Origin of the sequence: Roseobacter sp. TSBP12, from assembly GCF_009129705.1 — a bacterium.
Classification (GTDB): Bacteria; Pseudomonadota; Alphaproteobacteria; order Rhodobacterales; family Rhodobacteraceae; genus Celeribacter; species Celeribacter baekdonensis_A.
In genome coordinates this window covers 280,429-336,517 of sequence record NZ_PYIB01000007.1, presented here as the reverse complement: position 1 = coordinate 336,517, position 56,089 = coordinate 280,429, and the positions used below count along the sequence as shown (strand labels likewise).

Annotated in this window: 59 protein-coding genes (2 of these 59 running past the window's edge); 47 read left to right on the top strand and 12 right to left on the bottom strand. The window is 56.8% G+C overall.

The features are described from left to right. A protein-coding gene (locus C8029_RS04215) for a hypothetical protein (RefSeq protein ID WP_152002320.1) crosses the window boundary here: on the bottom strand, positions 1-71 show its 5' portion. The gene continues 199 nt to the left of window position 1, outside the view; the window shows 71 of its 270 coding nt (coding positions 1-71); its start codon is at positions 69-71; its stop codon lies beyond the left edge, outside the window. After that, a complete protein-coding gene (locus C8029_RS04210; RefSeq protein WP_193217585.1) occupies positions 59-697 on the bottom strand; it encodes a LexA family transcriptional regulator in 639 nt (212 codons plus the stop codon). Before C8029_RS04210 ends, C8029_RS04215 begins: the two co-directional genes overlap by 13 nt. 93 nt (positions 698-790) lie before the next feature. Between C8029_RS04210 and C8029_RS04205 the strand changes: the two genes are divergently transcribed. From C8029_RS04205 to C8029_RS04030, 37 genes are all read left to right on the top strand, one after another. Next, a complete protein-coding gene (locus C8029_RS04205) occupies positions 791-1,129 on the top strand; it encodes a hypothetical protein (protein WP_152002318.1) in 339 nt (112 codons plus the stop codon). A gap of 337 nt (positions 1,130-1,466) precedes the next feature. Then, the gene (locus tag C8029_RS04200; RefSeq protein ID WP_152002317.1) at positions 1,467-1,784 is read left to right on the top strand and encodes a hypothetical protein; all 318 of its coding nucleotides are present in this window, start codon (positions 1,467-1,469) and stop codon (positions 1,782-1,784) included. Further along, positions 1,777-2,103 carry a hypothetical protein gene (locus tag C8029_RS04195; protein ID WP_152002316.1) on the top strand — a complete coding sequence of 109 codons (327 nt, stop codon included), beginning with the start codon at positions 1,777-1,779 and terminating at the stop codon, positions 2,101-2,103. Before C8029_RS04200 ends, C8029_RS04195 begins: the two co-directional genes overlap by 8 nt. Next, on the top strand, positions 2,100-3,089 hold the full coding sequence (locus C8029_RS04190; protein WP_152002315.1) for a hypothetical protein: 990 nt from the start codon (positions 2,100-2,102) through the stop codon (positions 3,087-3,089). The genes C8029_RS04195 and C8029_RS04190 overlap by 4 nt, the downstream gene beginning before the upstream one ends. 220 nt (positions 3,090-3,309) lie before the next feature. Further along, on the top strand, positions 3,310-3,576 hold the full coding sequence (locus C8029_RS04185; RefSeq protein ID WP_193217584.1) for a YodC family protein: 267 nt from the start codon (positions 3,310-3,312) through the stop codon (positions 3,574-3,576). A 124-nt stretch (positions 3,577-3,700) separates the two neighbouring features. Then, positions 3,701-4,012, top strand: coding sequence for a Gp49 family protein (locus C8029_RS04180; RefSeq protein ID WP_152002313.1), 312 nt, complete (start codon positions 3,701-3,703; stop codon positions 4,010-4,012). Between the two features lie 2 nt (positions 4,013-4,014). Continuing rightward, positions 4,015-4,437 (top strand): RyR domain-containing protein, encoded by a 423-nt coding sequence (locus C8029_RS04175; protein ID WP_152002312.1) that lies wholly within the window; start codon positions 4,015-4,017, stop codon positions 4,435-4,437. Positions 4,438-4,440: 3 nt separating this feature from the next. After that, complete coding sequence (locus C8029_RS04170) at positions 4,441-4,635, top strand: hypothetical protein (protein WP_152002311.1); 195 nt, start codon at positions 4,441-4,443, stop codon at positions 4,633-4,635. Between the two features lie 2 nt (positions 4,636-4,637). Further along, positions 4,638-5,792 carry a DUF7146 domain-containing protein gene (locus C8029_RS04165; protein ID WP_152002310.1) on the top strand — a complete coding sequence of 385 codons (1,155 nt, stop codon included), beginning with the start codon at positions 4,638-4,640 and terminating at the stop codon, positions 5,790-5,792. A 139-nt stretch (positions 5,793-5,931) separates the two neighbouring features. Beyond that, positions 5,932-6,174, top strand: coding sequence for a hypothetical protein (locus C8029_RS04160; protein WP_152002309.1), 243 nt, complete (start codon positions 5,932-5,934; stop codon positions 6,172-6,174). A 211-nt stretch (positions 6,175-6,385) separates the two neighbouring features. Next, positions 6,386-6,577, top strand: a complete 192-nt coding sequence (locus C8029_RS04155) for a hypothetical protein (protein ID WP_152002308.1) — start codon at positions 6,386-6,388, stop codon at positions 6,575-6,577. Positions 6,578-6,849: 272 nt separating this feature from the next. Continuing rightward, on the top strand, positions 6,850-8,211 hold the full coding sequence (locus tag C8029_RS04150) for a hypothetical protein (RefSeq protein ID WP_152002307.1): 1,362 nt from the start codon (positions 6,850-6,852) through the stop codon (positions 8,209-8,211). Between the two features lie 427 nt (positions 8,212-8,638). Continuing rightward, positions 8,639-9,307 carry a hypothetical protein gene (locus C8029_RS04145; RefSeq protein ID WP_152002306.1) on the top strand — a complete coding sequence of 223 codons (669 nt, stop codon included), beginning with the start codon at positions 8,639-8,641 and terminating at the stop codon, positions 9,305-9,307. Between the two features lie 214 nt (positions 9,308-9,521). Then, on the top strand, positions 9,522-11,342 hold the full coding sequence (locus tag C8029_RS04140; RefSeq protein WP_152002305.1) for a hypothetical protein: 1,821 nt from the start codon (positions 9,522-9,524) through the stop codon (positions 11,340-11,342). A 2-nt stretch (positions 11,343-11,344) separates the two neighbouring features. Continuing rightward, on the top strand, positions 11,345-11,710 hold the full coding sequence (locus C8029_RS04135) for a hypothetical protein (RefSeq protein ID WP_152002304.1): 366 nt from the start codon (positions 11,345-11,347) through the stop codon (positions 11,708-11,710). Next, positions 11,707-12,645: a DHH family phosphoesterase gene (locus C8029_RS04130; RefSeq protein WP_152002303.1), complete on the top strand. Its 939-nt coding sequence runs from the start codon at positions 11,707-11,709 to the stop codon at positions 12,643-12,645. Before C8029_RS04135 ends, C8029_RS04130 begins: the two co-directional genes overlap by 4 nt. Beyond that, the gene (locus tag C8029_RS04125) at positions 12,642-12,929 is read left to right on the top strand and encodes a nucleoside triphosphate pyrophosphohydrolase family protein (protein WP_152002302.1); all 288 of its coding nucleotides are present in this window, start codon (positions 12,642-12,644) and stop codon (positions 12,927-12,929) included. The genes C8029_RS04130 and C8029_RS04125 overlap by 4 nt, the downstream gene beginning before the upstream one ends. A gap of 21 nt (positions 12,930-12,950) precedes the next feature. Then, positions 12,951-13,274 carry a hypothetical protein gene (locus C8029_RS04120; protein ID WP_152002301.1) on the top strand — a complete coding sequence of 108 codons (324 nt, stop codon included), beginning with the start codon at positions 12,951-12,953 and terminating at the stop codon, positions 13,272-13,274. A 15-nt stretch (positions 13,275-13,289) separates the two neighbouring features. Continuing rightward, on the top strand, positions 13,290-13,544 hold the full coding sequence (locus C8029_RS04115) for a hypothetical protein (RefSeq protein ID WP_152002300.1): 255 nt from the start codon (positions 13,290-13,292) through the stop codon (positions 13,542-13,544). 4 nt (positions 13,545-13,548) lie between these two features. After that, positions 13,549-13,908, top strand: a complete 360-nt coding sequence (locus tag C8029_RS04110; protein WP_152002299.1) for a hypothetical protein — start codon at positions 13,549-13,551, stop codon at positions 13,906-13,908. After that, positions 13,905-14,423, top strand: coding sequence for a hypothetical protein (locus C8029_RS04105; protein WP_152002298.1), 519 nt, complete (start codon positions 13,905-13,907; stop codon positions 14,421-14,423). The genes C8029_RS04110 and C8029_RS04105 overlap by 4 nt, the downstream gene beginning before the upstream one ends. 188 nt (positions 14,424-14,611) lie before the next feature. Beyond that, the gene (locus C8029_RS04100) at positions 14,612-16,282 is read left to right on the top strand and encodes a portal protein (RefSeq protein ID WP_152002297.1); all 1,671 of its coding nucleotides are present in this window, start codon (positions 14,612-14,614) and stop codon (positions 16,280-16,282) included. A 20-nt stretch (positions 16,283-16,302) separates the two neighbouring features. Next, on the top strand, positions 16,303-16,632 hold the full coding sequence (locus C8029_RS04095) for a hypothetical protein (protein WP_152002296.1): 330 nt from the start codon (positions 16,303-16,305) through the stop codon (positions 16,630-16,632). Continuing rightward, positions 16,629-16,883, top strand: coding sequence for a hypothetical protein (locus C8029_RS04090; RefSeq protein ID WP_152002295.1), 255 nt, complete (start codon positions 16,629-16,631; stop codon positions 16,881-16,883). The genes C8029_RS04095 and C8029_RS04090 overlap by 4 nt, the downstream gene beginning before the upstream one ends. Then, a complete protein-coding gene (locus C8029_RS04085) occupies positions 16,880-17,656 on the top strand; it encodes a hypothetical protein (protein ID WP_152002294.1) in 777 nt (258 codons plus the stop codon). The genes C8029_RS04090 and C8029_RS04085 overlap by 4 nt, the downstream gene beginning before the upstream one ends. Before the next feature lie 254 nt (positions 17,657-17,910). Continuing rightward, positions 17,911-18,666, top strand: a complete 756-nt coding sequence (locus tag C8029_RS04080; protein WP_226946220.1) for a phage capsid protein — start codon at positions 17,911-17,913, stop codon at positions 18,664-18,666. A 35-nt stretch (positions 18,667-18,701) separates the two neighbouring features. Next, the gene (locus tag C8029_RS22240; protein WP_226946219.1) at positions 18,702-18,839 is read left to right on the top strand and encodes a hypothetical protein; all 138 of its coding nucleotides are present in this window, start codon (positions 18,702-18,704) and stop codon (positions 18,837-18,839) included. Between the two features lie 62 nt (positions 18,840-18,901). After that, entirely contained in the window at positions 18,902-19,360 is a 459-nt protein-coding gene (locus tag C8029_RS04075) for a hypothetical protein (RefSeq protein ID WP_152002293.1), read from the top strand. A gap of 121 nt (positions 19,361-19,481) precedes the next feature. Further along, the gene (locus C8029_RS04070) at positions 19,482-20,039 is read left to right on the top strand and encodes a phage connector family protein (protein WP_152002292.1); all 558 of its coding nucleotides are present in this window, start codon (positions 19,482-19,484) and stop codon (positions 20,037-20,039) included. Beyond that, a complete protein-coding gene (locus C8029_RS04065; RefSeq protein WP_152002291.1) occupies positions 20,036-22,300 on the top strand; it encodes a phage tail protein in 2,265 nt (754 codons plus the stop codon). Before C8029_RS04070 ends, C8029_RS04065 begins: the two co-directional genes overlap by 4 nt. Next, on the top strand, positions 22,300-22,827 hold the full coding sequence (locus C8029_RS04060) for a hypothetical protein (protein WP_152002290.1): 528 nt from the start codon (positions 22,300-22,302) through the stop codon (positions 22,825-22,827). The genes C8029_RS04065 and C8029_RS04060 overlap by 1 nt, the downstream gene beginning before the upstream one ends. After that, entirely contained in the window at positions 22,824-24,905 is a 2,082-nt protein-coding gene (locus tag C8029_RS04055; RefSeq protein WP_152002289.1) for a hypothetical protein, read from the top strand. The genes C8029_RS04060 and C8029_RS04055 overlap by 4 nt, the downstream gene beginning before the upstream one ends. 8 nt (positions 24,906-24,913) lie before the next feature. Further along, positions 24,914-27,628 carry a hypothetical protein gene (locus C8029_RS04050; protein WP_152002288.1) on the top strand — a complete coding sequence of 905 codons (2,715 nt, stop codon included), beginning with the start codon at positions 24,914-24,916 and terminating at the stop codon, positions 27,626-27,628. Beyond that, the gene (locus C8029_RS04045) at positions 27,625-30,156 is read left to right on the top strand and encodes a hypothetical protein (RefSeq protein ID WP_152002287.1); all 2,532 of its coding nucleotides are present in this window, start codon (positions 27,625-27,627) and stop codon (positions 30,154-30,156) included. The genes C8029_RS04050 and C8029_RS04045 overlap by 4 nt, the downstream gene beginning before the upstream one ends. After that, a complete protein-coding gene (locus tag C8029_RS04040; RefSeq protein WP_152002286.1) occupies positions 30,153-33,032 on the top strand; it encodes a hypothetical protein in 2,880 nt (959 codons plus the stop codon). The genes C8029_RS04045 and C8029_RS04040 overlap by 4 nt, the downstream gene beginning before the upstream one ends. A gap of 54 nt (positions 33,033-33,086) precedes the next feature. Continuing rightward, the gene (locus C8029_RS04035; protein WP_193217583.1) at positions 33,087-33,785 is read left to right on the top strand and encodes a glycoside hydrolase family protein; all 699 of its coding nucleotides are present in this window, start codon (positions 33,087-33,089) and stop codon (positions 33,783-33,785) included. A gap of 216 nt (positions 33,786-34,001) precedes the next feature. After that, positions 34,002-34,256 (top strand): hypothetical protein, encoded by a 255-nt coding sequence (locus tag C8029_RS04030; protein WP_152002284.1) that lies wholly within the window; start codon positions 34,002-34,004, stop codon positions 34,254-34,256. Positions 34,257-34,782: 526 nt separating this feature from the next. Here C8029_RS04030 and C8029_RS04025 read toward each other — a convergent pair. Next, complete coding sequence (locus C8029_RS04025) at positions 34,783-35,022, bottom strand: hypothetical protein (RefSeq protein ID WP_152002283.1); 240 nt, start codon at positions 35,020-35,022, stop codon at positions 34,783-34,785. A gap of 252 nt (positions 35,023-35,274) precedes the next feature. Beyond that, a complete protein-coding gene (locus C8029_RS04020) occupies positions 35,275-35,412 on the bottom strand; it encodes an entericidin A/B family lipoprotein (protein ID WP_009573064.1) in 138 nt (45 codons plus the stop codon). Between the two features lie 167 nt (positions 35,413-35,579). Here C8029_RS04020 and C8029_RS04015 point away from each other — a divergent pair, with 167 nt between their 5' ends. Next, positions 35,580-35,765 carry a hypothetical protein gene (locus C8029_RS04015; RefSeq protein WP_009573065.1) on the top strand — a complete coding sequence of 62 codons (186 nt, stop codon included), beginning with the start codon at positions 35,580-35,582 and terminating at the stop codon, positions 35,763-35,765. A 21-nt stretch (positions 35,766-35,786) separates the two neighbouring features. On the opposite strand, the gene C8029_RS04010 is transcribed toward C8029_RS04015, so the two are convergent. Next, positions 35,787-36,566 carry an alpha/beta fold hydrolase gene (locus C8029_RS04010; protein ID WP_152002282.1) on the bottom strand — a complete coding sequence of 260 codons (780 nt, stop codon included), beginning with the start codon at positions 36,564-36,566 and terminating at the stop codon, positions 35,787-35,789. 52 nt (positions 36,567-36,618) lie between these two features. Between C8029_RS04010 and C8029_RS04005 the strand changes: the two genes are divergently transcribed. Continuing rightward, positions 36,619-36,990 carry a hypothetical protein gene (locus C8029_RS04005; protein ID WP_009573067.1) on the top strand — a complete coding sequence of 124 codons (372 nt, stop codon included), beginning with the start codon at positions 36,619-36,621 and terminating at the stop codon, positions 36,988-36,990. Here C8029_RS04005 and C8029_RS04000 read toward each other — a convergent pair. Together C8029_RS04000 and glyA are read right to left on the bottom strand one after the other, a co-directional pair. Continuing rightward, the gene (locus tag C8029_RS04000) at positions 36,965-37,825 is read right to left on the bottom strand and encodes a DUF817 domain-containing protein (protein ID WP_152002281.1); all 861 of its coding nucleotides are present in this window, start codon (positions 37,823-37,825) and stop codon (positions 36,965-36,967) included. The two genes, C8029_RS04005 and C8029_RS04000, sit on opposite strands and share 26 nt — an antisense overlap. Positions 37,826-37,894: 69 nt before the next feature. Continuing rightward, positions 37,895-39,190, bottom strand: coding sequence for a serine hydroxymethyltransferase (gene glyA / locus C8029_RS03995; RefSeq protein WP_152002280.1), 1,296 nt, complete (start codon positions 39,188-39,190; stop codon positions 37,895-37,897). 291 nt (positions 39,191-39,481) lie between these two features. On the opposite strand from glyA, the gene C8029_RS03990 reads away from it, so the two are divergent. Next, positions 39,482-40,240 carry an NAD kinase gene (locus tag C8029_RS03990; RefSeq protein WP_009573070.1) on the top strand — a complete coding sequence of 253 codons (759 nt, stop codon included), beginning with the start codon at positions 39,482-39,484 and terminating at the stop codon, positions 40,238-40,240. 14 nt (positions 40,241-40,254) lie between these two features. Here C8029_RS03990 and C8029_RS03985 read toward each other — a convergent pair whose 3' ends face one another. The 4 genes from C8029_RS03985 to C8029_RS03970 form a co-directional block, all read right to left on the bottom strand. After that, positions 40,255-41,640, bottom strand: a complete 1,386-nt coding sequence (locus tag C8029_RS03985) for a sigma-54-dependent transcriptional regulator (protein ID WP_009573071.1) — start codon at positions 41,638-41,640, stop codon at positions 40,255-40,257. Then, a complete protein-coding gene (locus C8029_RS03980; protein WP_152002279.1) occupies positions 41,612-43,147 on the bottom strand; it encodes a hybrid sensor histidine kinase/response regulator in 1,536 nt (511 codons plus the stop codon). The genes C8029_RS03985 and C8029_RS03980 overlap by 29 nt, the downstream gene beginning before the upstream one ends. 166 nt (positions 43,148-43,313) lie before the next feature. Then, on the bottom strand, positions 43,314-45,206 hold the full coding sequence (locus tag C8029_RS03975) for a propionyl-CoA synthetase (protein ID WP_009573073.1): 1,893 nt from the start codon (positions 45,204-45,206) through the stop codon (positions 43,314-43,316). Positions 45,207-45,520: 314 nt separating this feature from the next. Beyond that, positions 45,521-47,704 carry an NADP-dependent malic enzyme gene (locus C8029_RS03970; protein WP_286189722.1) on the bottom strand — a complete coding sequence of 728 codons (2,184 nt, stop codon included), beginning with the start codon at positions 47,702-47,704 and terminating at the stop codon, positions 45,521-45,523. A 460-nt stretch (positions 47,705-48,164) separates the two neighbouring features. Here C8029_RS03970 and cdd point away from each other — a divergent pair, with 460 nt between their 5' ends. The 6 genes from cdd (at position 48,165) to C8029_RS03940 (ending at position 54,305) form a co-directional block, all read left to right on the top strand. Continuing rightward, positions 48,165-48,551: a cytidine deaminase gene (gene cdd / locus C8029_RS03965; protein ID WP_009573075.1), complete on the top strand. Its 387-nt coding sequence runs from the start codon at positions 48,165-48,167 to the stop codon at positions 48,549-48,551. 5 nt (positions 48,552-48,556) lie between these two features. Next, positions 48,557-49,867: a thymidine phosphorylase gene (locus C8029_RS03960; protein ID WP_009573076.1), complete on the top strand. Its 1,311-nt coding sequence runs from the start codon at positions 48,557-48,559 to the stop codon at positions 49,865-49,867. Beyond that, on the top strand, positions 49,864-51,075 hold the full coding sequence (locus C8029_RS03955) for a phosphopentomutase (RefSeq protein WP_009573077.1): 1,212 nt from the start codon (positions 49,864-49,866) through the stop codon (positions 51,073-51,075). Before C8029_RS03960 ends, C8029_RS03955 begins: the two co-directional genes overlap by 4 nt. After that, entirely contained in the window at positions 51,072-52,064 is a 993-nt protein-coding gene (locus C8029_RS03950; protein WP_009573078.1) for an adenosine deaminase, read from the top strand. The genes C8029_RS03955 and C8029_RS03950 overlap by 4 nt, the downstream gene beginning before the upstream one ends. After that, on the top strand, positions 52,057-52,689 hold the full coding sequence (gene upp / locus C8029_RS03945; protein ID WP_009573079.1) for a uracil phosphoribosyltransferase: 633 nt from the start codon (positions 52,057-52,059) through the stop codon (positions 52,687-52,689). The genes C8029_RS03950 and upp overlap by 8 nt, the downstream gene beginning before the upstream one ends. Before the next feature lie 71 nt (positions 52,690-52,760). Continuing rightward, the gene (locus tag C8029_RS03940; RefSeq protein WP_009573080.1) at positions 52,761-54,305 is read left to right on the top strand and encodes an SPOR domain-containing protein; all 1,545 of its coding nucleotides are present in this window, start codon (positions 52,761-52,763) and stop codon (positions 54,303-54,305) included. Between the two features lie 125 nt (positions 54,306-54,430). Here the strand turns inward: C8029_RS03940 and C8029_RS03935 are convergent, their stop codons facing one another. Further along, entirely contained in the window at positions 54,431-55,450 is a 1,020-nt protein-coding gene (locus C8029_RS03935) for a hypothetical protein (protein WP_009573081.1), read from the bottom strand. A gap of 172 nt (positions 55,451-55,622) precedes the next feature. On the opposite strand from C8029_RS03935, the gene C8029_RS03930 reads away from it, so the two are divergent. Beyond that, positions 55,623-56,089 carry the 5' portion of a sulfotransferase family 2 domain-containing protein gene (locus C8029_RS03930; RefSeq protein WP_009573082.1) on the top strand. 199 nt of this gene lie beyond the right edge of the window, so the window shows 467 of its 666 coding nt (coding positions 1-467); its start codon is at positions 55,623-55,625; its stop codon lies beyond the right edge, outside the window.

Genomic DNA, 56,089 nt, shown 5'->3' with positions numbered 1-56,089 from the left:
CTGGCCCAATTGTCGCAGGTGCGCTCATAATTCGAGATTTCTTTCCGTTGTTCAGGGGTTAACTCCGCCATTGCGCCACAACCTTTCCTTTGATCACAACGTTATTCCCATCCACCACCAGCACTCTACGATCCTCTTCGACTAAGCTGTCGGCAATCAAGACGGGCGGCTCATGGCGTCGTAGGACGGTTTTCACTTCGCCGCTTTGCCAGTTGTAAATCTGGGCGATAACCACGTCGCCAGCCCGCGTGATCTCTGATTTATGAGTATCTAGCAGGATTTTATCGCCCGGAAGGTAGCCGCCAAGGCGCATTGCTTCGGTGTTAATGGTCCAAACGTCGACACCGGGGCGTTGGCCAAAGAGCGCTGCAATTTTGTTTGTGGTGCTCATTGCGGCCGGGCTTGCGCGGTATGGCTCCGCGTCACTTTCTGAAAATCCCTGCCTGATAGTCTCAAGGGAACTTTCTGTTATGACGGGATTTCCCTGGGCATCGACGGCACCTGCTCGACGCAATATTTCATCAAGGGGCTGGTTAAGAGATGTGGCAAAGGCTTGTGCCCAGTCCAGGCTCATCTTCTGACGCCCTGCATAAATGTGAGATATGTTTGATCGCGCCCGCCCTACGAGGTCAGCGATCTGGTCAGATGTAACTCCGGCCTCTTTTTGCTTTTTCTTGAACCAGCTCACGTCAATCATGTGTGTTAGGTAAGCGCTTGTGACTAACAATAAACGTGAGAAAAACTAAAAAAACAGTTGATGACTAAAATTTATGTCGCTACATCTAGCGTCATGAGTAATCACCTTACACCACTTCAAGTATGCGAACGCATCATCGGCTCGGTCGAGGATCTGGCGCGTATATGCGGGCAATCCGCTAAGGCCGGCTATCAATGGCGGCGCGGATCTCAATGGCGTGATGCTGGCGACTTTCCCGCAACCCGTCATCAGCGGGCGATTTTGGCGCATGCCGCCAGGAAAGGCCTGCCGCTTGAGGCGGATTGGCTGATTTTTGGGGCGTCTGAGCGCGAGGTCGATTTGGCGCTCGCAGCCCATGCGGCGCGTTCGACCTCTGGATTGTCGCTGGCCGATATGGCCGCCGCCGATTTGCAAGGGATGGCGGCGCAATGATTTCTGCCTCGCTCGCATTTCCCACCTGTTCCGATGCGAGCGCACCTCGCGGGCGCGGTTTTCGACATTTTCCGCGCCCGCCTTTTCTTCGTTTCGCGCATGGGGGCGGTGGTGATGCACCGTTTTCATGCGGGCAGGGCTGTCGATGCAGCGATAGCCCATGCCCGAGCCACATGTCCCGAAAGCAGGGTGGTGCGCGAGAAATTCAAATCCGTCTGTTCGAGCAAACATCAACGATGGAGCAGGCGGTGCTTGGGATGTGGCGGACATCACATCCCAAAGGCGGTGCTGGGGGACAGGCAAGCCCCAGCACCGCAGCCAATTTGGAGGATGCGGTATGAGCCGAGACCATTCTATTTTGAGAGGCCGTGCGCTTGAGGCGGCATTGAAGGCCAAGGGCGGTGCGCTTGATCCGAAAGAGGTTGAGGCGCTTTGGTTGCGCGCCAACAGGGTTCTTGAGCGCGATGACCCGTTTTTCGCGGCCATCCAAGAGTTTGTCACCCTGTTTCCGGTCAGGCGCTTTACGCCGCAGCTCGTCAGCCTGGGCGATGATTTGGCCGATGCGGTGATTGCCGCTCAGCCGGCGCCGAATATTGCGCCCCAATCCGCGATCAAAATTGACCACTGGCAGGATCGGAAAGACATCAATGGCTGATTTGAAACTGACCCTAGCCGATCAACTTTTGGCCAATGCCGTCATGTGCATCGCTGGTGCGCCGATCACCGTGAGCGACGATGATGTCGCACCGATGGTGGTCGAGATCATGAAAGAGCTGATCCCGCACGCAAACCGCGATCATTGGTATGTCGGCAAGCTGGTCGATGCGGCGGAAATCATCGTGGCGCAGTACCGCGAGCGCAAGCCCGGCTATGCCAATGACGCCTTTCAAGAGGCCCGCCGCGCCACGCGTCTTTTCGCCTTTTGGCGCTTGGGCGAGGGCTACGAGATTTTCAAACAGGGGAGGGCCGCATGATGGAGACGGTCAAGGATATGATTGAGCGCCGCAAAGATGACAAGCAGGTGCTTGATGCTGAGATCCGTGTTTTGCAGCGCGTCAATGATTTTGTGGTGGGCGTCAAAGATGTGATCCCCGACATTGAGATTGATGTGGACTGTCCGCGTGACGGTGCGATCACGATCCGCATGTTCGTCGGCTCGGATGTGGAGCGGGTGGAGAATTCCGGAGCGACGTTTCTATCAGATATGCAACGTTTGAAAGACAGATGCCCGCCTTTTCAGCGCATGTGTGATGCAGTTCAGACCGTCGATGCGCTGGCATCCATTTCGAGTTTGCAGAATTTCGAACATTTGGAATTTCGGGACACAAATTTTATTCATCCGAAAGCTTCCGATCCAGACAAAACCCTGCCCCCACCCCCCAACGATTACAAAACCGGCGACTGGACCGACGAAGAGATCGAGCTTGCCAAAAACATGGATGCCTCCGGCAAGTCGATTGCAGAGATTTCAAGCGCTCTCAATCGTCGCGGCCCCGGTGTCTCCGCCAAATTGCGTGCCTTTGCCCGCGCGGCTTCTGATCCGGTCGCCGAGGCAGCGGCACCAAAACCCGACGCCGAGGGCCCGGTGTCGGAGGTGCGCGACGAGGTGGGCGGGATCTCCTCCTCCCTTCCTGACCATCCCGTCGCGCACACCCCAAAGATCAAGGCCACCAATGGTGTCGCCCGGGATATGCCAAAAGACGTGTGGGAGACACATGTCGGGTTGATTGCGGTGGAGTGTGCCAATGATCCGTTTTGGACGATTGAGCGCTATTTGATCCTGGCTGAAGCTTTGTTGCGCGGTGACGGCATCCCCGGCGCGATTGCAGCCTTGTCCAAATTTGATGGATGCCCGTCACGTCAGGCAATGATCAACGCTTGGAAGATGCTTTGCCCGCAGGTGACGATCGAGAACCAAAAGCGGTTGATCATGGCGCTCAAAGCACGGGTGGCAAAATGACCCACCAGCCTTGCCGCTATTGCGGATCTTATCACAGCCTTTTGGCATCACGTGGCCCAAAAGGCACGCGGATCATTTGCCCAACTTGTATGGCCAGCGGCCCCGTGCGGCGCAATGAGGCGCAAGCCTGGGCGGCATGGGATCAACGCGACGTCTGCGCGGTCTGTGTGCCGCAGATGGAAACCAAAGGGAGCGAGATGGCCCCAAAAGGAGAAAGCTCATGAAGTTTTACACAAACCCATTTCGTCTAAAGCCACCCTATCAGGGTGTTGAGCCGATGACCTGCGCCGATGCGGCAGCCGCTGCGCCGTTCAAAGAAGGCGACACTGTGCTCTTAAAATCGGGCGGGCCGCTCATGACGGTTGTCTATCCTGCGAGCTGCGGCGGAGAAGTTCAATGTTACTGGTTCAATGCGAGCACCTTGGAAACTGAGAGCTTTCCAGCGGCTTGTCTCATGGATGGTCGCAACTGTCCGAACCCATTTTAACCCCCGAAGGAACCAAATGCCCTGCAGCCACCTTGAATGCGCAGGCTTTTGCCCGACCTGCAGAGCCGAAGAAGAAGCCCTCGGACCTCCGGCGACAATCAACCATCTCAAAAAGGAGATACTCATGAGCAAAGACGAACAGGCCATCGAGGCCGAAATCCAGAAAAAGGGCAAAACTGGTCCGCGCATCACGCCTGACATGCTTGATGCCGAAATCGTGGATGAGGATTACCACGTTTTCCCACGCACGCAGATGACGGTTTGTGTGTTGACGCTCAAGAACGGGTTCACCGTGATCGGCAAGAGCGCTTGTGCCGATCCGGCGAATTTCGATGCGGATCTGGGCCGCATGATTGCCCGCGACGGCGCTCGCAACAAGATCTGGCCCTTTCTTGGCTTTCGCCTGAAGGACCAGATCGCAGCGGGGGAGGTGTGAGGATGGATTTGACCGATGACCGCATTCAGAATGGTGCTGGCGAAGAGAATGGGCCCGAGCCGTGGCGCGCGCAGATAATTGAGAACATCGCGCGCGTCACCCATGAGGCCAATCGCGCGTGGTGTCTGGCGCACGGCGACCGCAGTCAGCCGACATGGGACGATGCGCCCGGCTGGCAGAAGGACAGCGCGCGTGCCGGCGTGCAATTTCACCTGGACAATCCCGATGTCGGCGACAGCGCGTCGCATGATAATTGGATGGTGCAGAAAATCGCCGACGGCTGGGTCTACGGCGATGAAAAGGATCCGCAGGCCAGCCCGCCGACGCATCCCTGCCTCGTGCCGTTCGAAGAGTTGCCCGAGGCGCAACAGATCAAGGATGCGCTGTTTCGCAGCATTGTCCACGCGATCGCAGGCGGGGTGTGAGCGATGCAAAAAGCCTATGAAAAATGTGCTATCGGCCAGTTCGATCCAAAGCAAATGCTTGAGCTGATCCCGGCTCAGAATGGTGGGTATGTGCTGCGCGCACCTAATGCACGTAGGGAAGAAAACAGCATTGTCGGGTCCTATACCTCTGCCGAGGATTTGATTGAAGCCCTGTCTGCAGTGCTGCTGGAGCACTGACAATGAACACCCGCCAGACATATTCGATCGATGAGATCAAACACATGTTGCTCGGGCGGGTGGGCGAGGTGGCGCAGCATTATGCGCCGCCTGCCAATGGGTCATATGAGGCCTTTGGCAAATATTTCACGCTCAATCCGGGGCGAGCTGATCGCAGTGTGGGCAGTTTCTATGTCCATCTCTCCGGACCCAATGTCGGCAAGTGGGCGGATCATGCGGTGGAGAGCACTCCGGGCATTGGCTATGGCGATATCCTTGATTTGATTGCGCTGTCTTGCCGTTGTGACATGCAAGGAGCCTTGGCCGAAGCGCGGGCCTATTTGGGGCTGCAGACGTTGTCGGCCGAGGATCGCGCGCGGCGCGAAGAGGCGGGCCGCAAAGCCGCCCAGGAGCGCAAGGCCGCAGAGGCGCGCGACAAAGAGAAAGCCAAAAAGCGGGCCGATCAAGCACTGTCTATTTGGCTGTCCGGCCAGGAGAAAATTCGCGATACGCCGGTTGAGGCCTATTTGCGCGATGCGCGGGGCATTGACCTGGCTCAATTGGGCCGGCAACCGCGCGCGCTGCGCTATCATCCCGAGACATTTTACCAGCATATTGACCGCGAGACGGGCGAGGTTTTTGAAGCCAAATTGCCCGCGATGTTGGCGATCGTGAATAACAAACACGGCAAGCCCGTCGCGCTGCATCGCACCTATCTCGGCCGTGACGCGCAGGGGCGATGGCGCAAGGCCGATCTACCCTGTGGCAAAGCCAAAAAGGTGTTGGGTGCCTATCGCGGGGATTGGATCAATATTTGGACCGGCGCAGGGCCGCGCGGCGGTAAGGGCAAGCCCTTAAGCGCCGCCGATGGGGCGCAGCACGTCTATATCGCCGAGGGCATCGAGGACGCTTTGAGCGGTGTGTGCCTGTTGCCGGAGGCGCGGTTTATCGCGGCGATTTCGCTGTCCAACATGGGCGGGCTTGATTTGCCACGCTGTGTTGAGCGCGTGACGTTGATTGCCGATCGCGACGAAAACGAGGCCGCAAAGGCGCAGCTGCAATTGGCGATCCGCCAGCACCAAAAAGCCGGCCGTGTTGTGCGGATCTGGCAAAACACGATCGGCGGCAAGGATCTAAACGACGCGCTGCGCGCTGTGCGTGGGGAGGGTGCGGTATGAAATCCTATTTCTTCAAAATTCGCGGCTTCGCTGAGTGTCAGGAATATGGCGAGACCAGAAGCAAGGCCCGCTACAAGCTTTGGCTACGCTTCTCTGAGGCGTACCCATGCACGTTTGACGAATTCATGGGGAAATGCACATGACCCCCAAACTCCCCCTTTCAGATCGGCTCCGCATGGTGCGGGTGATCCCGTCTTACGTCCTGACGATGGACGAGGCGGACAGTCAGTTTGTGGAGCAGGCGGTGCGCGAGAAAGAACAGCGCGAGACACGGGGCGCTTCGAAACAGCCCGAAATGCGCCGTTTGGCACAGGCTTTGATTTTCGGGCTGTCGATCGCCTGCGCTGGCCTTGCGGCTCTGTTGATTTACGGGGTGCCGTGACGTGCAACCAAAACCCACAAAACCAAAAAAAGTTCGGAGGGCAGAATGACAGAATGGAAAGTCGAAGGGCCAGTAGACGACTGGAGCGGTGATCCGAGTATGTCAGTCGTGCCCAGCAGAAAATCATCAGAGCCGCGTAGCGCAAGCGCGTTGGCTGCAGAGTTGGCAAATGCGCCGGAGGCACCGGCAATCGATCAAAAAGGAGACGGCAATGGGCGGAATGATGACGCAGGACGAGCAAAGAAGCCAAGTGGACCAGGTGCGAATGGAGCTGCGGATGGAGCAAAAACGACGTCTGGACACAGTTATGGAGGCAGCCAGCGTCCACACGGTGAAATTTTCAGGCACTGCCCTGTCAAGGCTTTGGGGATCTACGGCGATCTATCCTTTTATCTCGACGTAAGGGGGCAGCTGAGAGACGTTAAAAAGCATGACCTGGACACGATCCGCCACATCTTTGGCGGTCGCATTGGCCTTTTGTCATCTGTTTGGCCGCAGTACGACAAAGATTTTGCGCCCAAAAAGGGCAAGTTTGACCAGAATGACGCGGCATTCGCGATGGTTCAGGCCTGCGAGGAGCGCGGTGTTTGGTCGCCGACAGGGCGCGTGCGCGGATCTGGGTCGTGGGTGGATGATGACGGTAAGCTGATTTTCCACGCTGGTGACCAGATCCTCATGAGCAACGGAGAATGGGTCGATCCGGGCGTGTATGACGGCAAGGTCTATTCGGCCTCGGACAGGATCCCACGCCCCTCTGACAAAGTCGGCCGCGACGATCCGGCGCAAAAGTTGCTTGAGCTGATCGGCAGCTGGAATTGGCGCAGGCCAGACGTGGACCCAATGTTGGTGCTGGGCGTCATCGGCGCGCAGATGTTGGGCGGCGCACTTGATTGGCGGCCGGTGACCTGGCTGACGGGCGATCAAGCCACCGGGAAATCCACGTTTCAGAAGCTGTTAAAGAACGTTCATGGTGGCAGTGATGGACTTTTGCAGGCCTCAGATGCCACGGAAGCCGGCATTCGATCGGTGATTGGCTATTCGTCCTTGCCGGTCGCCATCGATGAGCTTGAGCCCGACGATGATCCACGCAATTCGAAGGCCAAAAACATCATCAAACTGGCGCGTATCGCGGCCAGTGGTGACCAGATTTTGCGCGGTTCTACGGATCAAAAGGGTTACCAGGGCAACGCTTATTCCTGTTTTGTATTCAGCTCGATCCTTGTCCCCCCGCTCCCCCCACAGGATCGGTCTCGCCTCATTCTCTTGGACCTCAACGAGATCCCCAAAGAGGCCCGGAAATTGGAGCCAGATTGGCGGCAGGTGCGCAACCTGGGCGCGGGCTTGCGGCGGCGGTTGATCGATGGCTGGACCACATGGCCCGAGCGTCTTGACCTATGGCGCGCAGCGTTGGCGACGGCGGGCTATGGCGGCCGGCACGCCGACAACTATGGCACGGTCTTGGCGATGGCCGACATGTCGATGAATTCGGCCTTGCCGACAGAGGATATTTTGACGGGATGGGTCGAAAAACTCGTGCTTTATCTTAAAGATGACACGTCCGAGGTCGGCAGCAACGCGCAAGACATGCTCGGTTGGTTGATGGGTCAGCCGCTCGATGTGTGGCGGCGTGGGATGAAGGTCAACGTCGCCACGTGGATTGCGATGGCAGCCAAATTGCCGGGCTCACGACAAGAGATCGACACGGCCAACTCCGAGAACGCAAACACCTATCTGGCGCAATTTGGGCTACGTGTGCGTGGGCTCGGAGATAGCGCAGAGTTGGCGATTGCCAATAGGCCCGTGAACCAGTTGGGACAGTTATTTGAGGGATCGCCCTGGGCGGGAGGCGTGTGGCGGCAAGCGGCGAGAAGGGTGTCTGGATCATACGCCGCACCCTCTGCGATGTCATTTGCGCACAACTCATCCCGCGCGACATGGATACCGCTGCGCGCCATCGCTGGCATGCTGGATTTCCCAATGGACAAGCCCACCAGCAGCGCGGGCGGCGCAGATTTTTCGACCGAGGGCTTCGCATGATCATGTCCGAAATTGTTAAGGCCTTGGGATATAAAGATTGTTTGGGCCTTCCCCGCACCCCGATTTGGGCCTATATTTCGCGGGCGATGGCGCTTTGCGCCGTGGGTCCGGGGCTGCGACGCTGCGACGCTCTGAAATCCACCGTCGCAGGCTTTTGTCGCAGTGATTTGCGATTTAAAACAAAGGCTTATGGTGTATCTGCGACGCTGCGACGCTTTTACACGCTCTCTCATGTACATGCACACACGCACACGCACACACGTGATTTCACGTGTCGCACCGTCGCATCGTCGTATCTATTACTTATCTTATTGATAATAAAAGAAAACTATTACGACGCTTGCTGCGACGGTTGCCAAGACATGTGTCGCAAACCGTCGCGGACATTAGCTAACCCTCTGAAAAACAATAAAAAAGGGGGTTTTTAATGGCCAAGCCAAAGAACAGTTTTGAGACCATGGCGCGGGCGGCGGCTAAGCGGCTCGACAAAGTGCGCGCTGAGGGTGAGCAGCTGTCACTTTTGCCGGATGAGGGTGGACTGACACCCGCACAGGCGGGGAGCGTGTCGGCTGGTCGCCCGAAGGGTGCCAAAAACAAGGGTTCGACGCAGATGCGCGAATGGCTGGCATCCAAGGGCTACAGGATGCCCGAGGATGTCTTGGCCCAGATGGCAGGTCTCGCGAAATCCCAAGACGCCATGCTCACCGCCATGGAGAGCGCCGAGCGGGCCTTGGCGTGGGCCTATGATGGGGCCACTGCGCCGACAAAGGGCGTAGGGAGCAAGCCCATCGTGCCCACGGCAAGCGCCCGCCTCAACACGTTCCTGCAGTTCTACGCGATCCAATTGCGCGCCGCTGACGCGCTTTTGCCCTACGGCGCGCCCAAGGCCACGCCAGACGTACAGGTCAACCAAAACACCACCGTGATCGTGCCTATGGCCCCTCAGGCGGCGCATGATCCGGCAGCGTTTGCGCGCGATGTGACGCCCGCAAAAGGTGGTCGGATGGTGCCCGCCGATGTCGCCTTTGAAAGGCAACAAAATCAAGAGGTTAGCGGTTCCGATTTGGACAATTCGGATGAGGATTTTCGGACGTGAAAGCTAAGTCATTGAAAAACAAAGGCGAAACATGCCGCGATCTACTGATTGAAAATCAGTGTGTTTTGGTGTGTGGGATCGATCGCGCCGCTGGCCCAGACGTCTCGGTGGTCTGGGAGCTTGATGCATCTTTGACCCCCCGGGGGGTGGTCTCGCGCGAAGCCTGTCGCCCCACTGTGCGACCCCATACAGCATCTTGGGAGGATCGGCAGGTATGATTTTTTGCGCGAACCTTGGATTGCGAGATTGGGGTCGGGGGGGCCGCTTTGGGGCTCCCGACACGGGGTCGGGGGGATCCTCTCCCATCAATCAAACGCAAAAGGCGAAAGACGATGCGGAAGAGGACGCGCTGAAAGCCTATTTGAGTGAGGTTTCGGCGAAAGAGGCAATTGACAACGTAGAGGCAAATTTATTCCAGGGCAAGATCGAAGATCTGCTTGAGGAAGTGAGCGACGGTCCATCTTTCCCAGGGCCAATCTCTGAGGCGTTCTATTGGTCCAATGGTGATGTGATCGGCATTCAGGGGCCGGTTGGATCGGGCAAGACCACCACATTGATGAAATCGCGCCTGCGCCGTGCCATTGAAATGCCGCGCTCTACCATCGATAAGGTGCGCCGCTACAAAGTTCTGTTCATCCGCGAAACCTACCGCCAACTTTGGTCAACCACGATCCCCTCCTACCTTGAGGCCTTTCCAAAAGAGATGGGCCAGTGGTCCGGTGGGCGCGGTGATCCCGTGACGCACAAAATGCGATTTGAGGATGTCCATGGCCCGATCGAGTTTGTGACCGAGTTCATGGCGTTCGGTGATGACATCATCGCCTCGATGCGCGGTGTGCAGACCACCGACATCGTTCTCAACGAGGCGGACACCATGCCCGTCGATATCCTGACTGTCGGCATAGGCCGGATCGACCGCTGGCCCGCCCGCGAGCATTTCGACGGCCTTCCGATCAATTTGCGCTCTTATGGTCAGGTTTGTTGCGACTTCAACGCGCCGGATGAAGAAAACTGGACCTTCAACGTGTTCCACGACGAGGAGCATCGCACTCGAATGATGGAGGAGTTGTCTGCGGACCTGCCCGAGGGTGTGGACGCCATTCAAATCCTGTTCTTCCTCCAACCCGGATATGGCGAAACTGGTTGCGAAAACCTTCAAAACCTTTCGCCGACCTATTATCCACGCCAAATTGCCTCAATGAAACTGGCCGGGCGTGGCGATATGGTCGAACGCCTCGTTTACAACAAAATCACCTACATGCGTGTGGGTGATCCGATCTTTCTCAAACACTTCAATCGCCGGATCCATGTCGCGGAAAACACGCTTCAGCCGATCTCGGGCATCCCTCTGAGCATCGGGCTTGACCAGGGCTTTAAAGCGGCGGCTGTGATCGGCCAATTCATCCCTTCAGGCCATCACGGCTATTGGCGGCTCTATGCGGAGCTGCACTTTCCCAAAGAGCGCCTGTTGGCCAAGGTCTTTGGCGATCGGCTTGCCGAGCTTTTGGGGGATCCTCGCTTTTCCCGCTTCCGCGTCGATGGCGCATGGGGCGATATGGCCGGCGAGCAAGGATCATCCTTGGCCGATGATGAGAATGAAAACTGGAACCTGCTTGCAGGTGCAGCCGCTGGCATCACGATCATGCCCCAAAATATCGGCGCCAACCGAATTAACCCACGCCTTGAGGCAATGCGGTCCGCCCTCGATGCGCCAATCATCCAGGGCAACCCCGGATTGCTTGTCGATCCGTCGATGAAGTTTTTCATTGCCGGCATGACCGCCCGCTATGTCTGGACCGATACCGTCGACAAGAACGGCGACAAACGCAAAATTCCAGACAAGAGCTTTACCGAGGCCAACGTCATCGATGCCTCACAATACCTGTTCCTGTCGCAGTTCATGGCCAATGGCATGAGCCCCAACTCAATCCCCAACGACAATGGACGTATGGGCCACAACGGTGGTCCAGCGCTTAATGACCGGCGTTCAGCTATTGAGACCGCCTATGACATCCTCAACCCCTATGGAGACTGACAATGCCTAAAACTGACACCACAACCCCGTTTGAAGAGTACCGCGACAGCCTTATTCGCAACATCGAGGAAAGCGGATTTCTGATCCTCAAAACCTTGATCTACGGCGCTCTTTTGCTCCTCTTGCTCTCGGCAGCATACCAAAATGGCCAAGGTGTCACCTACGCGGGTGCGGCCTTCTTTGCGTCCCTTGCAGCGGTGTTTTTCCAATACGTCGCCGCACAGTGCCTTTACACCTATGAGACCGGCGGCGGTTCCATTTTGGAAAGCATCGGCTGGTGGTCCTTTGTGTTGGTTTTCCTCTGCTCTGCGATCTCGGCCGCGCTTCTTCTTGCCGCGTTCCTTCGCATCTCGGGGGCTTTGGCATGAACGCGCGCAACACAACCCCGATCTGCATCTATCACGCCAATTGCGCGGACGGGTTCACTGCCGCCTGGCTGGTTCATTCCGCACTCAGTGGCGCTGTCGAGCTGGTGCCGGCCAGCTACGGCGATACGCCGCCCGATGTGAAGGGGCGCGACGTGGTGATCGTCGATTTCAGCTACAAGCGCGAGGTGCTGAAAGAGATCGCCAAGGTGGCGCGATCGATCCTGATCCTCGATCACCACAAGACGGCGCAGGAGGATCTGGCGGCGGGAGATGGCATCGTCGATATTTCCAAATACACCGGCGAATTGTCCTGGTCGCGCCATATGATGAATGTCGCACAAGATCAAATCGAGTGCGCCCCGAATGCGCAGATTTATGTTCTTTTCGATATGGAGCGCTCCGGCGCGCAGCTCGCATGTGATTTCTTCTTTGACGATAATCGACCGATGCTGGTCGAATATGTGGCGGATCGGGATCTCTGGAAATGGGAACTGTACGGATCGCGTGAGGTCTCGGTGGTGATTGCATCCCATGAATTTACGATTGAGGTGTGGTCTGAGCTTGAGCATGTGCTCGACTTTCAAAGCTCTCTCGAAGATCTGATCTCAGAGGGAAAGGCCATCCTGCGCAAGCATAACCGCGACATCCGCCAGATGCTTGAGATCACCAAGCGCGAAATGGTGATCGGCGGCGTGAGCGTCCCGGTCGCAAACCTGCCCTACACCATGGCCTCCGACGCCGCCGGTCTCATGGCCGAGGATGCGCCCTTTGCCGCGACCTATTTCGACGGGCCGGAGGGGCGGGCATTCTCTCTGCGCTCACGCGGTGAGAAAGGCGCGGACGTGTCCGAGATCGCCAAGGCCTATGGCGGCGGCGGTCACCGCAATGCGGCAGGTTTCAAAATGCCGATCGGCTGGGAGGGGGATGCGGAATGACCCCTTTCAACGGTTTGACGCCCGCAGAGGCTGAGCGGCTCGCGATGTTGATCGAAGAGTGTGGCGAGGTCATCCAGATCGCATCGAAGGTTTTGCGCCATGGGTATGATAGCTATCACCCAAATGATCCGAGCACAGATAACCGAGAACTTCTTTCTCGGGAGCTGACGGATCTAATCAGCATTCATGTTCTGATGATGTCACGCGGTGATTTGCGAGAAGTTCCTGTGGTCGATGTACAGCCGACAATCGACCGCAAAATGACTTTTGCGCATCATCAGTGATGCCATAAGAGGTTTCCGCAAGTGGATGATTTTAAAATGTTTAATTCGATGCTTGCGGAAGCGCGACAGAAATACTGTGCACCGGAAGTTGGTGCACAGGGGCGCAAAGAGAGGCCCGCCGGGATCGGTCACAATGCCGGACCGGAGCTGGCAAAGAGGCCAGAACCGTTCGGTCTACGCGCCGCATGGCTGGGTTTTGCCAATGAGATGGAGCTGCGCCGCCTGGCGAAGCTCGAACGCAGGATCGAGCGTAAGAAGCAAGCGCTTCAGGTGCTCGTGGGTGAGCGTCAGCTCATCATGAGGCGATGCATCCGCCGGATGCGACGCAATGCCAACAAAAACTGACAGGAAAACCACGACATGACAAAACAAACCTTTGACATCGTTGCCCTGAAAACCCTCTCGGATATGATTTCTGAGGGATGGGATCACAACCCGACCAACCTGGAGCATGTGCTGACCACCGAGCATGGCGCGAAATTTTATGTTCGCTCGGGCAAGGCATACCTCAATTTGAGCGGTCTTAAAATCAGCGCCGCCGAACAGACGCCCCACGCCACCCTCATGTACAACTGGGCCAACAAAGCCCGTCGTGAGATTTTGAAAGCGGGGTGATGTGATGCCAAAATTTTCTCGCAGAGCGCACTCGGTTTCCGCAGTCTTCTATGCTGGGCTGTTGGATGCTGGCCACTTCAATCTGCCGTATAGAATGCGGCTCCAATTTCGTTCCAATGATCAGGAATACAACCCGATTGCCACGCTATATATGCCAGAATGGCTTGTTCTGGCGCTCAGCTACGACCTTATCAAGGTCGAGCCTATGAGCAAAGATAACGATTATCTTGTGATCAAGGGGAAGGATGGAAAAGACCAGCCTGTCGAAAGTAATTCTTGGATCATTTGTGACAGCCAGGGGAACTTGAGTTCCATGTCTCGCGACGAATTTGAAGATGAATTTGAGCGGGCTGTCGATCAATGATCTCTGTTCGCGATTTTGATGATCTGGCTGCATTGTCGGTGTTTCAGTTCCTCGATGTCGATGATCGACGCGAGGCGGAGCTGACGCGCGGGCAGGGTGGGCCGCTGATCGGTCTTTGGGCCGACTGGCGCGCGATGCGATCGGCACATGTGCTCTCGATCGTGGCGCATGTGTCCGAAGCCCCAGCGTCAACGGCCTTTGCCGTGCTCGCGCTTGGCAATACCGGTCAGGCCGGTGTCGCCCAGGCTGCGCTTATTGCGCGCGACCATACGAAATTTCGCCGTCCGCTTGCTGAGCTTGCGCTCACGATCAGAGACGAAATGCCCCGCTTTTGCCTTGAGCGAGGGATCCATCGCATCGAGGCCCGTGCCTGGGCGGATCATCCGCGCGCGTCCCGGTTTCTCGATGCGGTCGGTTTCACCCATGAAGCCGATATGCCAGGTTTCGGCGCTGACGGTGCCGTGACCTTTCGCCAGTTCGCCTGGCTTTCCCCAGACCTTCAGCAAGGAGCGTAACCCATGTGTCTTTCCACCCCTAAAATCTCGGCCGCACCCCAGATTTTTGCCTCGAGCGATAACAGCGAAGCTGTGCGCCAAGCTGACATTGAGGCCCGTCTGCGCAAGCGTCGGGCAGGTGCAGCTGCAAACATCCTGACAAGTTCAAGCGGCATTCCGTCGTCGCCAAAACTTGGGAGTGCCGCATAATGGCCAAACAAGATCACAATTTTAACGATCCAATCTTTGCCAAAGAGGCGATGCGCCGTTGGGATGAGCTGCGGTCAAACCGCACGCCATTCGAGCAAGATTGGAACGACATTGCAAAGCTCATTCGTCCACAACGCGGCGGTTTCGGCCTCGACAATGTCGGTTCTCGCACACTCGAAAAGCCCCTTTCGAGCGAACCCATCATGGCCTCAAATGCAATGGCCGCTGGGCTTTACGCAGCGATCACAAACCCGGCAAACCGTTGGGCGGGTTTGGAAACCCCCGATGAGGATTTCAACAAGTGGAAACCCATGGCGCGGTGGAATGACATCGCCACATCGCGCGTCTTGGCGTCGTTCCGCCCAGCCAATTCAACGTTCTACAGCTCCACCTATCAAGGCTATGCCGATGTCGCGGCCTTTGGGCAATTTGCTCATTATGACGAGATTGATATGGAGCAGCGCCGGTTCATCGATGTGACCATGTCGCTGGCCGAGGTGGTGATTGACTATGATGCTCATGGCCAAGTTTGCGAAATGGTGCGCCGCTACTACATGAAACCGCGGGCTGCGGTACGCTATTTCAAAAAGCGTGGCGATGCATTGCCGGCCAAGTTGATTGAATTGGCAGAAAAAGGCCAGAATGATGACATCGCCTTTTTCCACCATGTTTGTCTGAACGACAGTTACTCAGTTGGAAAATTGGGGCCTTCTGGCAAAAAATACCTTTCGGTTCATGCGACGGAAATGGATGAAACCACCATTCGCATTTCTGGCTATCACGAAATGCCAACCTATTACCCGCGTTGGGATGTGGATAGCGGCCAGACCTATGCAACAGGACCGGGTTTTGTGGCGCTGGCATCGGCACGGGTCAACCAACAAATGGAAGCCGCCACGTTGCGCAGCGCCCAGGATGCCGCAGACCCGACAATTCTAGCCCCCAGCCGCAGGTTTATGCCACTTGATGGCCGCATTCGTCCGGGATCTGTCCTGTATGGAGGCATCAGTGTGCGCGGCGATGCAATGGTTAAAGCGCTCAATAAGACGAGCCAGATCGGCCTGACCATGGAAGAAAAGCGCGCCAAAATGGAGGAGATCAAAAACGCGTTTTATTATTCCCTCATGTCGATGCACAACCGGACGGGGCTCAACTCCGAAGAAGTACAGATCATGCAGGAAGCGCAGCTGCGCAATTGGGCCCCGCATTCTGATCGGATCATGGAAGAATACGCCGCGAAAAAGGTTGAGCGACGCTTTGCGATGCTATGGCGCGCAGGTCAAATCCCACCCCCGCCCAAAGAAGCGCAGGGCTTGCCATTGATGGTGCGCTACCAGTCAGCGGCCACCATGGCGCTGAAAGCTCGCGAAGCCATCGCTGTGCGTCAATTCGTCAATGATCTCGGCGCTCTGTCTCAGCTTTCATCCTCCAACACGCGTGCCGGTGATCGCTTTGATGAAGATGCAGCGATCGAGACACTGCATGATGCCAGCCCGACCTTGCCGGCATCAATCCTTCGGTCGCGTGAAGAGGCGAACCAGATCTCTCAATCCCGCGCAGCACAGCAGGAACAACAGATGCAGCAACAACAGCTGATTGAGGCGGCCAAGGCCGGGGGTGGTCTCGCAAAAGATCTGGCTGCGGCAGGCATGACCGGGGGTGGCCAGTGAAGATTTGGGATCGTCTCACGATGGCAGTCTCCATTTTTCTGAATGGGGATGAAAACGAAGCCGAACAGATCGCAGCCTCACGCGCCGCTGGCCAAATGTGCCAGCGGTGGTCTGAAGCCGCGGCGCAATGCCCAGAGTTGGTCGCAGACGTCATCCGTTTGGGCGGCCTCTTGGAGGTTGAGCCTTTTCAATACGATCCGGAAACGGGTCGTTCAAAACCACGTAGCGAAACGCGTGATCCCTATCGCGAGTTTGAAAAGAAAGGCGCACGACAATTTGCGCTGGTTCTTTTGGCAGCGATGCAAATCAATCAACAAGAAATCAATCAACTGATGGAGACTTCCGAATGAAAATCAGCAGCATGGCACTTTTCGCGCAGTTTATGAAACAACCGCTTTTTGCACCGCAAGATGATCTTGGCGGCGGTGATGTGCCCGCGCCGGCGGCAAATGATGCGCCTCCTCCGGCAGGCAGTGATACGCCCGCGCCGGCGGCAAATGATGCGCCTCCTCCGGCAGGCAATGACACACCATCGACGCCTGGTGGAAGGGCTCAAAGCTCAGCGATGATCAACGCAGCTCGCTTGAAGCTCTGGGCTTGACGGTCGATGATCCTATCGATGCGACCGCAAAGCTCATTGATATGGAGCGCAATGCAAAAAAACGCCTTGGCGCAAGTCCAGACCAATTGATCCAAAAGCCAAAGGACGGTCAGTCCGTCGCCGAATGGATGCATGAAAACCGCAATGTTTTTGGCATCCCGGAAGCCCCCGATAAATATGAAATCGCTATGCCTGAAGGTTTCGGAACAGGGCCGAATGATCTCAAGTGGGATGCAGATTTTGAAACCAAGGCGCGAGAAATGGCGCACAAGCACGGCATCCCCGGCGAAGCGCTTCAGGAGCTGACAAACCTCTATGCGAGCAAGGTTCAAGGCCTGTCCCAAGATGCAGATGCTCAATACGAAGCCAGCAATCAAAAAATGATGGGCGAGCTGAAAACAGATTGGGGCGATCAAACCACTGCCAAAATTGCAATGGCAAAAAGCGCCGCAGAAATGTTGGCCACAACGGCAGGTCTGGGCAGTGAGCAGCTTTCCGGCATTGCACAGGTTCTCTCTGATAAAACAGGCGATGCCGGCGCAATCAAAATGTTTGCCGCCATCGGTGAAATGATGGCCGAGGATGGTGTTGGAAAACTGCCTGGAAATGGCGGGTCATTGGCCATGACGCCAGCCAATGCGCGCGCAGAATTGAATAAGCAAAAAGCACCAGGCGGAGAGTACTATGAAGCCGTCGCGAAAGGGGATACCGCCACTCTTGCACGTTTGAAACCAAAGATCGATCAACTGGAAAAACAGGCCGCCCCACAATAAACGATCCCAAAATCGCTGGTGACCACCAGATATGCCCCGTGTTGAAAAATGCGGGGCATATTTTGTTTTGTCTTGACTTTGGTTCATGCCTGCATTTTAGGTGATTCTAGGCCGGGCGACCCCACGGGGTCCGGTGACGCCGGGAATAGACCGGCGACTAGGCGGATGATACCCGTCAGGTGCGGGTCCGGATATGCCGGGCGACCCCTCCGAAATCTCACAACATACAGATGATTTTTCGTAGGAGGGGCAAAATGTCCTTTGAACAAACAGTCGAAGCGCACCACAAGCTTGCGTTTACCGGCAACGTTAAAATGGTTGCGCAGCAACTTCAAAACCGGCTGCGGGCCGCTGTCACCATCGTCACTGCCACGGGCGAGGCGCAAGACGCCGCAGATCTGATGGGGGCTCTTGATTACATCGAGGGCGAAGATCGCAGCCGCCGCAACGTTGAAAACGTGCCGGAGCGCAGCCGCCGTTGGCTTGTGCGTCCGCTTGAGATCAAAAGCGGCCAATACATTGACACCGTCGACAAGTTCGATCTTGCGCTCGATCCCACGGGCCAGTTGATGAAGAACCATGTTAAAGCCGTTGATCGTGGCATCTTTGATCGTATTATGGGTGTGCGCAAAGGCTCTGATAACAAGTTTGAAATTTCCGGTTCCGGCATCCTCGGCAAAGTCACCGAAGGCAAGCGCCCCAATTCCAACAAGGCTCTTCCGGCGGCCAATTACACCGTGCATGGCGGCACAGGTCTGACCCTGACAAAATTGCGGGCGGCGACGGAAGCCATGGAATTGCAAGACTTCGGTCTTGAAACAGACGATCAGATCTACGCCGCGATTTCGCCAAAGCAAAAAACGGACCTTCTCAATATCGCGATGGATGCTGGCCTTGATCTCAACAAGTTTGAGGTCGAACAGATCAAAAGTGGCGAGCGACGACGCTGTTGGGCATTGAATGGATCTTCACCAACCGTCTGCCCTACAACGCGTCCGGGCAACGCTTGATCCCGCTCTGGTCGAAACAGAACATTGTGTGCGGCATGTGGCAGGACATCAATGGCCGCATCTGGAACGACGGCTCCGCTGACAACCTGCCGTACATCAAAGTTGACGCCTATCCCGATTGCACCCGCCTCGAAGATGTTGGCGTGCGTGTCATCGAATGCGTCGAAAGCTGATCCATTTGGGCGGCTGATCTCTTGGTCGCCTGTTCCTAAATTTTGCCAAAGGAGACCCTCTTATGGCTATCGTTACCGGAAAGTCCAATCTGATCCACGACTACCTCGATCCTGACAGTTATGCGCCAGACCCCATTTTGGCACGCGGCCGGGCAATCTTTGTGACCGGACTGCTTGCCTGTTTGGTGGATGACAGCAACACCTCAATGTATCGGATTGCAGATTTGCCATCCGACTGCATCCTTCTCCCTGACACGTTCTTTGACGTGGAAAACTGGGGCTTTGCGCAGGTGGTGATCGGAACCAAAACCGACACGGATGCCTTGGTGGATCAAACCAAAGCAACTGAGACCATCGTGACGCCGATTGCACAGGGCGACGCCAATCATGGCAAGCGGCTCTGGGAAGTTTTGGGTCTCGCTGAAAATCCCAAAGGCATGATTTCGATTTATGTCCATGCGGAAGCGGATGCGACCGGGGCGGGATCGATGCCGTTCCAAATCGCCTACCTCTACAACTAACCCTACCGCTGCGCGATGGCTGGCTTAAGTCCGGCCATCGCTCTCACTCCCAAATCATCAGGCACTCAGTCATATGGCAACCCCGATCGCAGCATCGACCATCGCAGCAGAGGCCTTTCGTATGATGGAGCTTTCGCCGCTCTCGTCATTTGCAGACGACAGTCAACAAGCAGCGGCGGCGGCAGAGCAATATCCACATGCGCTTGACATATGCTTGCAGTCTTATGATTGGTCCTTTGTTCGGCGCACGGCACAGCTCGCATTGGTGTCTGATTTGCCAGAAGAGTGGATCACAGACCCGGACTTGCCATACCTCTACGCCTTGCCAGGTGATTGTGTGCAGCTTTTGCTTGTCGTGGATCAGGACGCTGATTGGCGTCGTGAGGAAAATTACATCCGTGCAGATGTCGAAACGGGCTTGGTCGTTCGCTACTCACGCCGGATCACAAACGAAAAGCTTCTGCCATCGACATTCCAAACATTTGTCTCTGCCCAACTTGCCGCCCTTTTGGCTCCGGGCCCTGGATTTTTACGCCGCACGGAAAAGATCGATCGCATCGAGGCAAAGCTCGCGACACTCAAGCAGACGGCCATCGACAACGACAGCTATTCGGCTTCGGCGTCTCGTCTTGACGATCTTCCACAGTCCACAGATTGGGTAATGGAGGCGCTGCGGTGACACGTCAATTTAAACCACAGGTCAGCTTTAACTCGGGTGAAGTCTCCCCGCTCTTGTATGGGCGCAATGATTACAAGCGCGTGCGCACCGGCGTGCGCGAAATGCGTGGGTTTATCCCCTTGCGGGAGGGTGGTTTTACGCGCGCACCAGGTACGATTTTTCGCGGCTATACAAAAGACAACGCCGCCGCGCGGCTTTTGCCGTTCGAGTTCAACGCCAATGACAGTCTCAATTTGGAGTTCACCAATGAGACCATGCGCGTTTGGCGCTATGGTGAATTGGTTGAGCTGGATGGTTCCGCCTATGAATTGACCGTACCGTATGGTGAAGCGGACCTTGATGCGATTTGGCCACTGCAATCCTCTGATGTGATCTATCTCGCCGATGGATCTGGACCCTTGCAAAAGCTGTCCCGCTATGCGCTCAACAATTGGACGATCAATGACTGGGTGCTCGACACTGGCCCTTTCAGGGTTCAGAACCTAGACGAAGACATCACGATCCAATGCTCTGCATCGACAGGAACAATCACGCTCACAGGCAGCGGAGATCCATTTGAAGTAAGTCAGGTTGGATCGCTGATTTTGCTCAAGCCAACCAACATCACGGAAATACCGCTTTGGTCTTCAAATACAGCCGCCCAGATCGGTAACTATTTTCGCTATGACGAAAATATTTATCAGATCACCGCAGGCAAGACCAACGGTGATGGCATTTTTGACACCACCACAGGCACAACTGTAAATACAGGCGTTTCACCACCGATCCATTCTTACGGTGAGATGATGTATGACTTTAATACAAAAATCACATGGAAATATATTTCTGATCTTGTCGGGATCGTGCGCATCACAAGCGTGTCCGACGAAAATTCAGCAATCGCAGAAGTCATTAAAACTGTGCCGGAACCCTGTGTCACCGATCCAACCTATCGGTGGTCTGAAGGCGCTTGGTCAGTAAAATATGGCTATCCCAGAACAATTGAAATCATCAAACAACGTTTTGCCGCAGCGGCTACGCGGTCTGAGCCCAGAACACTTTGGTTTTCAACCATCGGCGATTTTAACGACTTTCTCCCATCGATCGAGCCGGATGAAGCCTTTGCCTATGCCATTGATGGCTCTGAGGGCCAGAATGGCATTCAATGGCTGCGTCGATCGAGAAAAGGTATTTATATCGGTACGCTTGGTGAAGTGGTGCGCGGCTTTTCAAGCCAGGTTGGACAGGCCATTGGTATTTCAACATTTGACACAGATGTGGAAGGCACCAATGGATCAATCGCGCATCGGCCAATTTCACCATTTGGCTATCCAATCTACATCACGGCTGATGCAACGCGTGTCGAAGAGTTGCGCTATTCATTTGAAGTTGAAGGCGGTCTACCCGTCGATCTGACTGTGCCGGCTGCACATATCGGAGCCGCCGGTTTAAGTGAGATTGTCTGGCAGTCAAACCCTTTGGGATTGGCGTGGTTGCGCCGAGATGACGGCGATCTGGTTCTGATGCTCTACAATCAATCGGAAGAGGTTTTAGGCTGGTCCATTGTCTCTTTGGCAGGAGGGTTCGTTGAAAGCTTTTCCGTGACGTCATCGTCAGATGGAAAGCGGGATATTCTCACCATGGTTGTTAAGCGGACAATCAATGGTGAAGTTGTCAGGATGATCGAAGAGCAGGCTATCGTTTACGGTGCCTTGCCCGGAGATGACCCTATTCATGAAGCCAACCATCTATTTGCCTCAAAGGTCTTCGATCTTGCGGAGCCCACTGATACTTTTGACATTTCCCATTTGATCGGTGAGGAAGTTTATGCATGGACTGATAACGGACAGTTCGGGCCAATTACTGTGCCCGAAAGTGGCGAAATTACACTAGAATCATCGGTCTCATACGCCATTATTGGCCTATTTGATCAGACACACTTCGTTGATCTTTTTGAGCCATCCGTTGAAGAAAAAGAGGGTGATGCGCGAGGCATGGGCAAGTCTATCGCCTCGAATGGTGGTATTGTCTTGCATCGTACTGCCGCCGGATATGTGCGCGGTGTCGAGCGCCATTTTGGCCAAGAGCCTATGCTCAATCCACGCCAACCTCTGTTTGATGTCGGTGTCGCCGCAAACCTCACAACAGCCTATTCCGGTGTCACCAATATCTCGGCATTCACAGGAATGTCAGACGAGGCAAGTTATCGGTTTGAGCCCTTTGGCGGCGCACCTATGACTGTGCTTGCTATTGTTTCCCCTGTTGAAACGGGAGGTGCATAATGTGCCTTCCTGCTCTTTTACCACTGGTTGGAGGCACCGCAACCGCAGCCGGTGCAACGGCAGCGGCTGCTACAACAGGCCTAACTCTTCAGGGCATAGGCACTGCCCTGGCTGTGGGCGGCTCGATTGCACAAGGTATTTCCAGCTATAAGGCAGCAAAAACAAATGCTGCGCTGGTCGGACAACAGCGAGACACCGATCGTCTTTTGACGGCCCAAAAAGAGCTGCGCACCCGCCGCAAATTCAAAACTGAAATGCGCCGACAAGTTGCTGAACTGGCAGATCGCGGTGTTTCGATCGACAGCCCCTCGGCCATCCTTCTTGGCCAAGAAGCCGCATCAGAAATGAGTTTTCAAAGCCAGTCTGTGCGCCAGGACGGATTGGCCCGCGATCAAGAGCTATCAGCGCAACAAAGCGCCTACCGATCCCAAGCCATGTCGTCACTTTTGAAGGGCGGCATGGGGGCGGCAGGCACACTTTTGACCGCTGCCCCAGACCTATGGCCTAATCTTGGGGATGCAGCATGAGCCAGCTCACCATACCCACCGCAGGCATTGATCCCGGTCGCAGTGCAGACGTCCGCGTTCAGGCATCCGATGCGGGCGCTTCCGTTGCACAATTCGGCAATGTCATGGCTGATGTCGGGGCCAAGTTGGAGACGGACCGCCTACAGCGGGAAATGAACCGATTGGGTGTCGATCTTACGCGCGACATGAACAATCTATCGCTTGAAATGGCGCAAATCGGCGATCCTGATACGCTCGAAACTACATTCCAGAGCCGCATCGCCGAGCTGAGAAAAACCTATATTAATGGCGCAACTGAAACGGGCCGCCCGCGTGTTGATCCGCGCAACGCCGAACAATTTAATCTCGCTTTTGACGAGCTGCGCAATCGCCATGAGCTTAATATCGGTCAACAAGCGCTGGCCGGGAAGTTCGCTCAACGTGAGGCGACATATTTCGACTATGTCCATACCGCAACTGCGGCGGCGGCCACAGCGGACCCGGAAACCCGTGACGCTTATTTTGAGCAAGGCTCCAAACAAATTGATGAGCTTGAAGCCGCAGGGGTCATCGATGCGGCAGAAGCACAAAAGCGCCGCCTATCTTTGCAATCCGGAATGGATGCAGCCGCCGCATTGCGCATGCTCGATGAGGATCCAAATGATTTTCTCGATGCCCTTGATGCAGGTGAGTTTTCCGGGCTGGACGGAGAGGAGCAATCGCGCTTTCGGGTCAGTGCCAATGCCAAAATTGCCGCCGCTGATGCCAAGGCGGTCAAGGACGCTGAGATTGCCGCCAGCACGGCGGAGAAAGCTGTCACCGATCGCCTGAAGCAAATGGCGGGGATCTGGTCACTTGGTCAGCGCAGTGCTGATGAGGATGCATTTTTGGCGCGTGCCGATGTTCAGGCCAATCCCTACTTTTCCGAAGCCATGGCGCAGCGTGAGCTTTTGATCGAAAAGCCGCAGCTCGACATGATGACACCCGCCCAGCTTCAGGATGCCGTTGACGAAGAAAAAAACCGCCCAAAAGTATACAAATATCAGGCCGAACGCCTGGCACTTTTGGAAACCAAACTGGATGCTGAGGAAAAGGCCTGGGCGGCTGATCCGATTGCACACGCCCGCGAAAAAGGTCTGCCTGTACCAGAGCTTCCAGAGTTTGATCCCACCAATCCACAAGAGTTTGGCGCGGCGCTGTCCCAGTTTCGCGGCACCTCCGCCGCCCTGGTCAAAAACGGTTGGACAGAGACCGATGCGGTGTTTGACCAGGCCACAACCAAACAGCTCAGAAAAACCATATCGGACACCAAAGACCCCGACGCCCGCGCCACTTTGGCGGGTGTCGTCGCGGCCACCCTTGGTGATCGACCGGACGTGATGGACCTCGTCAGTGACGATCCTGTGTTCCGCTGGGTCGGTGGTCTTATGAACGCCAAGGGCTCCCAGGCGATTGCCAGCGAAATCATGGTCGGCCAACAAACAATCGATGCCGGCACCGTGATCCTTCCGCCCGCGAAAGACAGATTGCAGCCGACGTTTGATGTCGTCGAAGATCTCTTTGTCGACATTCCGGGTGGTGCTGACATTCAAGCCCAGGCGATGGCGGCGGCGGATGCGCTTTATGCGGCCAGATCGGGACGTGTCGATCCGGCGGGAAACATTGATGAAAAGCTTTATCAGCAGAGCCTGCACGAAGTTCTCGGCGGCACTGGGAGCTATGACAGCAGGGGGGCAGCGGGTGGATTACAGCAGGTCAACGACGAGCTGACGATGTTGCCGCAGGGTGTTAAGGCGCAACAGGTCGAGACGGCTCTGTCGCGCATTGGTGTAGTTCGGACAACTGAGACGAAAAGACCGAGTTTTACCACTGATCAAGATCAACTGACCACAAACCTTGCGGCGATTTCTACGTCAGGCCGCCCGCCTTTGATCAATGGATCTGCAATCACAGAGGATACGCTTGCGCAAATGAACCTGCGCGCGGTCGGCGATGGTGTCTATGAGTTCTTTTACACCAGTAATTCCGGCCAGATCCTTGTCCCGGAAACTGAAGATGGCGAACGCTATCAGTTTTCCATGAGCAAACTTTTGAAGTGAGAGCGTCAATGACATTTTTCCTTCAAGCCGCAGAAGGTGAGCAGCCCGCCGACACGATGGCGACTGATATCCCAACGCCTGGTGATCGCTTTTCGGCGTCTTTCCGGTCGCAACGTCTCACCCGCGATCAATGGATGCAGGTCGACCAAACGCGCAATGCAGTTTTGGATGATATGCTTGCGCAAATCGGCGGCGTCGATGTGCCACTGGCAAGCCCCACCGGAAGACCATATCCATCAACAAAACAATATCAGATCCGCCGCGATGCCGCCTTTGCCAAAGTCACCCAAGCGCGCGACGAGAGCGTCAGCGCCTTTGCCGATCTGCCAGGCTCAAAGGATGAATTTGAGCGTCAGGTGACGGAACGTCTGCGCGCAGAATATGAAGATCAACAGGCGATTTTGGGCTCTGCACCAAATGGAAGCTGGGGCCCAGAGTTGGCCGGGTCTTTGGCGGCTGATTTTACTGATGAGCAAACGCTTGCCTCGCTGCCCTTTGGCGCGCCGGGCCGCGTGGGCGTTTTAACCACAATGGCAATTGAGGGTGTGGTCGGTGCAGCATTTGAGGGGATGGCCGCCACAGAGCGCTCTATTCCCATGGCAGACCGTTTGGGCATTGAGCGCCCGAATGTGGCGACAGACATGGCCACCGCCGGCTTGATGTCGGCAGGTCTCGGCGGAGCATTGGCCGGAGGCGTGCGTTTTCTCGAATACCGCAAATCTCGCCATGCCGGAGCTGGTGAAAGTGCCCCGGAAGGCGTTTCCCAGATCGACACGGCCACGTCTATCGATGCGGCACAAGAGACGCTTGAAACGGGCAAGCCTTTGGACACGGTCATTGCATCAAAGCAATCTGGCTCAGGACCAGAGACACCCCCAAATTTACCGGATGCGCCGGAAAACTGGCAAGCCATCCGTGGCGGCATTTTTGCCGGCGAAAGTGGTGGAGATTATGAGGCCCTGTTTGGATATTCAAATCGCGCCGGCGGTCCATTTGACGGCGTCAAACTCACAGATATGACCGTCGATCAAGCAATTGAATTTTCCAATCCTAATGGCCCCTACGCGCAGTGGGTCAAGGGGCAGGTTGGCCGCGTCGCAACACCGATGGGAGCTTATCAGATCGTCGGCACCACTCTAAAATCCGCCAAGCGCGGCCTCGGTTTGACTGGCAATGAAATCATGACGCCCGCTCTCCAAGAAAAACTTGGGCAGTGGATTTATCGTCGTCAGGGCACAGCCGCCTGGCAGGGATATCGTGGTCCCCGCGCAGATTGGACACCAGATCGATCGCAAACCTCGCGCGGCTATACAGGCAGCGGACAGGTGCGCGCCGGAGATGATATCACCATCGATGTCAAATATGAGGTGGTTGACGCCTCATTTCTCAAACGCGCCGGTGGCGACTTGCAGCCTCGTGACAGATCGCGCGGCACATCGGATGCGTGGATCGCGGACACGGCCGCCCGTCTTGATCCTGCCCTTTTGATGCCGGCCAGCACCGCAGATCGCGGTACGCCCATCGTTGGTCCTGACGGTATCATTGAAAGCGGCAATGGACGGTTTGGCGCGATTGAGCGCGCCTATGAGCAATTCCCCGATCGCGCCGCAGAATATCGCAGCCAAATCGAAACCGCGGGCTTCGTGGTGCCTGAGGGCATTGAGCGCCCGGTTTTGATTGCACGGCGGACCTCTACCCTCGATGACGCAGGGCGGCGCGATTTCGTGGTCGCCGCCCAAGACAGCGGTGTCGCCCGTATGACGCCAACAGAAATCGCCCGCACAAGCGCGCGCGCCATGAGTGCCGACCGTCTGGCCCTGTTCGATCCGGCATTGGGTGTATCCGATCCCGGCAATGGCGGCTTTGTCCGCTCTGTTCTGAGCGCCTTGCCGCGCTCAGAGCGCAACGCGATGTTTGATGCCGCAGGCGCGCTCAATGCCGAAGGAAAACGCCGGTTGAGCGGAGCCTTTTTTGCCCGCGCCTGGGAGGCCCCGGATCTGATCGAACGCTTTGCCGAACTTGAGGATGCGGGCGAGCTTAAAAGCCTGATGACGGCATTGGACCGGTCCGCCCCTGAGTGGGCCACCTTGCGGGCCGAGATCGAGGCGGGGCAGGTGGTCGAGAGTTTTGATCTGTCCGGTTTTGTCACCGATGCGATGCGGATGATCTCAAACGCCCGTGAGGCCGCAGGGCAGGGGCAAGGCGTAGCTTCGATCATATCTGAGATGCTGGACGACATCGATCTGTTGGAAGGCCCTGTGCCGCCGCTCACCGTGCGTCTGGTGAAACAGTTCTATCCGGACGGCCGTGCGGCATCTGCGGACAGTGTGACGAGTTTCTTGACGTCTTATGCGCGCGAGGCGCGGCAAGTGGGCAAAACAGGCGATCTGTTGGGCGGCACGCCGCATGACGTCCTGTCCCGCCTCGATGCGCGATTTGCCGATCTGCCCGATGATCTTGGCCGGCCACGCGGGACAACGGTTCCGCCAATGATTGAGCCGATGGAGATTTCCGTTGATCTGCCCGATTTGGCCGATCTCGACACAGCCGTGATCCGCGCCGAAATGGAGAGCGATGACATCGGCCGCGCCTTTCTCGATGCTGAAATCACCTTTGAAGACGGCACCCGTGCCAGCGCCCGCGAAATCCTTGACGATCTGGATCAGGATCGGGCGCTGATCGAGGCTGTGAACACATGTTACCTTCAGGGGGCCAGCGCATGAGTAATATTGCAGATTGCATTGCGGGCGCGGTAAAAGCAGGACAGCTTGACCCAGCCCGTGCCAATGAGGCTCGACGCAATTTCGAACAGCTTCGCGACCGGTATCGCACGACGATGCCCCTTGCGCAGGCTGAGGCCGCCGCCGCCGCAGATCTGAAAGAGGCAACTGATGCTCTGTCGCGGCGGCGGTTCCATGCCGTTGTCAATCAGCTCCAAACAATGCGGCGGCTGAAAAATGCCATTGAAACAGCAGATGACCCAGGCGCAGCTTTGCGCAATCTTTTAGAATTTTCCGACGGATCAGGTTATCGCGGCGAAAGTGTGCGCTCCATTCGCGAAGGCTATGAGGCGCAAATCAATGCGACTTTGCATGAGGTTTTGCAAGAAACTGGCCTGAATGTTGTCGGATCATCACGCAATATCGCCAGATTTGAAAATGTCATCCGCGAACTTCATGGTGAGACCTCGGGAGACTTGCGCGCCGCCGATTTGGCGAAGGCTGTGCGCAAGGCGCAAGATCGGATGCGGCGCGCGTTTAATGCCCATGGCGGCGCAATTGGAGAGCTGGATAACTACGGCGTGCAACACAGGCACGATGTTGTGCAGCTGCGCAAGGCTGGATTTGAAGCGTGGCGCGCTGATATCGAAGGGCGGATTGCCTGGGACAAGATCGATGATGTGACCACAGGTAAGCCCTTTGCCGCAAACGCTGGTGATGTTCCGGCGCGCGCCCGTACAGACCGCTTTTTGCGCGATGTATTTGAGGGCATCACAACGCGCGGTTGGTATGACAAAGACCCAACGATGAGTGTGGGCGGTAAAGCACTTTACAATCAGCGTGCCGATGCCCGCGTCCTGCACTTCAAAGACGGATCAAGCTGGCTTGAATACAACAAGAAATATGGTGCCTCTGATCCCTTCTCAGCCATGATCGACGGCGTGCATGGATTGGCGCGCGACGTGGCCTTGATGCGTGTCCTTGGGCCGAACCCTCGGATGGGTCTCGAATACGCCATACAAGTGGCTCAAAAACGCGTGGAGACAGCCGCAGCCCTGGCAAAGACCGCCTCCGAGCTGAAGGCGGCAAGCAAGCTGGCCGAACGGGTCAATACACAAAGCAAACGCGCCAAGGCGATGTTGGCGCATTTGAATGGCGATGCGAATATTCCAGAAAGTGCAGCCTGGGCCAGTTTCTTTTCTGGCACGCGATCTGTTTTGACATCGATGCAGCTTGGCTCTGCCGTAGTGTCGTCCGTTACTGATTTAGCCACCATCCGCATGGCTGCCAAAATTGTCGGCATCAAGCCGCGCAATGTTTTGTCGCGCAGTGCACAGCTTACGGCCAGCCGTGCAACGAGGGAGACGGCCGCCCGTATGGGATATGTCGCGAGTGCGCTCGCGGATGCCGGCGGCGGGTCATCGCGGTATTTTGGACAGTTGTTTGGCACCGGTCTGCCTGAGCGGTTGGCCGGCTTTACGTTGCGCGCCTCTGGCCTCAGCTGGGTCACGGATATGCGTCGCATCGCCTTTAAAATGGAATTCTCCGGTTATCTCGCCGAGAATGCCGATCGCGCCTTCGATAAGATCGATGACAGCCTGCGCCGGATTTTGGATGAACGCGGGATCACCGCCGCAGATTGGGATGTGTTGCGTGACCCCGCGGTGCGTTTTTCTGATCCTTCCAGCGGTGCAGATTTCATATCCCCGATGTATTTTCTGGAAAATCAGACATCGATCTCTCGGGCTGAAGCTGAGGGTCTTGCTGTGCGGCTTGAGGCCATCATGCAAGAACAGCTTGAATATGCAGTGCCATCTGCAAGCGTAGAAGGTCGTGCCATGTTGCAGGGGACCGCCGCACCGGGATCTGTCAGCGGTGAGTTAGCGCGCAGTTTCATGAGCTATAAGAGCTTTTCCATCTCTCTCACTCTTGGCCAAATTCGTCGTTGGAAAACCCTTCCTGGTCCCATGGCTAAAGCCAAATATGCGGCAGAGATGAGCGCGTCTCTCTTAATTTTGGGCGGTTTGGCCGTGCAGCTCAAAGAGCTGACAAAAGGCAATGATCCGCGCCCAATGGATGATGGAAAATTCTGGATGGCCGCCATGATGCAGGGTGGTGGACTTGGGATATTCGGAGATTTCTTTGCGGCTGAAACGAGCCGAATGGGGGGCGGTATTGGTGAAACAATTGCCGGGCCGGTCTTCGGACTTGCCGGCGATGTGATTGGCCCCATTGCCTCAAATGCGGCCCGTGTTGCCGATGGTAAAGATCCCTTGATTGGTCGTGACATTGCAAATTTCGCGGGTCGCAATACCCCAGTTGCATCAAGCCTTTGGTATGCCCGCGCCGCCTATGACCGCATTGTGGCCGACACATTGCAGCGTTGGCTTGATCCTGAAGCTGAAACCCTTTGGCGTCGCCAAGAACGTCGCCGGCAACAAGACTATGGCAATGCCTCCTGGTGGCAGCGTGGCGACATGCTCCCATCACGCGCACCTGATCTCAACAACGCTTTCGGAGGACCCGAATGACAACTGAAACCTTCAACCCTCCTGCGCCATATGTGATTGATGGAATTGGCCCTTATCCCGTAGGGCACGAATACAACGAAGGCGCTCTGACTTGCATCATTGACTTAAATGGTGTCCTTACAGAGCTGAGCTCCGTTGACTTTTCAGCCTCCCCAACGGCGAGTGAAACCTCAGGAAATGTTTATTTGTCAGAGGCAATCTCTGCCGCATATGACATGGGCCATCTATATATCATCAGAAATACCAATGCGGAACAGGGCTGGGTTGGCGTTGGCGGTGCCCGCGAGGTTTCACTTGAAAAGCAAGTGGATCGACTTTCTCGGGCAGTACAGGAGATCCAAAACCAAATGACACGCACTTTTCGCGTGCCATTCAACCTCCCTACCATTAACTTTTTCGTTGACGATGCTGCTGAGAGAGCTGGCCGCGTTATTATTTGTGATGAGGATGGAAATCCGAAGGCAGGTCCGACCGGCGCCGATATTGAAAACGCTCAAACATACGCCGCAGAAGTAGCTGACATTGCTGCGCAGTTTGGGGACGTAGCGGGTGCTATTGATGCGGCAGAAGCAGCACAAGACAAGGCCGAACAGTGGGCCGAGAACCCAGAGGATGTTGAGGTCGATCCGGGGCAGTATTCGTCCAAGCACCATGCGGCTAAGTCGTCGGCATCAGCCGTAAGCGCCTCTTCGGCGGAAACTAATGCAGCGGTATCTGCAAGTAATGCTGAAAATTCGGCTGATTTTGTCTACGACACCGTGCAGGTGGGTGATAGACAGTATTCATCATGGTCGGGCTTTTCACTTACCTCAGCGTTAGCGGGTGAGTGGGCATTTGTCGATGACACGGATACTGGCACACACATTGATCCTATACTTGGCGGGCCAGATCCCGTCCCAAATGCTGGCTACTACCAATTTGCAGCTGATGGATTAGCATCAGCGCAGGCGCAGTGGATGCGTGGGACCGGGCTGGCGGGTAAGGCAGACAAAACAGCGAACGCGGCGAGTGCCGTGTGGCGCGCCGATGTGTCGGGAACAGCAAATGCAATTATCCTGACGCTCACAGATTGCGATCTGACAAATGCGCAAATTCTAGCCGCAAGAACTCGCATCATCTTTACGCCGACCGCTGCGAACACGGCTGCGCCGACTGCGACGGTGGCCGGTGTGACGTGGTCTTTGCTTGATTACACAGGCGGTGCGATGAAGGGGGGTGAAATTCAGCCAGGTAAGTCTATGATCATTCGGCCAAATTTGCCGGGTGCGGCATTCATCGTGGAGTTCAATGCGGCGGACGTTTCTACGATCAATAAACACGTCGCGCGCTCAACGTCTGTGACGTACTCGACCGATGGGACATTTGACATTTACACGCTGACCACGCCACGGCCTGTCAGCGCGACTGATGGCACCCTTGTGGCGTTTCAGGTGCCACAGGCCAATACCGGACGAGCCAAAGTGGTCCTAAATGGGTCCGCCAACGAGTGCCTGTACGGAGCGGAGGAGTATTTTGCCGGTGGTGAATTTAAGACCCAAAGGCATGTCTTACTGCGATTTTCTGGTGCGCCTAGAAACGCGTGGGGGCTTATAGCTTCTGGCGTCACCACTGCTGATTTGGCCGCTGTCATTGCAGACACCATTTCAAATTCGGACCGCATCGCGTTGCTGGAGGCGATAGCTGGCATTGGCAATTTTGCAGCCGAGGCACGGGTCTTGACCGCCAAAATTATGGGCGTTAACCCACTTGACGCTGCTTGGCCCGCTGATCCTCGCAACCCGGTCAATTTTTATACGTGGAACGATGGAGTGCGCACAAAAGCAACGGCGCGCACAATCAAAATTGGGGCGGCAGGGGATTCTATTGACACTGGTGCGGTAGCGGAGGGCGGTGCTGCCGGGCCTTACGCGCCCGTGCAGCTATTGGCCGACCGTGCGAACGACACTTTCAGTCTTATGCAGAACGTCGAATTTGCGGTCGATATGAAGGCAGTCGGAGGCGCATTTATCTCGGAGTTTCTGGCTCAAATTCAGGACACAATTGAAACGGACCACGACGCTTGGATGGGTTTCAACACTATGAACTCGGGTGGCAAAACAGATATGAATGGACAATCTGGCTATCCGTCTATGCCGCAAGATTTGTTGGAAATTGTTGCCGAAATTCGCGGTCGCGGCGGCATGCCATTCCTGTCTACGACTGAACATCCGCATTTGGCGCGCGGTGGCGCACAAGATTTCCCAGACACACACCGGCAATATTGGCCCTATCTGAGCTATTCCGTAACGACGACCCACGCCTTCGACGCGGTTGCGAATACGATTTCAGGGCCATTTGAGACCTACTCTTTTGGCGGTGAGCTTATTGGCGTCGGATCTCGCTTGTCTGTGGCAACAGGCGACTGTGCGGGCACATATACAGTGACTGCGAGATCAGGAGGCACGGTCACAGTCGCAGAAGCAATCCCGGTCACAGCATCCTACTCCGTCCTTGTGCGCATGGTCGAACTGGATGAGGAAACGACAATCTGGCCTCCAGATAGCGACAGCGTGGTCATACGCGATTGGACAGGTAACGGCATCCCTGTTCCGGGGCTGCGCACATATGGGTATCTCAACACCTCCACACGTCTTGCAGCGAAGTTGTTGGATGCCGCACTGTTCGACATCGAAAAAGCCACATTTGCCTATGTGCTCGAACCGGCTTGGGCCACTGGGTCCTATGATCAAAACACGCTCTATGACGTGCTCTACGGTCCAGTGGCCTACAATCACAAACTGGCGGAGCATTACACCAACATCAATGGCCGGGTGATGGCAAAGCTGATCCGCCACATTGAGGCGGGCACACTCGAACACAACCGGGTGATTTGGTGATGGTTTTTTTACTAAAATCCGTGTGGGGGTAAAATGACAAAATTTGAGGCACAAATGACCAAAGCAACAAACGCCCTATCCGTCGGTGGAGTGACGCTTCCGGCGTGGTGGCCAACTCTGGATCATGCAAGTACGGTCGCGGTTAAGATGGTGCCGATCCTGTCGGCGCTGTGGCTCATCATGCAGATGTACGTTTTCGCGCGCAAACAGTGGCGGGCCTATCGCAAGGACGAGGGTGGCGCAGTTGGTAAGCGCGGTGTCGGTTTGATCGTAGGTGGCATTCTCACGGCCACGCTTGCCAGCGGACAGTGGGCCTATACGTCCGCGTGGGAAGGCTATGAAAACTGCGTCTATCTGGACAGCGGCGGCTACCCGACTGTTGGCGTCGGTCACATGGACCCATCGCTTAAGCTCGGTGAGTGCTATTCTAACGACCAGATCGAGGCGTGGTTCTGGGAAGATATGGAGCGTAAGGTTGACCGACCTATGAGCCGCTGCATCACCAACCAAAGCCTATCTGAGAATACTGTCATGGCGGTGCGCGACTGGACTTTCAATGTCGGAGCAGGGGCGGCGTGTGGCTCAACGCTTGTGCGCCTTTTGAATGCCGGAAAGCTGCGGCAGGCATGTGAGCAAATGCCGCGATGGGTATTCGTCAAGGGCATCATGATCCGCGGACTTGAGAACCGCCGCTGGCGTGGATTGCCAGGTATGCCCCCTTCCAACCGTGCGCTTTGTTTGTCGGGACTGTAATGCAAAAACTCGCCATATACGCCCTAATTGCCTGTCTGGTCCTCGGTGGATGGGCGTGGTGGCTACAATCGCGCAATGCAGCCCTGAGCGCCGATTTGGCGCAGTCTGAGGCATCCCGCACGGCACAGACCGCCGTGTCATCAATTCTCGGCAATGCGCTGGTCCAAACACGAGTGCGTGCTGCCGAGTTTTCTGCGCTCTATGAGGAGCTTTCGAATGTCAAAGATGATGACACTTGTCGCAGCCCTGCTATCGGTGCCGCTGTTGATCTCCTGCGGGCACGTCGCGCCGCGCATTGAGATTGACCGGGCCGCGCTTGAGCTTGGTCCAAAGCCCACCCTTCCAAGCGGATCAAACCGATCTGTTGCGGCATATTTGATCGCTGCCGAAGAGTGGATGGAAGCCGCAGATGGCACACATGATGCTACGCTTGATGTGCTGTGTGAGTTGGCGGAGTGCATAGTGAACTGAATATGGCGCGCGCGTGGTTATTCGATTTGACCTGCCCAGAATGTCACCCACCACCTGCGGCTGTCAAATGACAGAATTTCATGCGCAAGGGCGGCTTGCTTTGGATCATAAATCATTACATTTGCGTTGCCATTTGCGATCGGAGCCTGACCGTTATGCCCGCAGCAACACGCGACCGTTTTAACGCCCGCCTCCCAAAGCTTCTCCATCATATCGGCGATACAATCATCAACGCAGACTGTTTCTCGGGTGCTTTCTGGAAAATACTTGCGGTATGGCAAGATGCGCTCAGGGATGGATCCGGTAAGGTACTCTGAGCCATTGTAAGATCGACATTCACACATCTATTTTCACCTCTATCATTGTGCATTCGCAGTTTGAGCATTCGAGCCGTGGTATTTCGGACGCACCAACCTTGACCACTTTGAACGTAGCGCAATCGCACTCAGTGCATCGTAAAAGACGCCGATGATCGCGGCTCACACCTCGAAATTTTTCAACCTGTGCCATGGGGCCCTCCTGCGAGTTAGTTGTACTGGGTGAAAGGGAGCACTTCCGGCCCCCACACAAAATCTGGAACCCACTGGCTCGGCTCAATCCCGGGGACGCTGACGCTCAACCTCTCATTGCCCTCTCCGTTGTTGTCGTTGACCTGCACGACCTCCCAGTCTGTGGAAGCCCAGTCCTCGCCCTCGGGCTCCCGTGACGGGTGGATCAGCTTTGCCCAATAGTGGCCGGGCTTGTTCGGAGTCGGGTGCTTTGGCATGGTGCCTCCTGCTGGTTAGTTGAAATTTTATCGGGTCAGGTGAGATCGGATAGAATTTAACATATTGTTTTTATTGTATTTATTATTTTGCGTTATTTTTGCTAAGTCATTGAAATTTAACGTTTATCTAAAAATTTGTAATCAGTTGATTATCCTGCAATAATCTTCATTTATCCGGCTCCTGCAGTGCTGTGAGAACAAAAAAACGCCCACCAAACGGCGGGCGCTGTCTCACTCATCTCCTGTCAGAGATCACATCCCCGACTGCACCTCACGGCTTTCTTGCGCAATCGCATTGCCGGCTTTGGACAGGTCTTGACCGGCGCCTTCGATGGTTTCGCAGGCGGCGAGGGCCAAAAGGCACAATCCGATCATGAGGGTGCGTGTCATGGGTCACTCCATTTAAATGTCAGGTCCCACATATCTAGGGCGATGCAGAGGGATGTCGAACCGATGCGCAAACTCCCGCGCAGGGGGGCGTTTGTCTCAGATCAAAGCAGTATTGCAAAAATGCCTTATTTTCCAACATGCGCGATCGACTTTAAGGGAGAGACCCCATGACCCGCCTTGCTGGCATCCTGTTTTCGCTGATTTCCACAACCTTGATGGGCGTCGCCATTGTCGTGGCTTTGACCATTGGCAAGGACACGTTGCAACCGATCCTGATCGCCGCAGCCATCGGGTTTGTTGTCGCGATTCCAGTGACTTGGATCATTTCGAAAAAACTCACCGAAGAGTTTTGACCACAGAGTTCTGATCCGCGATCAACGCGCGTCGATGGCCTCCATCCACGCCCGCAGTGCCGCCTCAAATTCGCGCGGTTTCTCGGCATGAAGCCAATGGCCCGTGCCGGGAATGGAGGCGAATTTTGCGTGCGGGAACAGGGCTTTGGTGGCATCCCTGTGGTCGCGAGAGACATAGGTGCTTTCGCCACCGGAGAGGAAGAACGCAGGGCCATCATAGGTGCCGGACAGCTCGGGAAACCCGACGATCTTGCCCATTTCGGCTTCTAGAACATCCAGATTCAAGAGCCATTTTTTCTCTTTGACGACAAGGCTTTGTAGCAAAAACGCGCGCACACCCGCGTCCAAAATCTCATGCGCCAACATCCGGTCCGCGTCGGATCGTTTCTCAACCTTTGAGAGGTCCAGCCCGCGCATGGCAGTGATCAAAGGTGTGTTGTCATGGGCGTAGGCGACGGGTGAAATATCCGCGACCGTCAAGGATTTGAGCAGCTCAGGCCGGGTCAGCGCCAGCACCATCGCCGCCTTGCCGCCCATCGAATGCCCCATGACATGACAGGGGCCATAGGCATCGATATGCGCCTCCAAGACCTCGGCCAGATCGGCGGCCATATCCGGGTAGCTTTGCGATGCAAATCGCGGGCTGTCGCCGTGGTTGCGCATGTCGACGGAGAGGACAAGCCGTTGATCGGAAAGACGTTTTGAGATGACGCTCCAGTTGCGGGCGGACCCGAACAAGCCGTGGACGATCAAAAGGGGCGGGCGGTCCGTTGAGGAGCCGGTGAGAACGGTGTTGAGCATGCCCCACAGATAGCGGCTTGGCGGTCCCTGTCAAACCCCTTAAAACGACGATATGACCATATCCATTGCCCAACGCGCCGAAGAATTGAGCACGCTTTTGCGTGACCGTATGGGTGTGCATCTGGGCGATGGCTTTGCGGCCAAGTTCACGAAAGCGGGGCGGCGTTTGCCGCGCTGGGCGCGGCGCAAGGGCGAGGTGATCCTTGAGGCTATGGCCTTGGAAACCCATCCGAAATTGGCGCAACAGATCAACCACGCCAAGGTGAACCGGGCCTTTAAGGAGCTGCGTTATTTCCTCAGGCGGCAAGACCCGAAAGCCCGCGCCAAAAACCGCATCCTCGATTGGATCACTACCGTGGCCTTTATCCTTTTTGTCACGGGCGGATTGATCCTTGGCGTTATGATGTGGCGCGGTCTGATTTAGGGTCTGGTCTAAACGGCACGGGCGAAAGCGCGTCACGTTGGACCAAGGTGACAGTGACAAAGCTCACATAGAGCAGTAGATACCACGACCCCATTTTCGAAACATGCACGATCTCACCAGGCGCTTGGCCGGAGTAGAGCCAGATTTTCGTGGCGGTTCCGACGTTTTCCGCGACCCAAAGGAAGAATGCGGACAATATTCCGGCGAGAGGCATCGGCATCCAGTACCAGCCGCCCATGCGATACCACACGCGGGTGCGGGCATAGAGCAGCAGGGAGGCCATGAAGAGGCCGAGGCGGATGTCCGGCCCAAAGTGATGTGTAAAGAAATTCAGATAGATGGCTCCGGCAAACAGCAGAGAGGCCCAATAGGGCGGGTAGGGCGCGAACCGCATGTCAAAGAGGCGAATGGCGCGGGCCATGAAGCTACCAACGGAGGCATACATAAAGCCGGAAAATAGGGGCACACCACCGATTTTGATCAGCCCGGCACCGGGGTAATCCCAACTGCCCATATGGAGTTTGAAAATTTCCATAATCGTGCCGGTGAGGTGAAACAGCAGGATGACCTTGGCCTCGCCCACGGTCTCCAGCCGAAACACCAAAAACAGGATTTGCAGGCTCAAAGCGTAGGCCAAAAGCGCGTCATAGCGGGCGATGGGCCAGTCGTCTTGCCAGAGCTTATGGGTGAGCATCATTGCGATCAAAAGCAGCCCGCCAAACAGCGCGGCCCAGCCCATTTTGACCACGAACATGATGAGTTCGCTCACGCCATGCGGCAAGCGGGCGCGCAGCCAATCGCCTAAGGCGCGTTCTTTTGGGGTCGGTTGGGCCATGTTCAGTTACTCATACATAAACAGAAAGGGGCCCGGCGGGGCCCCTTTGACATCATACTCCAAACGCTCTTACAGGTTCGGATAGAGCGGGAATTTTTCGCACAGCGCTTCCACCTTGGCTTTCACCTCGGCTTCGACCTCGGCATTGCCCTCTTCGCCATTGGTGGCCAGACCATCGACCACTTCGACGATCCAATCGGCAATCTGGCGGAATTCGGCTTCGCCAAACCCGCGTGTGGTGCCTGCAGGCGTCCCAAGACGTACACCAGAGGTGATCATCGGCGGTTCCGGGTCAAACGGGATACCGTTTTTGTTACAGGTGATGTGGGCACGCTCCAAAGCGGCCTCGGTGATTTTGCCGTTCACGCCTTTGGGGCGCAGATCGACCAGCAACACATGGGTGTCGGTGCCGCCGGTGACGATATCAAGGCCGCCTTTCATCAACTGATCGGCCAGCGCCTGGGCATTCACGATCACTTGTTTGGCGTATTCTTTGAACTCGGGACGCAGCGCCTCGCCAAAGGCCACGGCTTTCGCCGCGATCACATGCATCAAGGGGCCGCCTTGGATGCCGGGGAAGATCGCGGAGTTTACCTTTTTGGCGATTTCGACATCGTTGGTCAGGATCATGCCGCCGCGCGGACCGCGCAGGGTTTTGTGGGTCGTGGTGGTCGCCACATCGGCATAGGGGAAGGGCGAGGGGTGCTGACCACCCGCCACGAGACCGGCAAAGTGCGCCATATCGACCATCAGATAGGCCCCGACAGAATCAGCGATCTCGCGCATTTTCTTGAAATCCACCTGACGCGGAATGGCGGAGCCGCCAGCGATGATCATCTTGGGTTTGTGTTCTGTAGCGAGTTCTTGCACCTGATCATAGTCGATGCGCTGGTCCTGTTTGCGGACCCCGTATTGGATGGCGTTGAACCATTTGCCGGACTGGTTCGGCTTGGCACCATGGGTCAGGTGACCACCAGCATCCAAGGACATGCCAAGGATGGTGTCGCCGGGCTCAAGCAGTGCTGTGAACACGCCTTGGTTGGCCTGCGAGCCGGAATTTGGCTGTACGTTTACATACTTAACGTCAAACAACTCTTTTGCGCGATCCCGCGCAAGGTTCTCGGCGATGTCCACATATTGGCACCCGCCATAGTAGCGACGGCCCGGATAGCCTTCGGCATATTTATTGGTCAGGACCGAGCCTTGGGCCTCCATCACCGCAGCGGAGACGATGTTTTCAGAGGCGATCAATTCGATCTCATGGCGCTGACGGCCAAGCTCTTGGGTGATCGAACCGAACAGTTCGGGGTCACGGGTGGACAGGGGTTCGGTAAAGAAACCGGAATCGCGGACATTGGACGTCATGCACATGCTCCTTGGCAGCGTGGGAGTGTCGCGGGCTTCTTAGCCATTCTGTCACATTTGGAAAACCCTCATCCGTTGCATAATGATGATGAAATGAGCGATCCGGGTGATCAGAGAGGGCAGGGGTTTCCGATCCGCGCCACGCGTCTCGGGATCAGGACGTTTGGGGGGGGGCGGCTTTCGAGGGGGCGCATCGTGCGAAAAAGCGTGAATTCCGGCTAAGGCTTTGGTAACCAAGGGCACGGGCCGTACCGGTTCGCCCTCTTCGCCAGACAAAAAGAAGTCCCACAGATGGTCAAAATTGCCTTTGCGGCCAGCGATGCCCAAATCGCGCAGCGTGCTCTTGAGCGGTTGCAGGCGCGCTATGCCTCCGTTCCTCTGGAGGAGGCGGATGTGATCGTGGCGCTTGGCGGTGATGGGTTCATGCTTCAGACGCTGCATGGGACCATGCATCTCGACACGCCGGTCTACGGCATGAATTGCGGCACGGTCGGATTTTTGATGAACGAGTTCCAGGATGACAATTTGGTCGAACGTTTGCTGGCGGCCGAGGAAGAGGTGATCAACCCGCTCTCGATGGTGGCCGCAGATGCCGATGGGGTGGAACATACCGCACTTGCGATCAACGAGGTCTCTTTGTTGCGCGCCGGACCGCAGGCGGCCAAGCTGCGGGTGTCCATCGACGGTAAGGTGCGGATGGATGAGCTGGTCTGTGACGGTGTCCTTGTCTCGACGCCTGCCGGGTCGACCGCCTATAACTATTCCGCACGCGGGCCGATATTGCCGATTGGATCGGATGTTTTGGCACTGACCGCGATGGCGGCATTTCGCCCCCGTCGGTGGCGCGGAGCCTTGTTGCCCAAAAGCGCAAAGGTCCGCTTTGACGTGTTGGAGCCGCAAAAACGTCCGGTTATGGCCGATGCCGACAGCCGCCATTCCGCCAATGTGGTCTGGGTCGAAATTGCCTCTGAACCAAATGTGCGCCACCGGATTCAGTTTGATCCGGGGCACGGGTTGGAAGAGCGGCTTTTGCGCGAACAATTCGTGTAAATGCGGCGCGCATTCTAAAATTTGCGACCGCCTCGGGCGGGGCGCCCCCACCCTTCCAACTTTCGGTACAGCGTGGAAGGCGAGACGCCAAGCGCACGCGCCGCCGTAGGAATGGAGCCTCCCGCATGCGAAATTGCGGCCTCAACGGCGTTGCGTTCGATTTCCGCCAAGGTTTTTCCGGCAAATGGGTTTGCGGGGGCTTGCGATGCGCCACCAGGATTGGGCGTTCTTTGTACCCGTGGCGCCCCGCGCAAATAGGGCGGCAGATCAGGCACATTGACCACCGGACCGTCATGCAACACGATGACATTCCACAACACGTTCATCAATTCGCGAATGTTTCCCGGCCAAGCATGATCCAGAAAAATTGCTTTGACTTCGGTCGAGAGGGTTCGGAATTCCCGTTCCTCGCGGGCACAGAGCCGATCTAGTTCGGTTTCGGCAATTTCCACCACATCCAGACCACGAGCCCGCAAAGGCGGCAGGTGGATCGGCACGACGTTCAGCCGATAAAACAGATCGGCCCGAAAGCGACCGGCCTGCACTTCGGTGCGCGGATCGACGGTGCTGGTGCAAATCAGGCGAAACTCGGCGGGGCGTCCAGAGGTTGTACCGATTGGGGTGATCACGCCACTTTGCAACATGTTCAAAAGCCGGGCCTGCATAGGTAAGGACAGGGTACAGATTTCATCCAACAACAAAGTGCCGCCATTGGCCAACTCTGCCACGCCGATCTTTTCCGGCGCGCCCGGCATAGCAATATGGCCCAGCAATTCGGCTTCGATTGTGTTCGGGGCGGCGGTGGAACAATCCAGTTTGACGAAGGCACCGTCTTTGTAACCAGACTGGTCGTGGATTGCGGCGGCGGCTTTGACTTTGCCCGTACCATTTTCCCCGGTGATAAACACCGAGGCCGCTGATCCGGCCACGGCACGGATTGTGCTATAAATGTCCTGCATGAGATCCGAAGACCCGATCAGCCCGTCGGTTTCTACCTCATCGGCGGGATAGGGCTGCACATACTGCCCAATGCTGCGCCCGGCCAGCGTGTTGGTGATGGTGGTCTTGAGGTGTTCAGGTTCGATCGGCTTGACGAGAAAATCCATCGCCCCGTTGCGCATGGCCGAGACGGCGCGATCAACAGAGGCAAAGGCTGTGATGGCGATCAGTTTGATGGACGGATCGCGGTCTTTCAGGGTTTTGATAAGTTCAATCCCGTCTCCGTCCGGCAAGACCAGATCAACAAGAGCGATCCCCGGGGCCGTTGTGGCCGACAAGGCGAGTGCTTCGGCGCGGCTGCGCGCAGACAGAACGGTGTAACCCGCCGCCTCAAGAGTGGCCGTGAACAGGGTCAGGTGCGTGTCGACATCATCAACGATTAAAATTGGTTTTTGGGACATTTGTGTCCGTCTCGCTATGTATGAGTAGGTGAATGGATTTTTGAATATCTGAGGCAGTTTGGCGGAGCCTCGCCAAGATCGCAATGATTTCCGTATCTGACATTGAATCGGAGTGTTCTGACAGGTGACGTGCCCGGTCTTGGGCCGAGGTGGAATAAGAGGTTGCAAAGAGGCCAGATAGGGTGTGGGTCGCCAGTCTCAAGGTCGCTTGAGATTTAGGGGACCGCTCTCCCTCTATGGCGGTGACCGCGAGGCTTAGGTAGTGGTCCAGATCGGCGGATAAGTGAATCAGCACATTTTCGGCAACGGCTCTGGGCAGCCGTGTGACCAGCTCCTGTAGGCTGGGTGGTGTATGGTGCGCCGGCTGCGCGGCGGGTTTGATTTCTGTGTTGGGCAGGGGCACATTGAGCGCGCGACAGGTGACGTGAAGGACTTCTGTTTGCGAGGGAAAGGGCTTTGGCAGGATGCCCTTTATGCCCGTGCCCCGGATGGCCTGCATATTCACGTCAAACACATGCGATGTCACGGCGATGACCGGTGGCGGTGTCAGACCGCGGTTTTTCAAGGTTTCAAGCACCTGTGGACCCGACACAAGCGGCAGTTCGATATCGAGGAAAACAATGTCGATTGTCACGTCCGGGGCGGAGAGAAGGTCAAGCGCTTCGGCCCCGTCTTCGGCGTCGAATACGGTGAGGCCGAGCGTCTCAAGAGTGTGATGCATTGCCAGGCGCAGGCTGGCGCTGTCTTCGACCAAAAGCGCTGTGTAGGGACGCAGTATCGGGGACGGCGGCCTTGGCGGCACATGATCGGCCTCTGACCAGTGATCCGTACGGATCGGCAACACCAAACTGGCTTCCGCCCCCGCCTCGGGGAGATTGCGAAGCGTCAAGTTTCCACCAAGGCGGTGCACGGCTTCACGGGCCACATATAACCCATAGCCGGAACCCGGTTCGCCGGACCCGATCGGGATGGGCGCGCGGCCATCGTGGCCGGTGAGAATATGCGGAGGAAAGCCGGGACCCGTGTCGCAGACCCGCACTATGATGTCATCGCCGCCCTCTGAGGCCTGTCGTGACACATGCAGAGAAATCTGGCCCGGGCCCGCATGGTGCAGTGCGTTGGACACAAGGTTGGACAGGACACGCTCGAGCGACAACATATCCCAATCCGCGCGGGTGGGCATGATCTCCAGCCCTTCGAGGCACAGCGTGCTGCCAAACCGCGTGGTGATCCGCTGCCATCTCTGTGCAAGTTTTGTCAGGATGGCGCGTGGGTTGACCATGAGGCGCGTGGCGGGGCGCTGTGTGTGGTCGTGAAACACAAGGCCTGCCACCTCATCCAGCAACCGCCCCAAATGCGCCCCTGTTGCAAGCAGATGCTGGATGTCGCCTTTGAAATGCGGGGGGAGGTCGATGTGATCTAGGGTCGAGAGGCCGCTGTGCAATTCGGCAAAGGTTGACCGAATGTCATGGGACAAAAGGGAAATGCGGCCGGCATCTTTGATCAACAGATTTTGACTCTTTTGGCCGCGCTTTGTCACACTCACCCCCGATTACACTCTCACGACAGACAAAACGCAGCCCGATTGAGGCCGCGTTTCTACGTCACTCATCCGCCGATTAGTAATTTGTTAACCAACGGGAGGGAATGGGACAGCCCTTTTTGCTTAAAATTTACCCTTTTGCATATCCAAGCCCCTGAAGCGCCAGTTTGATTTCGTCCAAAATGGCCGGATCGTCGATGGTCGCAGGCATTTTATAGGGTTGGTTGTCCGCAATCTTGACCATCGTCCCGCGCAGGATTTTGCCCGACCGGGTTTTCGGCAGACGATCAACGACGCAGGCCAATTTGAATGCGGCCACCGGGCCGATTTCATTGCGGACTGCCGTGACGACCTCTTTGACGATGGTGGCGTGATCCTTGGTACAGCCGGAGTTCAGGCACAAAAAGCCCAGCGGAGATTGGCCCTTAAGCTGATCCGCCACGCCGATGACGGCACATTCGGCCACATCCGGGTGGTTGGACAGCACTTCCTCCATCGCGCCAGTGGACAGGCGGTGCCCGGCGACGTTGATCACGTCATCGGTGCGCGCCATGATGTAGACATAGCCGTCCGCATCCTTGATCCCGGCATCACCCGTTTCGTAATAGCCCGGGAAGGTGGTGAGATAGGATTTTTTGTACCGCTCCTCGGCATTCCACAGGTTTTGCAAAGTCCCCGGCGGGAGTGGCAATTTGATCGCGATAGCGCCAAGGTCGCCGTCTTTGACTGGATGCCCGGCTTCGTCGAGAATTTCGATCTCATAGCCCGGCATGGCCACAGAGGGTGAGCCGATCTTGACCGGAAGCTCTTCGATCCCAAGCGGGTTGGCGGCAATCGCCCAGCCGGTTTCGGTCTGCCACCAGTGGTCAATCACCGGCACGCCGAATTTTTCCTGCGCCCATTTGATCGTGTCCGGGTCGGCCCGTTCGCCCGCCAGAAAGATCGCCTGAAGATCATGCAGCTTGTAGCGCTTGATCCAGTCGCCATTCGGGTCTTCGCGTTTGATCGCGCGCAGGGCAGTCGGTGCGGTAAAGAACGATTTCACCCGTTGGTTTTGAATGATCCGCCAGAACACGCCCGCATGGGGCGTGCCGATTGGTTTACCTTCAAACACAATGGTTTGTGCGCCCTTGATCAGTGGGCCGTAGCAAATATAGCTGTGGCCGACGACCCAGCCCACATCGGAGGCCGCCCAGAACCGATCCCCCGCCTCGATGTTGTAGATGTTCTTCATCGTCCAATTGAGCGCCACAAGATGCCCGCCCGTGGCGCGCACAACGCCTTTGGGCTGTCCCGTGGTGCCGGAGGTATAAAGGATATAGGCCGGGTGGTTGCCCTCGACGGGCACACAGTCGGCGGGTTTGACGCCGTATTGGAAGCCGTGCCACGAAAAATCGCGACCGTCGATCAGTTTGGCCACCTCTTGTTCGCGTTGGAAGATCACGCAGAATTCAGGTTTGTGTTCGGCCATATCAATGGCTTTGTCCAAAAGCGGTTTGTAATGGACCACGCGGTTCGGCTCCAAACCACAAGAGGCGGCAATGATCGCCTTGGGCGTACAGTCATCAATCCGCACCGCCAATTCATGCGCCGCAAAGCCGCCAAACACCACCGAATGTACCGCACCAATGCGGGCACAGGCCAACATCGCCTCAAGCGCTTCGGGGATCATCGGCATGTAAATGATGACGCGATCGCCCTTTTCCACACCACGCATTTTAAGCGCACCCGCAAGCGAGGACACGCGCGCCTGAAGCTCTTTATAGGTGATGCCCTTGGTTGCGTGGGTGATCGGGCTTTCGTGCATGATCGCGATCTCATCGCCGCGACCGGCCTCCACATGACGGTCCACTGCGTTGTAGCAGGTGTTGGTCAGGCCATCCGAGAACCATTCGTAAATCGGTGCGTTTTCGTCAAAGAGGGCTTTGGATGGTTTTTTGTACCAATGCACCTCTTCGGCCGCCTGCATCCAAAAGGCCTCTGGGTCTGCTTTCCAGCCGTCATAAATATCTTTGTATGCCACTTTGCGTCCTCCTCGCTGACACGGCGTGAATGGCGCTGTGGGCGATTCCTTACAAGGCAGTTGGGCTGCGATGGAATGTCACTGGCGTCACGCACAGGGGCAATGCCCGCTTCGGGCAGATGGGCATGCCCGCTCCGGGGCTGTTGTTAGCAGACCCTGTTGAAAAAGTTTACATAAATTTCGCAAACTCCTATAGAAAAGTAGTTTGCAAAGTTTTGATTTGGGTCACTGTATTGCAAACAAAAACCGCCCCGAACGTGTCGGAGCGGTTTGCAAAAGTAACAGCGGATGTCAAAGCTGTCGCCTGCGGCAGCTTACCCGTAATGCGCCACCGGCGTACCCGCCATGGCGGACATGTTCAAAAGCCCGCGCGGGGTGATCGAGGGGGTCACGATATGGGCGCGGTTGGCCATGCCCATCAAGATCGGACCCACTTCCAACCCGCCGCCCTTGGTTTTCAAAATGTTGCGCACGCCAGAGGCCGCATCCGCAATCGCAAAGATCAGTGCGTTGGCCGGGCCCTCAAGGCGTGAATGCGGGAAGTTGCGGGCGCGCAAATCCGGGGTCAGAGCGCTGTCGATGTGCATTTCGCCTTCGTAAATAAAGTCGCGCGGTTCGCTGTCGAGGATCTCAAGCGCCTCGCGCATGTGCCGCCCGGTCGTGCATTGCAGGTTGCCGAATTCCGAATGCGAACACAGCGCAATGTTGGGTTCAATGCCAAAGCGGCGGACGTGACGCGCGGTGGCGATGACCGTTTTGGCGATCTGTTCCGGCGTCGGCTCCGTGTGGACATGGGTATCAGCGATGAACAGCGGCCCGTCTTCGAGGATCATCAGAGAAAGCGCCCCCACAGGTTGATGTTCCTTGGTGCCGAGAATCTGTGTCACGTAGTTCAGGTGCCACAGGTATTGTCCAAAGGTGCCGCAAATCATGCTGTCTGCGTGGTCCTGATGCACCATGATCGCACCAATCGCGGTGGTGTTGGTGCGCATGATCGCCTTGGCCAGATCTGGAGTCACACCCTTGCGCTCCATCAGTTTGTGATAGGCCTGCCAATATTGTTTGTAGCGGCTGTCGTTTTCCGGGTTCACGATCTCGAAATCCACGCCGGGGCGGATTTTCAGACCGGCCCGTTCGGCGCGCACCGCGATCACTTCGGGACGGCCGATCAGGATCGGTTTGTCAGTGGTTTCCTCGATCATCGCTTGGGCGGCGCGCAGCACGCGGTCGTCTTCGCCCTCGGCAAAGGCGATGCGGCGTTCGGCCTGCGAGGCGGCGGCAAAAACCGGGCGCATGATCAGCGCCGATTTGAACACCGAATGATCCAACGCGTCCTTGTAGGCCTTCATGTCCGGCACGGGTTTGGTTGCCACACCGCTTTCCATCGCGGCCTTGGCCACGGCGGAGGCGACAACGCCCATCAGGCGCGGGTCAAACGGTTTTGGGATCAGATATTCCGGGCCAAATTCCATCCGCTCGTCTTGATAGGCAGCGGCAGCTTCGGCGCTGGTTGTGGCGCGGGCGAGGGCGGCGATGCCTTCGATGCAAGCAATTTGCATCGCGTCGTTGATCTCAGTTGCCGCCACATCAAGCGCACCGCGAAAGATGAACGGGAAACACAGCACGTTGTTGACTTGGTTGGGATAATCCGAACGTCCGGTGGCGATGATCGCGTCGGGCGCAACCTTTTTGACCTCGTTGGGGTGGATTTCCGGGGTCGGGTTGGCCAGCGCAAACACAATCGGCTGGCGCGCCATTTTGGCGACCATTTCGGGCTTCAAAACACCGGGGCCGGAGAGGCCAAGAAACAGGTCCGCGCCCTCGATCACATCATCCAGCGTGCGCAGGTCGGTCTTTTGCGCGAAGGCGGCCTTTTGCGGTGTCATCTCTTCGGTGCGGCCCTCATAAACAAGACCCGCAATGTCGCACAGCCAAACGTTTTCTCGCTTAAGACCCAGTTTTAAAAGCATATTCAGACAAGCAATCCCGGCCGCACCGCCGCCGGTTGAGACCACTTTGATGTCTTCGAATTTTTTGTTGGTGACCCGCAACGCATTGGTTGCGGCGGCGCCGACGACGATGGCCGTGCCATGTTGGTCGTCGTGAAACACCGGGATGTTCATCTTCTCGCGACACAATTGTTCAACGATAAAGCAATCCGGCGCTTTGATGTCTTCAAGGTTGATCGCGCCAAAGGTCGGCTCCAGTGCGCAGACGATTTCGGCCAGTTTTACCGGGTCAGATTCATCCAGCTCAATGTCGAAACAGTCGATGTTGGCGAATTTTTTGAACAGGACCGCCTTGCCTTCCATCACCGGCTTTGCAGCGGCGGGGCCGATGTTGCCGAGGCCCAGAACGGCAGTGCCATTGGTGACCACGGCCACAAGATTGCCGCGCGAGGTGTAGCGCGAGGAGGTGGAGGGATCGGCCTTGATTTCCAAGCAGGCTTCGGCCACGCCGGGGCTATAGGCACGCGCCAGATCGCGGCCATTGGCCATTGGTTTGGTCGCTCGGATTTCCAATTTCCCCGGCTTTGGGAACTCGTGATAGTCCAAAGCGCCTGTCTCAGGCTGTTGTTGCGGCTATCCGTGCGGGTGTCCGAGGTCATTGGCATTTCCCTTCCTGCGTCTTGATCGTCTGGTTCGGCGTCTTGGGTTTTGATGTAGTTTAATGTTAAACTAAATACTGTGACCCAACGTCACATCATGCTGTTCTCTGCGTCTACGCCCGGCACAGGGTTTCACGCAAGAGGTGTTTGACCGCCGTAGTGCAAAGATTGGTGACGTTAGCGCAAACATTACACCTCTTTGCGGCGCTTTTCCGCAGATCGGGGGCAAATTGCACGATGCGCACCCGCCGCAGGCGCATCCCACTTGCATCTTGTGGTACAGGCGCGCAATCTTGACCAAGCTTTAAAAAATGTCACCATATATCGCCAAAATAAGGTCCCGTTTTGCAATGACCCTGCTCGAAGATGCCGCCAAAATCCGCGAAATGGCCTATGCGCCCTATTCAAACTTCAAAGTTGGTGCGGCGATCCGTACGCCTTCGGGCGCGGTGTTCACCGGCGTGAACGTCGAAAACGCCGCCTACCCGGAGGGCACCTGTGCCGAAGCCGGAGCCATTGCTGCGATGATCGCGGGGGGCGAAACGGTGATCACAGAGGTCGCCGTGATCGGATCAAGCCAAGAGCCCACGCCGCCCTGCGGTGGCTGCCGCCAAAAGCTGCGCGAGTTTGCCGATCCGTCGGTGACGGTTACCATGGGGTCCATGTCCGGCAAAGTGTTGACCATGACCGTCGAGCAGCTTTTGCCCGGTGCCTTCACCCCCGATTATATGGAATGAAACTGATGGACGCGCGCCAAGTGATCGAAAAGCTGCGGGACAAACGGGTCCTGACCCAAGAGGAGCTGGCTTGGTTTGCCCAAGGCTTGGCCTCTGGCGCAGTCACCGATGCCCAGGCTGGGGCCTTCGCCATGGCCGCATTGTTGAACGGCATGTCCGATCCCGAACGGGTGGCTTTGACACTTGCGATGCGTGACAGTGGTGCGGTGATGAAATGGGATTTGCCGGCACCTGCGATCGACAAACATTCGACTGGCGGCGTTGGCGATTGCGTTTCCTTATTGCTCGCCCCCGCCTTGGCCGCTTTGGGGGCCTATGTGCCGATGGTGTCGGGCCGGGGCCTTGGCCACACCGGCGGCACATTGGACAAACTTGAAGCCATTCCGGGCCTCAAGACCGAGGTCTCCGACGCGCGATTTCATCAGATCGTCGAACGGGTTGGCTGTGCCGTGGTCTCCGCCACCGGGTCGATCGCCCCCGCTGACAAACGGCTTTACGCCATTCGCGATGTCACCGGCACGGTCGAAAGTATCGACCTGATCACCGCCTCGATCCTTTCGAAAAAACTCGCTGCCGGGTTGGATGCCTTGGTGTTGGACGTCAAATGTGGTTCCGGCGCATTTATGAAAACGCCAGAGGACGCGCGGGCCTTGGCGCAAAGCCTTGTCAATACGGCCAATGGGGCAGGGTGCAGAACCTCCGCCCTGATCACCGACATGAACCAACCGCTTTGCCCGGAGATGGGCAATGCTTTGGAACTTATGGCGGTGATGGAGGCCATGACCTCGGGCGAGGTGGACAATATCCTATGTGATGTCACCTGCGCGTTGGGCGGGGAATTGTTGGTGTTGGCGGGGTTGGCGGACGATGTTGATCAAGCCACTTGGGCGGTGCGCGATACGTTGACCGATGGCTCCGCCGCCGAAAGGTTTGGCCGCATGATTGCTGAACTGGGCGGGCCGTCCGATTTCGTAGATCATTGGCGCGACCGCCTGCCGTCGGCACCGATTGTGCGTGATGTTGCGGCTCTGAAACCCGGTTTTGTTGGCACGATGGATGGTTATGCGTTGGGCATGGCTGTGGTGCATTTGGGCGGAGGGCGTCTTCAGGGCGGCGAAAAAATAGACCCGGCTGTGGGCATTTCAAATTGCTGTTTGATCGGCGATGAGATGGTCAAAGATGCGTTGATCGCAACGATTCACGCACGCACGCCTGAGGAAGCCGACCGGGCCGAAGCCGCGATCCGCGCCGCGATCCCGATCGTGGACGAGGCGCCCGATGAGCCGCCATTGGTATATGAAAAGGTAACAGCATGACGCGTGCATTTTTGATTGTGATGGATTCCGTCGGCCTTGGCGGCGCGCCGGATGCAGGTGCGTTTTTCAACGGCGATTTGCCCGATGAGGGCGCCAATACAATCGCCCATATTGCGACCGCCTGCGCCGCGGGCCGCGCCGAAGAGGGGCGCTCAGGCCCGCTTCATATCCCGCATCTCGATGCGCTTGGGCTTGGGGCCGCAATGGGTCACGCCACCTCTGATCCGGCTCCCGGTCTGACCGCCATGCCGGAGGGGCTTTACGGCGTTGCCGCAGAGGTCTCGCCGGGCAAAGACACCCCCTCGGGCCATTGGGAATTGGCCGGGGTTCCGGTGCCGTGGGACTGGCATTATTTCCCGCCGACCCTGCCATCTTTTCCACAGGATCTGATGGATCAGGTGGCCGAGCTTTGCGGCGCGGGCGGTACATTGGCCAATTGTCATGCCTCGGGCACCGAGGTGATCAAAGAATGGGGCGCACAGCACATCGAGACCGGATGGCCGATTTGCTACACCTCCGCCGATAGCGTATTTCAAATTGCCGCCCACGAAGCGCATTTTGGCCTCGATCGACTTTTGAAACTGTGCCAGGACATCGCTCCGGTCCTGCATAAAATGAAGGTGGGCCGGGTCATCGCCCGTCCCTTTGTCGGCACAGTCAAAGACGGGTTTTCACGCACCGGAAACCGTCATGATTACGCGATAGCTCCGCCCGCCCCGACGATTTGCGATTGGGCGAAAGCGGCGGGTCGGTCCGTTTATGCGATTGGAAAGATTGGAGACATTTTCTCTATGCAGGGCATTGATGAGGTTCGCAAAGGCACGGATGCGGTGCTGTTTGATCATCTGTGCGATGTGATGGAGGAGGCCCCCGACGGGTCGTTTACCTTTGCCAATTTCGTCGAATTCGACAGTCTTTATGGTCATCGTCGCGATGTCTCCGGCTATGCCCGCCATCTTGAATGGTTCGACGCCCAAATGGCGCGGCTCTATGAGCGCGCGCGTCCGGGAGATCTTTTGATTTTTACCGCCGATCACGGCAATGACCCGACCTGGCCCGGCACAGATCACACCCGTGAACAGGTGCCGGTATTGGGCTATGGTTTGGGGGTGAAACCTATTGGCCCTGTGGCATTTACCGATGTGGCGGCCTCTCTTGCCGAGCATCTGGGCATCGCCGCCCAAGGCCCCGGAAGGAGTTTTCTATGAGCGTCTCTGATCTGCCTAAAATTGAGCTGCATATGCATCTCGAAGGCGCTGCCCCACCCGCGTTCATTCGCGGCTTGGCGGCGGAGAAAAAGACCGATCTTTCGGGGATTTTTGATGAAAAAGGGGCCTATAAATACAAAGACTTTTGGGATTTTCTCAAAGTCTATGAAGCGGCGACGTCGGTGTTAAAGACGCCGCAGGATTACTACCGCCTGACCCGCGCTGTGCTTGAGGAAAGCGCGGCCTCCAATGTGATCTACACCGAGAGCTTTCTGGCTCCGGATTTTTGCGGTGGTGGCGATGTGGGCGCGTGGCGGGATTATGTTGCGGCGATCGGGCAGGCCGCCGATGAAATGGAGCGAGAGGCGGGGATCGTGATGCGCGCAATTCCGACCTGTGTGCGCCATTTCGGCCCGGATCAAGCCAAGAAAACTGCACTCTGTGCGGCGGAAACCGTTGGCGGATTTGTCACCGGCTTTGGCATGGGGGGCGACGAGGCGATGGGTACACAGGGTGATTTTACCTATGCCTTTGACATGGCGCGCGAGGCGGGGCTGCGGCTCACATCCCATGCCGGCGAGTGGGGCGGGCCGGACAGCGTCCGCGACGCCATTCGTGATCTCAAAGTCGAACGTATCGGCCACGGTGTGCGTGCCATCGAAGATTTGGCGCTCGTCGATGAGATTGCCGAAGCGGGCATTGTTTTGGAGGTCTGTCCGGGGTCCAATGTGGTGCTTGGCGTCTATCCGGCATGGTCGGATCATCCCATATCCGAGCTGCGCAAGCGCGGCGTGAAAGTCACCATTTCCACCGATGACCCGCCGTTTTTCCACACCACGATGCGGCGTGAATTTGACCGTTTGTCTGAGACCTTTGGTTGGGAGGCCGAGGATTTCATGGAGTTGAATAAGGTTGCGCTTGCGGCGGCCTTTTGTGATGACGCGACCCGAGAGGTCGTTGCTAAAAAACTGGAGCAAACCAATGCTTGATCATCTGACCGTTGTGACCCATCCGCTTGTTCAGCACAAACTCACCATCATGCGCGATAAGGACACGTCGACGGCGGGATTTCGGCAGTTGTTGCGCGAGATTTCCTTGCTTTTGGCCTATGAGGTCACGCGCGAATTGGAGATGACAACCAAGACGATCCAGACCCCGGTGATGGAGATGGACGCGCCAACGCTGGATGGTAAAAAGCTGGCGCTGATTTCGATCCTGCGGGCTGGCAACGGGTTGATGGATGGTATTCTCGAACTCATTCCTTCGGCGCGCGTGGGCTTTGTGGGGCTCTATCGTGATGAGAAGACGCTTCAGCCGGTCGAATATTATTTCAAAGTGCCCGAAGATTTGGGCGATCGTTTGGTGATTGCAGTCGATCCGATGTTGGCGACGGGCAATTCTTCTGTGGCTGCGATTGACAAATTGAAAGCGGCCGGGGCGACGAATATCCGGTTTCTGTGCCTTTTGGCAGCGCCTGAGGGCATCAAGCGCATGAAAGAGGCGCATCCAGACGTGCCGATCGTGACAGCGGCTGTAGATGAATGCCTCAATGACCATGGATATATTGTTCCTGGGCTAGGGGATGCGGGCGATCGCATGTTTGGCACAAAATAAGCGATTTCCCCCCTTAACAGCGAATCACTTCTAGGGTAGGCTGTACACAATATCTTGTGTGGGGCCAGATAATGCAGGCTTTGAGAACGATTTCCGGCGCGGCGCTGATCGCGATGTTGGGCGGGGCGAGCCTTGGCGTTTGGGGTGCCGAGGCAAAGGCGCTCTATACTGCGGATGAGCCTGCGGAGTTTCCACCGACCTCCTTTAAGGGTACGCAGTATGTCGACAGTCGCGGCTGTGTCTATGTGCGCGCCGGATATGGTGATGGGGTGCAATGGGTGCCCCGCGTCAGCCGGGATCGTCGCGTGCTTTGCGGGTTCAAGCCGACATTTGAGTCAGTCACGAACAAGCTGCCGGTGATCCCTGATCCGGTTGAGGCACCGGCACAGACCCAAGTTGCCGCAGCGACCCCTATAAAACCTGCCGCGCCCAAGACACTGGTGAAACCCACGACGCCTGTGGCCATGGCGACGACCGCAGTCCCGCCCAAAGCGACCCCGCCCAAAACGGTCCCGAACGCGGCTGTCCCTGCGCCCTTATCCGTGGCGCAAACCGTACAAGCACCATCTTTGCCGTCGCTGGATCGGTTGATTGGCAAAGCTGTTGGGGATCGCGGCTGCGTGGCGACCATGTCCGGCGGCGAGTTGCGCTGTGACACGGGCGGAGTCGAATATATCCTCAAACGTCTGCCTGCGGGCGTGACGGTGCGGACCGCAGATGGCAGTCGCAGGACCCTGACCGAGCCGACATTGGTGCGCATCCCGGTGAAGAAAGCCCCGGTCATGGTGGCCCCGACACCGACCTATGTAGCTGCGGTGCAAGCGCCGATGATGATGGCTAGTGCAGCACCCGATATGATGGCTACGCAATGTGCGGGCCTGAGCGGCAATGCGGCGCAATATATGAATACGGGCGGGCGTTATGCCGTGCGTTGCGGTCCGCAAGCTCAGCATCCGTCAGCCTATATTCAGAACCGGACTGCAACCCGCCTGTCGACCCAAAATTCCAATACGGTGCAAGTGGCGCGCGCGGCGGGGATTGACCCCTATGCTTTGCCGCAGCCCGTGCCAATGACATTGCCCGCCGGGTATACGCAAGCATGGAGTGACGGGCGTTTAAATCCTTATCGCGGGCCGATCACCGCGCGCGGCGATCTTCAGATGGCGCAAATCTGGACCCAAACCACTCCAGCTTATGATCTTTATGCGCCGCGCAAAAAGACATTCTGGGAATGGCTGTTCGGATCGCCATTCAAATCCAAAACCACGGCACAAGTGGCGCGCGCTCCAGCGGCGCCAGTCTATGAGGCTCCGGCCCGTGTGTCGACCAAATCCGAGGTGCCAACCCGGACACCGGCGGCACAAGCGCCGGGGCAAGCTGTTCAGCCCGGTTTGCGTTACGTTCAAGTTGGTACATTTGGTGTGCCTGAAAACGCCAAACGCTCAATCGCGCGTTTGTCGTCCATGGGTTTCCCCGTTTCGTCGCAAGTCTTAACGCGCAACGGCAAGCCCCTTAAGATTGTTTTGGCCGGTCCATTTGCCCGGCCTGAACAAACCATGTCCGCTTTAGCGTCGGTCCGCGGGGCTGGCTATGGGGACGCATTCGCACGCAAATAGCGTTGAGTTAACGAGGCAGAACAATAATAAAAATAAAAGAATCCCCCGCATTTGGCGGGGGTTTTCTTTTGTGACGGGCTGTTAACGGGTTATGCGACAGGGAATTAACCCCATGTGACACTGCGTTAACCGCCACAAACCCCTTGCAGTGCAACCCAGTCGCCATCGGACAAGACGGGGCGGGTCTCGGTGATCTGAACGCCGTCCGCTTCGATCAGCGGCAGCACGGTTTCTCCCGTGATGTCGAGCGCATAGGCGTAGGGCGCACTATGGACCTGGGTGCGGGCGAATTGCGCGATGAGCCGGTCCATGTCAGGGTCCGCCGACGGCGCGGTCAACAGGCTTTCGGCATGAGCGTCAAGCACTTCTTCCGACAGATGTCCGGTGGTCAAAAGCCGGATCGAGGCCATCAAGCCCGCCTCATGCAACAGCCGATCCAGCGGATCGTGTTCGGCGGCGCGTTCCAATTCCGCAAGCACATAGCCGGCCACAACATCCGGGTCTTCGTGATCCTCGACCAAGGCGCGGTTCAAAAGCAGGATGCCGCCGGGCAGATGTTGAGACGCGGCCACACCGCTGGTCACCACCACGATTTGCCCGCCCCCCTTGGGAAACAGCCGGGTTTTCAGGCGTTCGAGTGCGCGCGCGCCATGGGCGGTGTCGCAGGGTGCGCCGGAGAGACGTTGGATGCGGTCCAAAAGTCCGGCGCCAATTTCGGCCCGAGTCACAGTTGGCACGATGGACACGGTTTGTCGAATGAGCGCGCCGGGTAACCAAAACAGTGCCAGTCCGAGGGCGGCCAGAGCAACGCCGACATAGATCGCGCCGCGCAGCCGACCGGGATGCGGGCGGGCGCGATCAATGGCGCGGTGGATGCGTCCGATGGCCTCAATCATCAGCTCATCGTCGATCTCGACCTGTTCATCTGTGTCAGGGGCCGGGGCAAAGGTGACAGGGCGTTCGCCGGGAGGCGAGACCCGGATGACCGCAGGCAAAGACCAATGGGTCAACGCACGGCCCGTGATGTCAGACAGGGTCAGCGTCGCTTCGCCGACGGACACAATCACCTCGACCCGCTGGCTGTCTCCCTCGGGTCGCCACAGGGCGCTGGCTTCGAGCCGGTCGAATTCGGTGAGCGCGATCATGCGCGAGCTGCTCTTTCATTATATCTATTGCCGCCAATCTATCGTGGATTGTCAGGGGCGACAATCACTGCGACTCAAGTGGGATGTAAAACCACCATAGCTTTGTCAGGGATTGAGGGGTGTTTTCGCATTTCGGGATTCAGATACTGAAAAAACCGTATAAAGTGGTGCCATGATTATCTCATCCGGCCGCTCCTATATCTTTGTTCATATTCCCAAAACCGGGGGGACGGCGCTGTCGCTGGCGTTGGAGGCGCGTGCCATGGCCGATGACATTCTGATCGGGGACACGCCGAAGGCGGTCAAGCGGCGACCGCGGGTCAAATCGCTGTCGGCTCAGGGTCGGTTGTGGAAACATTCCCGGCTTGCGGATATTGAGGGTGTCGTGGCGCGTGAGGCGTTTGACGACTATTTCATCTTCACCCTCGTGCGCAATCCCTGGGACCGGATCGTGTCCTATTACCATTGGTTACAGGTGCAACAGTGGGATCACCCGGCGGTGCGCCTGGCAAAGGCATCCGACTTCACGACGTTTCTGAATGCGCCAGAAACGCTTGCGTCCCTCTCGATGCCGTATCGCGGCTATATGACCGACGGGGCCGGGCGCGAGCGCGCCACGCTCTATGTGCGACTGGAGGC

What these genes read in the sequence shown, in the direction of transcription:
- C8029_RS04210 (WP_193217585.1), bottom strand. Translation starts at nt 697, where the DNA reads ATGATTGACGTGAGCTGGTTCAAGAAAAAGCAAAAAGAGGCCGGAGTT.
- C8029_RS04205 (WP_152002318.1), top strand. Translation starts at nt 791, where the DNA reads ATGAGTAATCACCTTACACCACTTCAAGTATGCGAACGCATCATCGGC.
- C8029_RS04200 (WP_152002317.1), top strand. Translation starts at nt 1,467, where the DNA reads ATGAGCCGAGACCATTCTATTTTGAGAGGCCGTGCGCTTGAGGCGGCA.
- C8029_RS04195 (WP_152002316.1), top strand. Translation starts at nt 1,777, where the DNA reads ATGGCTGATTTGAAACTGACCCTAGCCGATCAACTTTTGGCCAATGCC.
- C8029_RS04190 (WP_152002315.1), top strand. Translation starts at nt 2,100, where the DNA reads ATGATGGAGACGGTCAAGGATATGATTGAGCGCCGCAAAGATGACAAG.
- C8029_RS04185 (WP_193217584.1), top strand. Translation starts at nt 3,310, where the DNA reads ATGAAGTTTTACACAAACCCATTTCGTCTAAAGCCACCCTATCAGGGT.
- C8029_RS04180 (WP_152002313.1), top strand. Translation starts at nt 3,701, where the DNA reads ATGAGCAAAGACGAACAGGCCATCGAGGCCGAAATCCAGAAAAAGGGC.
- C8029_RS04175 (WP_152002312.1), top strand. Translation starts at nt 4,015, where the DNA reads ATGGATTTGACCGATGACCGCATTCAGAATGGTGCTGGCGAAGAGAAT.
- C8029_RS04170 (WP_152002311.1), top strand. Translation starts at nt 4,441, where the DNA reads ATGCAAAAAGCCTATGAAAAATGTGCTATCGGCCAGTTCGATCCAAAG.
- C8029_RS04165 (WP_152002310.1), top strand. Translation starts at nt 4,638, where the DNA reads ATGAACACCCGCCAGACATATTCGATCGATGAGATCAAACACATGTTG.
- C8029_RS04160 (WP_152002309.1), top strand. Translation starts at nt 5,932, where the DNA reads ATGACCCCCAAACTCCCCCTTTCAGATCGGCTCCGCATGGTGCGGGTG.
- C8029_RS04155 (WP_152002308.1), top strand. Translation starts at nt 6,386, where the DNA reads ATGGGCGGAATGATGACGCAGGACGAGCAAAGAAGCCAAGTGGACCAG.
- C8029_RS04150 (WP_152002307.1), top strand. Translation starts at nt 6,850, where the DNA reads ATGAGCAACGGAGAATGGGTCGATCCGGGCGTGTATGACGGCAAGGTC.
- C8029_RS04145 (WP_152002306.1), top strand. Translation starts at nt 8,639, where the DNA reads ATGGCCAAGCCAAAGAACAGTTTTGAGACCATGGCGCGGGCGGCGGCT.
- C8029_RS04140 (WP_152002305.1), top strand. Translation starts at nt 9,522, where the DNA reads ATGATTTTTTGCGCGAACCTTGGATTGCGAGATTGGGGTCGGGGGGGC.
- C8029_RS04135 (WP_152002304.1), top strand. Translation starts at nt 11,345, where the DNA reads ATGCCTAAAACTGACACCACAACCCCGTTTGAAGAGTACCGCGACAGC.
- C8029_RS04130 (WP_152002303.1), top strand. Translation starts at nt 11,707, where the DNA reads ATGAACGCGCGCAACACAACCCCGATCTGCATCTATCACGCCAATTGC.
- C8029_RS04125 (WP_152002302.1), top strand. Translation starts at nt 12,642, where the DNA reads ATGACCCCTTTCAACGGTTTGACGCCCGCAGAGGCTGAGCGGCTCGCG.
- C8029_RS04115 (WP_152002300.1), top strand. Translation starts at nt 13,290, where the DNA reads ATGACAAAACAAACCTTTGACATCGTTGCCCTGAAAACCCTCTCGGAT.
- C8029_RS04110 (WP_152002299.1), top strand. Translation starts at nt 13,549, where the DNA reads ATGCCAAAATTTTCTCGCAGAGCGCACTCGGTTTCCGCAGTCTTCTAT.
- C8029_RS04105 (WP_152002298.1), top strand. Translation starts at nt 13,905, where the DNA reads ATGATCTCTGTTCGCGATTTTGATGATCTGGCTGCATTGTCGGTGTTT.
- C8029_RS04100 (WP_152002297.1), top strand. Translation starts at nt 14,612, where the DNA reads ATGGCCAAACAAGATCACAATTTTAACGATCCAATCTTTGCCAAAGAG.
- C8029_RS04095 (WP_152002296.1), top strand. Translation starts at nt 16,303, where the DNA reads ATGGCAGTCTCCATTTTTCTGAATGGGGATGAAAACGAAGCCGAACAG.
- C8029_RS04090 (WP_152002295.1), top strand. Translation starts at nt 16,629, where the DNA reads ATGAAAATCAGCAGCATGGCACTTTTCGCGCAGTTTATGAAACAACCG.
- C8029_RS04080 (WP_226946220.1), top strand. Translation starts at nt 17,911, where the DNA reads ATGTCCTTTGAACAAACAGTCGAAGCGCACCACAAGCTTGCGTTTACC.
- C8029_RS22240 (WP_226946219.1), top strand. Translation starts at nt 18,702, where the DNA reads ATGTGGCAGGACATCAATGGCCGCATCTGGAACGACGGCTCCGCTGAC.
- C8029_RS04075 (WP_152002293.1), top strand. Translation starts at nt 18,902, where the DNA reads ATGGCTATCGTTACCGGAAAGTCCAATCTGATCCACGACTACCTCGAT.
- C8029_RS04070 (WP_152002292.1), top strand. Translation starts at nt 19,482, where the DNA reads ATGATGGAGCTTTCGCCGCTCTCGTCATTTGCAGACGACAGTCAACAA.
- C8029_RS04060 (WP_152002290.1), top strand. Translation starts at nt 22,300, where the DNA reads ATGTGCCTTCCTGCTCTTTTACCACTGGTTGGAGGCACCGCAACCGCA.
- C8029_RS04055 (WP_152002289.1), top strand. Translation starts at nt 22,824, where the DNA reads ATGAGCCAGCTCACCATACCCACCGCAGGCATTGATCCCGGTCGCAGT.
- C8029_RS04050 (WP_152002288.1), top strand. Translation starts at nt 24,914, where the DNA reads ATGACATTTTTCCTTCAAGCCGCAGAAGGTGAGCAGCCCGCCGACACG.
- C8029_RS04045 (WP_152002287.1), top strand. Translation starts at nt 27,625, where the DNA reads ATGAGTAATATTGCAGATTGCATTGCGGGCGCGGTAAAAGCAGGACAG.
- C8029_RS04040 (WP_152002286.1), top strand. Translation starts at nt 30,153, where the DNA reads ATGACAACTGAAACCTTCAACCCTCCTGCGCCATATGTGATTGATGGA.
- C8029_RS04035 (WP_193217583.1), top strand. Translation starts at nt 33,087, where the DNA reads ATGACCAAAGCAACAAACGCCCTATCCGTCGGTGGAGTGACGCTTCCG.
- C8029_RS04030 (WP_152002284.1), top strand. Translation starts at nt 34,002, where the DNA reads ATGTCAAAGATGATGACACTTGTCGCAGCCCTGCTATCGGTGCCGCTG.
- C8029_RS04025 (WP_152002283.1), bottom strand. Translation starts at nt 35,022, where the DNA reads ATGCCAAAGCACCCGACTCCGAACAAGCCCGGCCACTATTGGGCAAAG.
- C8029_RS04020 (WP_009573064.1), bottom strand. Translation starts at nt 35,412, where the DNA reads ATGACACGCACCCTCATGATCGGATTGTGCCTTTTGGCCCTCGCCGCC.
- C8029_RS04015 (WP_009573065.1), top strand. Translation starts at nt 35,580, where the DNA reads ATGACCCGCCTTGCTGGCATCCTGTTTTCGCTGATTTCCACAACCTTG.
- C8029_RS04010 (WP_152002282.1), bottom strand. Translation starts at nt 36,566, where the DNA reads ATGCTCAACACCGTTCTCACCGGCTCCTCAACGGACCGCCCGCCCCTT.
- C8029_RS04005 (WP_009573067.1), top strand. Translation starts at nt 36,619, where the DNA reads ATGACCATATCCATTGCCCAACGCGCCGAAGAATTGAGCACGCTTTTG.
- C8029_RS04000 (WP_152002281.1), bottom strand. Translation starts at nt 37,825, where the DNA reads ATGGCCCAACCGACCCCAAAAGAACGCGCCTTAGGCGATTGGCTGCGC.
- glyA (WP_152002280.1), bottom strand. Translation starts at nt 39,190, where the DNA reads ATGACGTCCAATGTCCGCGATTCCGGTTTCTTTACCGAACCCCTGTCC.
- C8029_RS03990 (WP_009573070.1), top strand. Translation starts at nt 39,482, where the DNA reads ATGGTCAAAATTGCCTTTGCGGCCAGCGATGCCCAAATCGCGCAGCGT.
- C8029_RS03985 (WP_009573071.1), bottom strand. Translation starts at nt 41,640, where the DNA reads ATGTCCCAAAAACCAATTTTAATCGTTGATGATGTCGACACGCACCTG.
- C8029_RS03970 (WP_286189722.1), bottom strand. Translation starts at nt 47,704, where the DNA reads ATGGCCAATGGCCGCGATCTGGCGCGTGCCTATAGCCCCGGCGTGGCC.
- cdd (WP_009573075.1), top strand. Translation starts at nt 48,165, where the DNA reads ATGACCCTGCTCGAAGATGCCGCCAAAATCCGCGAAATGGCCTATGCG.
- C8029_RS03960 (WP_009573076.1), top strand. Translation starts at nt 48,557, where the DNA reads ATGGACGCGCGCCAAGTGATCGAAAAGCTGCGGGACAAACGGGTCCTG.
- C8029_RS03955 (WP_009573077.1), top strand. Translation starts at nt 49,864, where the DNA reads ATGACGCGTGCATTTTTGATTGTGATGGATTCCGTCGGCCTTGGCGGC.
- C8029_RS03950 (WP_009573078.1), top strand. Translation starts at nt 51,072, where the DNA reads ATGAGCGTCTCTGATCTGCCTAAAATTGAGCTGCATATGCATCTCGAA.
- upp (WP_009573079.1), top strand. Translation starts at nt 52,057, where the DNA reads ATGCTTGATCATCTGACCGTTGTGACCCATCCGCTTGTTCAGCACAAA.
- C8029_RS03940 (WP_009573080.1), top strand. Translation starts at nt 52,761, where the DNA reads ATGCAGGCTTTGAGAACGATTTCCGGCGCGGCGCTGATCGCGATGTTG.
- C8029_RS03935 (WP_009573081.1), bottom strand. Translation starts at nt 55,450, where the DNA reads ATGATCGCGCTCACCGAATTCGACCGGCTCGAAGCCAGCGCCCTGTGG.